The organism is Leucobacter fengyongliangi (genome assembly GCF_050971685.1).
Taxonomy (GTDB): domain Bacteria; phylum Actinomycetota; class Actinomycetes; order Actinomycetales; family Microbacteriaceae; genus Leucobacter.
In genome coordinates this window covers 1-57671 of the sequence record NZ_JBPCEU010000011.1, presented here as the reverse complement: position 1 = coordinate 57671, position 57671 = coordinate 1, and the positions used below count along the sequence as shown (strand labels likewise).

Annotated in this window: 47 protein-coding genes, 4 tRNA genes, 1 other RNA gene, 1 pseudogene and 1 other annotated feature (1 of these 54 running past the window's edge); of the genes and pseudogenes, 27 read left to right on the top strand and 26 right to left on the bottom strand. The window is 61.3% G+C overall.

All coding sequences use genetic code 11. From position 1 onward, the window contains the following. From ACR0R4_RS09470 to ACR0R4_RS09460, 3 genes are all read right to left on the bottom strand, one after another. Positions 1 to 137: the beginning of a DUF1206 domain-containing protein gene (locus ACR0R4_RS09470; protein ID WP_433647118.1), read on the bottom strand. Its footprint begins 682 nt before the window's first position; the window shows 137 of its 819 coding nt (coding positions 1–137); its start codon is at positions 135 to 137; its stop codon lies beyond the left edge, outside the window. Between the two features lie 138 nt (positions 138 to 275). After that, positions 276 to 348: transfer RNA gene (locus ACR0R4_RS09465), tRNA-Val, on the bottom strand. 107 nt (positions 349 to 455) lie between these two features. Continuing rightward, positions 456 to 1475, bottom strand: coding sequence for a hypothetical protein (locus tag ACR0R4_RS09460; RefSeq protein WP_433647117.1), 1020 nt, complete (start codon positions 1473 to 1475; stop codon positions 456 to 458). 160 nt (positions 1476 to 1635) lie between these two features. Between ACR0R4_RS09460 and ACR0R4_RS09455 the strand changes: the two genes are divergently transcribed. From ACR0R4_RS09455 to ACR0R4_RS09445, 3 genes are all read left to right on the top strand, one after another. Beyond that, positions 1636 to 1711, top strand: a tRNA-Gly gene (locus ACR0R4_RS09455). Between the two features lie 41 nt (positions 1712 to 1752). Next, positions 1753 to 1823 (top strand) — tRNA-Cys (locus ACR0R4_RS09450). A 30-nt stretch (positions 1824 to 1853) separates the two neighbouring features. Beyond that, positions 1854 to 1925: transfer RNA gene (locus ACR0R4_RS09445), tRNA-Val, on the top strand. 213 nt (positions 1926 to 2138) lie between these two features. Here the strand turns inward: ACR0R4_RS09445 and ACR0R4_RS09440 are convergent. The 4 genes from ACR0R4_RS09440 to ACR0R4_RS09425 are packed head-to-tail and all read right to left on the bottom strand — an operon-like array spanning position 2139 to position 5583. Continuing rightward, positions 2139 to 2702: a DUF308 domain-containing protein gene (locus ACR0R4_RS09440; protein ID WP_433647116.1), complete on the bottom strand. Its 564-nt coding sequence runs from the start codon at positions 2700 to 2702 to the stop codon at positions 2139 to 2141. A gap of 30 nt (positions 2703 to 2732) precedes the next feature. Continuing rightward, positions 2733 to 3284, bottom strand: a complete 552-nt coding sequence (locus ACR0R4_RS09435; protein WP_433647115.1) for a type II toxin-antitoxin system PemK/MazF family toxin — start codon at positions 3282 to 3284, stop codon at positions 2733 to 2735. 5 nt (positions 3285 to 3289) lie between these two features. Next, on the bottom strand, positions 3290 to 4348 hold the full coding sequence (gene zapE / locus ACR0R4_RS09430; RefSeq protein WP_433647113.1) for a cell division protein ZapE: 1059 nt from the start codon (positions 4346 to 4348) through the stop codon (positions 3290 to 3292). Between the two features lie 38 nt (positions 4349 to 4386). Further along, positions 4387 to 5583, bottom strand: a complete 1197-nt coding sequence (locus ACR0R4_RS09425; protein ID WP_433647112.1) for an alpha/beta hydrolase family protein — start codon at positions 5581 to 5583, stop codon at positions 4387 to 4389. A 126-nt stretch (positions 5584 to 5709) separates the two neighbouring features. Between ACR0R4_RS09425 and ACR0R4_RS09420 the strand changes: the two genes are divergently transcribed. The 4 genes from ACR0R4_RS09420 to ACR0R4_RS09405 all read left to right on the top strand — a co-directional run bounded on the left by ACR0R4_RS09420 (position 5710) and on the right by ACR0R4_RS09405 (position 10979). Further along, entirely contained in the window at positions 5710 to 6327 is a 618-nt protein-coding gene (locus ACR0R4_RS09420; protein WP_433647111.1) for a DUF3000 domain-containing protein, read from the top strand. Then, positions 6324 to 7517 (top strand): HRDC domain-containing protein, encoded by a 1194-nt coding sequence (locus tag ACR0R4_RS09415; protein ID WP_433647204.1) that lies wholly within the window; start codon positions 6324 to 6326, stop codon positions 7515 to 7517. The genes ACR0R4_RS09420 and ACR0R4_RS09415 overlap by 4 nt, the downstream gene beginning before the upstream one ends. Before the next feature lie 123 nt (positions 7518 to 7640). Beyond that, a complete protein-coding gene (locus ACR0R4_RS09410) occupies positions 7641 to 8834 on the top strand; it encodes a thiolase family protein (RefSeq protein WP_433647110.1) in 1194 nt (397 codons plus the stop codon). A gap of 6 nt (positions 8835 to 8840) precedes the next feature. After that, positions 8841 to 10979 (top strand): 3-hydroxyacyl-CoA dehydrogenase NAD-binding domain-containing protein, encoded by a 2139-nt coding sequence (locus tag ACR0R4_RS09405; protein ID WP_433647108.1) that lies wholly within the window; start codon positions 8841 to 8843, stop codon positions 10977 to 10979. Between the two features lie 56 nt (positions 10980 to 11035). Here the strand turns inward: ACR0R4_RS09405 and dxs are convergent, their stop codons facing one another. The 5 genes from dxs to dut all read right to left on the bottom strand — a co-directional run bounded on the left by dxs (position 11036) and on the right by dut (position 17879). Continuing rightward, positions 11036 to 12988: a 1-deoxy-D-xylulose-5-phosphate synthase gene (gene dxs / locus ACR0R4_RS09400; protein WP_433647107.1), complete on the bottom strand. Its 1953-nt coding sequence runs from the start codon at positions 12986 to 12988 to the stop codon at positions 11036 to 11038. A 159-nt stretch (positions 12989 to 13147) separates the two neighbouring features. After that, positions 13148 to 15817, bottom strand: a complete 2670-nt coding sequence (acnA, locus tag ACR0R4_RS09395; protein ID WP_433647106.1) for an aconitate hydratase AcnA — start codon at positions 15815 to 15817, stop codon at positions 13148 to 13150. A gap of 115 nt (positions 15818 to 15932) precedes the next feature. Further along, positions 15933 to 16718, bottom strand: a complete 786-nt coding sequence (locus tag ACR0R4_RS09390) for a DUF3159 domain-containing protein (RefSeq protein ID WP_433647105.1) — start codon at positions 16716 to 16718, stop codon at positions 15933 to 15935. After that, the gene (locus ACR0R4_RS09385; protein ID WP_433647103.1) at positions 16718 to 17386 is read right to left on the bottom strand and encodes a DUF3710 domain-containing protein; all 669 of its coding nucleotides are present in this window, start codon (positions 17384 to 17386) and stop codon (positions 16718 to 16720) included. Before ACR0R4_RS09385 ends, ACR0R4_RS09390 begins: the two co-directional genes overlap by 1 nt. A gap of 52 nt (positions 17387 to 17438) precedes the next feature. Then, positions 17439 to 17879 carry a dUTP diphosphatase gene (dut, locus tag ACR0R4_RS09380; protein ID WP_433647203.1) on the bottom strand — a complete coding sequence of 147 codons (441 nt, stop codon included), beginning with the start codon at positions 17877 to 17879 and terminating at the stop codon, positions 17439 to 17441. A gap of 115 nt (positions 17880 to 17994) precedes the next feature. Between dut and ACR0R4_RS09375 the strand changes: the two genes are divergently transcribed. Further along, positions 17995 to 18483 carry a DUF3093 domain-containing protein gene (locus ACR0R4_RS09375; protein ID WP_433647101.1) on the top strand — a complete coding sequence of 163 codons (489 nt, stop codon included), beginning with the start codon at positions 17995 to 17997 and terminating at the stop codon, positions 18481 to 18483. Here the strand turns inward: ACR0R4_RS09375 and ACR0R4_RS09370 are convergent, their stop codons facing one another. Next, positions 18484 to 18774, bottom strand: coding sequence for a DUF4193 domain-containing protein (locus ACR0R4_RS09370; protein WP_433647099.1), 291 nt, complete (start codon positions 18772 to 18774; stop codon positions 18484 to 18486). Positions 18775 to 18984: 210 nt separating this feature from the next. On the opposite strand from ACR0R4_RS09370, the gene sepH reads away from it, so the two are divergent. Beyond that, positions 18985 to 20142 (top strand): septation protein SepH, encoded by a 1158-nt coding sequence (gene sepH, locus ACR0R4_RS09365; protein ID WP_433647097.1) that lies wholly within the window; start codon positions 18985 to 18987, stop codon positions 20140 to 20142. Here the strand turns inward: sepH and ACR0R4_RS09360 are convergent. Then, the gene (locus ACR0R4_RS09360) at positions 20139 to 21401 is read right to left on the bottom strand and encodes an alkaline phosphatase family protein (protein ID WP_433647095.1); all 1263 of its coding nucleotides are present in this window, start codon (positions 21399 to 21401) and stop codon (positions 20139 to 20141) included. The two genes, sepH and ACR0R4_RS09360, sit on opposite strands and share 4 nt — an antisense overlap. Before the next feature lie 34 nt (positions 21402 to 21435). Between ACR0R4_RS09360 and ACR0R4_RS09355 the strand changes: the two genes are divergently transcribed. Continuing rightward, positions 21436 to 23880 carry a DNA gyrase/topoisomerase IV subunit A gene (locus tag ACR0R4_RS09355; RefSeq protein WP_433647094.1) on the top strand — a complete coding sequence of 815 codons (2445 nt, stop codon included), beginning with the start codon at positions 21436 to 21438 and terminating at the stop codon, positions 23878 to 23880. Here the strand turns inward: ACR0R4_RS09355 and ACR0R4_RS09350 are convergent. Further along, positions 23877 to 25970: a DNA gyrase/topoisomerase IV subunit B gene (locus ACR0R4_RS09350; protein ID WP_433647093.1), complete on the bottom strand. Its 2094-nt coding sequence runs from the start codon at positions 25968 to 25970 to the stop codon at positions 23877 to 23879. The genes ACR0R4_RS09355 and ACR0R4_RS09350 overlap by 4 nt on opposite strands. A gap of 212 nt (positions 25971 to 26182) precedes the next feature. Here ACR0R4_RS09350 and ACR0R4_RS09345 point away from each other — a divergent pair, with 212 nt between their 5' ends. Further along, positions 26183 to 26404: a DUF7455 domain-containing protein gene (locus ACR0R4_RS09345; protein WP_433647092.1), complete on the top strand. Its 222-nt coding sequence runs from the start codon at positions 26183 to 26185 to the stop codon at positions 26402 to 26404. 58 nt (positions 26405 to 26462) lie between these two features. Here ACR0R4_RS09345 and ACR0R4_RS09340 read toward each other — a convergent pair whose 3' ends face one another. Together ACR0R4_RS09340 and ACR0R4_RS09335 are read right to left on the bottom strand one after the other, a co-directional pair. Next, a complete protein-coding gene (locus tag ACR0R4_RS09340) occupies positions 26463 to 27830 on the bottom strand; it encodes an RNA polymerase sigma factor (protein WP_433647091.1) in 1368 nt (455 codons plus the stop codon). 193 nt (positions 27831 to 28023) lie between these two features. After that, positions 28024 to 28959 carry a PAC2 family protein gene (locus tag ACR0R4_RS09335; RefSeq protein ID WP_433647090.1) on the bottom strand — a complete coding sequence of 312 codons (936 nt, stop codon included), beginning with the start codon at positions 28957 to 28959 and terminating at the stop codon, positions 28024 to 28026. A gap of 179 nt (positions 28960 to 29138) precedes the next feature. Here ACR0R4_RS09335 and lpdA point away from each other — a divergent pair, with 179 nt between their 5' ends. From lpdA to ACR0R4_RS09320, 3 genes are all read left to right on the top strand, one after another. After that, positions 29139 to 30512 (top strand): dihydrolipoyl dehydrogenase, encoded by a 1374-nt coding sequence (gene lpdA, locus ACR0R4_RS09330; protein WP_433647089.1) that lies wholly within the window; start codon positions 29139 to 29141, stop codon positions 30510 to 30512. A 51-nt stretch (positions 30513 to 30563) separates the two neighbouring features. Continuing rightward, complete coding sequence (sucB, locus tag ACR0R4_RS09325) at positions 30564 to 32222, top strand: 2-oxoglutarate dehydrogenase, E2 component, dihydrolipoamide succinyltransferase (RefSeq protein WP_433647088.1); 1659 nt, start codon at positions 30564 to 30566, stop codon at positions 32220 to 32222. A 709-nt stretch (positions 32223 to 32931) separates the two neighbouring features. Further along, a complete protein-coding gene (locus tag ACR0R4_RS09320; protein WP_433647087.1) occupies positions 32932 to 33633 on the top strand; it encodes a DUF4191 domain-containing protein in 702 nt (233 codons plus the stop codon). A 78-nt stretch (positions 33634 to 33711) separates the two neighbouring features. Here the strand turns inward: ACR0R4_RS09320 and ACR0R4_RS09315 are convergent, their stop codons facing one another. Then, on the bottom strand, positions 33712 to 34146 hold the full coding sequence (locus ACR0R4_RS09315; RefSeq protein ID WP_433647086.1) for an RDD family protein: 435 nt from the start codon (positions 34144 to 34146) through the stop codon (positions 33712 to 33714). 128 nt (positions 34147 to 34274) lie between these two features. On the opposite strand from ACR0R4_RS09315, the gene glnA reads away from it, so the two are divergent. Then, positions 34275 to 35699 carry a type I glutamate--ammonia ligase gene (gene glnA / locus ACR0R4_RS09310; RefSeq protein ID WP_433647085.1) on the top strand — a complete coding sequence of 475 codons (1425 nt, stop codon included), beginning with the start codon at positions 34275 to 34277 and terminating at the stop codon, positions 35697 to 35699. A 258-nt stretch (positions 35700 to 35957) separates the two neighbouring features. On the opposite strand, the gene ACR0R4_RS09305 is transcribed toward glnA, so the two are convergent. Genes ACR0R4_RS09305 through ACR0R4_RS09295 form a run of 3 tightly spaced genes read right to left on the bottom strand, consistent with a single transcriptional unit; the run spans position 35958 to position 40663 of the window. Then, positions 35958 to 39044, bottom strand: coding sequence for a bifunctional [glutamine synthetase] adenylyltransferase/[glutamine synthetase]-adenylyl-L-tyrosine phosphorylase (locus ACR0R4_RS09305; protein WP_433647084.1), 3087 nt, complete (start codon positions 39042 to 39044; stop codon positions 35958 to 35960). Positions 39045 to 39065: 21 nt separating this feature from the next. Beyond that, the gene (locus tag ACR0R4_RS09300) at positions 39066 to 40403 is read right to left on the bottom strand and encodes a glutamine synthetase family protein (protein ID WP_433647083.1); all 1338 of its coding nucleotides are present in this window, start codon (positions 40401 to 40403) and stop codon (positions 39066 to 39068) included. 56 nt (positions 40404 to 40459) lie between these two features. Beyond that, the gene (locus tag ACR0R4_RS09295) at positions 40460 to 40663 is read right to left on the bottom strand and encodes a methionine aminopeptidase (RefSeq protein WP_433647082.1); all 204 of its coding nucleotides are present in this window, start codon (positions 40661 to 40663) and stop codon (positions 40460 to 40462) included. A 64-nt stretch (positions 40664 to 40727) separates the two neighbouring features. Between ACR0R4_RS09295 and map the strand changes: the two genes are divergently transcribed. Next, a complete protein-coding gene (gene map, locus ACR0R4_RS09290) occupies positions 40728 to 41597 on the top strand; it encodes a type I methionyl aminopeptidase (protein ID WP_433647080.1) in 870 nt (289 codons plus the stop codon). A 197-nt stretch (positions 41598 to 41794) separates the two neighbouring features. Here map and rnpB read toward each other — a convergent pair. The 3 genes from rnpB to ACR0R4_RS09275 all read right to left on the bottom strand — a co-directional run bounded on the left by rnpB (position 41795) and on the right by ACR0R4_RS09275 (position 43750). Continuing rightward, positions 41795 to 42151, bottom strand: an RNA gene (rnpB, locus tag ACR0R4_RS09285) — RNase P RNA component class A. Between the two features lie 35 nt (positions 42152 to 42186). Then, positions 42187 to 42924 carry a zinc ribbon domain-containing protein gene (locus tag ACR0R4_RS09280; protein WP_433647079.1) on the bottom strand — a complete coding sequence of 246 codons (738 nt, stop codon included), beginning with the start codon at positions 42922 to 42924 and terminating at the stop codon, positions 42187 to 42189. A 4-nt stretch (positions 42925 to 42928) separates the two neighbouring features. Further along, positions 42929 to 43750: a Nif3-like dinuclear metal center hexameric protein gene (locus ACR0R4_RS09275; RefSeq protein ID WP_433647078.1), complete on the bottom strand. Its 822-nt coding sequence runs from the start codon at positions 43748 to 43750 to the stop codon at positions 42929 to 42931. A 138-nt stretch (positions 43751 to 43888) separates the two neighbouring features. Here ACR0R4_RS09275 and ACR0R4_RS09270 point away from each other — a divergent pair, with 138 nt between their 5' ends. From ACR0R4_RS09270 to ACR0R4_RS09240, 7 genes are all read left to right on the top strand, one after another. Next, the gene (locus ACR0R4_RS09270) at positions 43889 to 45325 is read left to right on the top strand and encodes a glyceraldehyde-3-phosphate dehydrogenase (RefSeq protein ID WP_433647077.1); all 1437 of its coding nucleotides are present in this window, start codon (positions 43889 to 43891) and stop codon (positions 45323 to 45325) included. 63 nt (positions 45326 to 45388) lie between these two features. Then, positions 45389 to 46237, top strand: coding sequence for a universal stress protein (locus ACR0R4_RS09265; RefSeq protein WP_433647076.1), 849 nt, complete (start codon positions 45389 to 45391; stop codon positions 46235 to 46237). Positions 46238 to 46249: 12 nt separating this feature from the next. Continuing rightward, positions 46250 to 46648 (top strand): DUF4190 domain-containing protein, encoded by a 399-nt coding sequence (locus ACR0R4_RS09260; protein ID WP_433647075.1) that lies wholly within the window; start codon positions 46250 to 46252, stop codon positions 46646 to 46648. A gap of 68 nt (positions 46649 to 46716) precedes the next feature. After that, the gene (locus ACR0R4_RS09255) at positions 46717 to 47310 is read left to right on the top strand and encodes a TetR/AcrR family transcriptional regulator (protein ID WP_433647074.1); all 594 of its coding nucleotides are present in this window, start codon (positions 46717 to 46719) and stop codon (positions 47308 to 47310) included. Positions 47311 to 47414: 104 nt separating this feature from the next. Next, complete coding sequence (locus tag ACR0R4_RS09250; RefSeq protein WP_433647073.1) at positions 47415 to 48764, top strand: M20/M25/M40 family metallo-hydrolase; 1350 nt, start codon at positions 47415 to 47417, stop codon at positions 48762 to 48764. Positions 48765 to 48850: 86 nt separating this feature from the next. Further along, on the top strand, positions 48851 to 50299 hold the full coding sequence (locus tag ACR0R4_RS09245) for an MFS transporter (protein ID WP_433647202.1): 1449 nt from the start codon (positions 48851 to 48853) through the stop codon (positions 50297 to 50299). A 46-nt stretch (positions 50300 to 50345) separates the two neighbouring features. Beyond that, entirely contained in the window at positions 50346 to 50672 is a 327-nt protein-coding gene (locus tag ACR0R4_RS09240; RefSeq protein ID WP_433647071.1) for an antibiotic biosynthesis monooxygenase family protein, read from the top strand. Positions 50673 to 50705: 33 nt separating this feature from the next. Here ACR0R4_RS09240 and ACR0R4_RS09235 read toward each other — a convergent pair whose 3' ends face one another. Beyond that, positions 50706 to 51008, bottom strand: coding sequence for a hypothetical protein (locus ACR0R4_RS09235; protein ID WP_433647070.1), 303 nt, complete (start codon positions 51006 to 51008; stop codon positions 50706 to 50708). A gap of 227 nt (positions 51009 to 51235) precedes the next feature. Between ACR0R4_RS09235 and ACR0R4_RS09230 the strand changes: the two genes are divergently transcribed. From ACR0R4_RS09230 to ACR0R4_RS09215, 4 genes and pseudogenes are all read left to right on the top strand, one after another. Next, positions 51236 to 51949 carry an aspartate/glutamate racemase family protein gene (locus ACR0R4_RS09230; RefSeq protein ID WP_433647069.1) on the top strand — a complete coding sequence of 238 codons (714 nt, stop codon included), beginning with the start codon at positions 51236 to 51238 and terminating at the stop codon, positions 51947 to 51949. A gap of 35 nt (positions 51950 to 51984) precedes the next feature. After that, positions 51985 to 53724 (top strand): ABC transporter ATP-binding protein, encoded by a 1740-nt coding sequence (locus ACR0R4_RS09225; RefSeq protein ID WP_433647068.1) that lies wholly within the window; start codon positions 51985 to 51987, stop codon positions 53722 to 53724. Beyond that, positions 53721 to 55622: an ABC transporter ATP-binding protein gene (locus tag ACR0R4_RS09220; RefSeq protein WP_433647067.1), complete on the top strand. Its 1902-nt coding sequence runs from the start codon at positions 53721 to 53723 to the stop codon at positions 55620 to 55622. Before ACR0R4_RS09225 ends, ACR0R4_RS09220 begins: the two co-directional genes overlap by 4 nt. A gap of 43 nt (positions 55623 to 55665) precedes the next feature. Continuing rightward, a pseudogene (locus ACR0R4_RS09215) lies at positions 55666 to 56316 on the top strand (MFS transporter); the annotation flags it as partial. A 63-nt stretch (positions 56317 to 56379) separates the two neighbouring features. Here the strand turns inward: ACR0R4_RS09215 and ACR0R4_RS09210 are convergent. Continuing rightward, positions 56380 to 57614 (bottom strand): IS3 family transposase gene (locus ACR0R4_RS09210; RefSeq protein ID WP_433646411.1). Its coding sequence is split into 2 segments (ribosomal slippage): positions 56380 to 57332 and positions 57332 to 57614, totalling 1236 coding nucleotides; the frame shifts between segments, so codons are not numbered across the junction. Then, positions 57208 to 57342, bottom strand: a sequence feature (AL1L pseudoknot). (Overlaps the previous gene by 135 nt.) Positions 57615 to 57671: the final 57 nt, after the last annotated feature.

Here is a 57671-nt window from a genome sequence, read left to right as displayed (position 1 = left end):
GCGATGCCACCGATGATGAGGTGCAGCAGGCCGTTGACTGCAAAGCCTGTGCGGGCGGCGAGTTGGAAAGCCTGATTGTCTTGCAACCGTGACGCGGCAGAGCGAGCGGTCGCTGCAGAGGAAGGAGCGCGGGACATAGCCTCACCCTAAGCTGCGTCATGGGAATGGCGATACCCCTTGCGCTCGCGCCCAAAGGTCGGTCTTGAGCGCTCGATTCTTTACCAGTCAGTTCAGCAAGCCGCCAAATTTCCGCACGATCAGACCTGAACTCATAGTGGGCGATACCGGACTCGAACCGATGACCTCTTCCGTGTGAAGGAAGCGCGCTACCAACTGCGCCAATCGCCCGCTTGCACTGCATCCTCATCGCCGTGCCAACCTGAACGATAATACACGGATTCAGGCACGCAGATTACCACGCCCTGGCGGCAGCATTCAGTTTTGTTCGCGCTGCACTAAGCGTTGGGAGCGGTTGCTGGCGGAGCAAGCTCGCTGTTGAGATTCGCCTGGAGCTCCGTGCTGAGCTCGCCCAGTTGCTGCAATTCGATCCTCATGGTTTCGTATGCCGCAATATCAGAGTTCAGAGCTGCGAGATCTTCGTTGAGGGCGTCTCTCCGCAGATCAAACTCGTTACGAATCGCATAGAACAGGCCCGGATTGTCTGAAAACTCGAACGCCTCATTTCGCTGCAAAAAGATCGCCCATTCGGCGTTGAACTGCGCGACGGCAACATCGTAGGTGGCACGTCGAGCTTCGATATCGGCTCGCATCGGCGTGAGTTCAGCTTGCAGTATGTTGGCGCGTTCCTTGAGTTGGGTGAAGACCTGATGATAGGAATCGAAGAAATCGACGATGACGCTCCGCTGTGAAAACCACTGCGCATAGTGCACCTCGAGCTCTGCCGGCAGTTCGCGCACCTCGGTGCCGAGCACGGAGTGCAATTCGTTCGCGAAGGCTGTGCCCGACAGGCCTTCGTAGACCTGCATGCGTTCGGCAAGCGCCGAGTCGGTTGCTGAAAGCTCCGCGAAAGCAGTCTCGAGTTGTTCCACGAGTTCTGCCTTTGCCGAGGCGTCAAGCCTGCTAAACGCAGCGTGTAAGAGCTCGTGGGCAGCCGTCACCTCAACGATCCCGGCGAGCCGTTCGTCGGTGACTTTAAATAGGTGGATCGTGCCGCCGGAAAAGCAACCGAGCACGTGCCCCTCTTCAGAGTGATCCACCTGCGAACACTGTTCGTTGAATCCTTGGCTCGCGTCGAGCGTCGGTTCGGAAGCAAAGAAAACCCGCTCGCCAGCCGGGGTAGGAAGAATGCGCGCAGTGAGATCGACAACCTCCGCAGTGGGCGTGAAGTTCTGAGCAGCAAAGTGGTCGGAGATCACCTGTCGATTTTGGTAGGCCACAAATGCGCCCACAATGAACGCAAGAATCACGAGCGATGTGACAACTCGACCTATCGCACGCCCCACGCCTACCGTCATGTCTTCCAGTATCCAATCAGTGGGCAATGAGATCGAATAACCCGCCGCGAGAATTCGTCATTCTCCGAGAAACCCCAGACTCCGGCTGGCGCGGCGTGTCTCGATTTGCGGTGGTTCAGGGCTTCCCCTATAGTCATTCAGGTGCACGGAAACGTGCCAAGCGGATGTAGCGCAGTTGGTAGCGCATCACCTTGCCAAGGTGAGGGTCGCGAGTTCGAGTCTCGTCATCCGCTCCAGTGATCTGGGAAACCTGATCGCTTGTGGTGTCAACCACTGCGGTGGCGTGGCCGAGAGGCGAGGCAGCGGCCTGCAAAGCCGTTAACACGGGTTCGAATCCCGTCGCCACCTCGCTCAACATAATTGAATAGCCTCAAGTAGGCGCGATTGGCGCAGCGGTAGCGCGCTTCCCTGACACGGAAGAGGTCACTGGTTCGATCCCAGTATCGCGCACTCCACACTCACCAGTGACCCGCGAAGATCGGCAAGAGCGATGCTCTCACCCCTAGATCTTCACGCTAGTACGATCCCAGTATCGCGCACTCCACACTCACCAGTGACCCGCGAAGATCGGCAAGAGCGATGCTCTCACCCCTAGATCTTCACGCTGGTTCGATCCCAGTATCGCGCACCACCAAGAACCCGACCCAGGTCGGGTTCTTTCGTTTAGTCGAGGATGATCGTGGTCTGTGAGACTGAGATCTTGCGCAGTCGAATCGCCGTCCAGATGAGTGAGGTGCCGAGCATCACGGTGAATAGGCCACACACCACGGCAACCACCTTGATCGCGAAGTCTGGCCAGATTAAGGTCACCACTCCCCCAAGCAAGGTGAGAAGCGTTGGAAGCAAGACCAACATGCTGGCACCTTCGGTGAGCCGAATTCCGATCACCAGCCAGAGTGCCCCGACAAAGATCAATGAGACTCCCACGAACGTCACAAGCGCGGACACTGTGAACTCAGAAAACACGATCGCAAGTATCCCGGCCAGGATCAGCAACACGCCACCGACTGTGGTGCTCGCTGAAGGACGGAGGCGCACGGTCAGCGCAAGCCCGTTCGCAATCAGTGCGGACCCGAAGAGGATCACCAGAATCCAGGTGGCAGCGACAAATGGCCAGATCAGGAGTCCGATTCCTGCCGCGGCGACGAGCACACCCACAACCAGGGGGATCCACCAGGGAAATCTGCGGGTGGATACGTGTGTCACCGGTTCGAGCGGGTACGTCATGGGTGCTCCTTATGAAACGTCAAATTCAATCTATGTGGAAAGCCCGTGCAGCGCGGCAATGTGTCGCACCGTCTGCTCGAAACGGTCAGGTGTCACCACGTGACCTTCACGCCGCATGCCGCTATCTGAGACGAACAAGATTCGGCCGGGATTCACGAAACTCTCCCGTCCTTCGGGATCCCATGCGCCACTGCCGATTGAGATAAACCCGTCGTGACGTTTGGTGCTGAGATAGCAGCCGGCAACCGCGTGACGGTCAAAGCGAGCGATGATGAGTACCGGGCGGTCCTTCCCCCGGCCGTCGTTCTCAACGTACGGCACCCACGTCCAGACAATTTCGCCGGGATCGGGGTCACCATCGGGGTGCGGATCGTACTCTGGCACCAGTCCGACGATCTCGGATCGAGTCAACTCTCGAGTTGCGCCGAGTCCCGCTTGTCCAGCTTCCGTCGTGGTAGGCGAGGAAGGTACCCGCGGAGTGCGGCTCTTCACGAGCCTTCGCGACTTCGCCACACCCCAATTCAGCGCGATTGCACCGACAGCGCCGAGGAGGCCCAACAGCTTGCGGTTTTCTCGGCTCATTTCGATCAGGCGCCTTGGGTAAGTGCGTTCAGGCGAGACATGCACCGCATGTACTTCTTGCGATACCCGCCGTCCAGCATGCCTCCACCGAACACCGACGTGAGCGAGAGTCCGGTGGCCCGAATGGGAATCTGCGCGTCGTACACGCGGTCAATGAAGGCAACAAAACGAAGCGCGGCTGACTGATCGGTCAGTTCTGTCACGTTGCGCAGACCGATTGTCTGCACCCCGTCGAGAAGCCCGATGAAACTGGATGGGTGAATCGTCGCGAGGTGAGTGATCAGACTTCCGAACTCGTCGTCGGTCATCCGCTCGCCCGCAAGCGCCACATCTGCAAGGGCGAATCGATACGCCTCATCACTCAGGGTGATGGCATCGCCTGCGAGGTCGCGCTGACGGAAGTCGACACCGTCAATGCGAAGTGTCACGAACCGATCGGCCATCGCCTGAATTTCCCGCATGAAATCTGCAGCGGCGAAGCGGCCCTCTCCGAGCGCGTTGGGCGGGGTATTTGAGGTAGCGACGATCCGCGAACCCGTGCCTGTCAGATCGCCGATGAGACGCGTCATCAGCATCGTGTCGCCCGGGTCATCGAGCTCAAACTCGTCGATACACACAAGCCGGGCACCCTGCAGAACCCCGACCGCACCGGCGTACCCGAGCGCCCCTACGAGCGCCGTGTACTCGATGAAGGTGCCGAAGTACTTCCTGCCAGAGGTTGCATGCCACGTCGCAGCGAGGAGGTGAGTCTTACCCACACCGAAACCACCGTCGAGATACACGCCCGGTTTGGTGGGCGCGAGCGACTGCGGCGCGGCTACGGCTTTCTTCCTCCCGAACCCGAAGAGTCCAGCGCGGGCTATCGGCGCCTCTGGCTCGGCGAACGCCTGCAGCGTGTCGCGAGCCAGTGCCTGCGACGGGAATGCCTCATCCGGCCGATAGGACTCGAAACTCGCACCGTTGAACTGCGGCGGGGGCACCAGAGTACCCACGAGCTCGGTGCCGGAAATGGCCGGATGACGGTCGACGAGGCGGGCGGAGCTGTGCTCTGTATTGTGGGACATCGTCCCTCAGTTTACGCGGTACCCGCGGACCGGTTGTTTCAGCGTGCTGCGACGTTCGGTGCTTCGAGCGAACGAACGAACTCCTCGGTCTCCGACTCCCAAGCCAAGGGGTCAACGTTCCAAAGTCTCACGTGCTCCCCCATAGCTTCTCGTATCCGAACGAGGTCCGGTCGCAGTTGCGCAAGTCGCAGCGATCCATCCCATGGCACAAATGAATCACCCGGGCTCGCGTGGATGAGCACTGGCACGTGAAGCCGCACGGCGAGAGCTTCGGGGCTCATTGTTTCCAGATCCGTGCCACGTTTCCATGGCACGGCTCCGCGCACGACTCCGTGTTGCAGCATGCTCATGCCAAGTCTCGCCGCAACTTCAGGGAGTCCAGCCAAACGTGCCTGCCGACGAAGAATAATGTGCCAGTCCAGGCCTGGGGAATCGAGCACTAATCCATCAACAGCGCCACGATGGGGTCCACGCGTCGCTGACAACAGCGAGGTGATCCCACCCATTGACCACCCCACCAAAGTAATCCGCTGCGCGCCCTGCTTCAGCAACCAGGCGATTGCTGCGTCAACGTCGTACCGTTCCGCGAGTCCGAGACCGTATCTCCCGCCGATGCCCGAAGGCGCGCCCGGATCGTTTCGATACGCGATGACGAGGCTCGTGACACCCGCCCGCAAGACAGGAGCAAGTCCCCGGAGTGTTTCCTCCGGGAGCGCACCGCGACCGTGCACGTGCACGGCAAATCTGCCTGGAACAGGGTTCTCTGGTCGCACCAACCAGCCCCACGACTCTCCCCCGTCAACCGGAAAAGTCACCCGCTTGACACGCCCACCGCTCTCGCGAGGGTCGGTGAACCACCAACCGGTAATCCGGCCCTGTGCCCCCACATGGAGTTTGCCGCGGTCGAGCGCAATCACGTCTCGGGCGATGCGATCCACACCGTCATCGAACACCCGATCCACGACGGGGCCCAGCCGTGCATGGCCAGTCCCTTCGTCAAATATGAAGGAGTACTTTCCGGGCAGGCCAGCATCTGGGCCGTGAATCCACACGCGCATCACCTCGTTGCGTGGCTCAATTGCCCACACCACGACGTCCGCGTCGGGCGCAGATGGTGTCAGCACCCGTCGAGCGAACATGGAGGAGAGCACAGCAAGTATGCCGCCAACGAGTGCCGTTGAGCACGCAAGACCACCCCACACTGCGCCCGCCACCCATGACCGGGTCTGTGCCATGTCACTCACCTCGCTTCCTCCACGCGACTCGGTGACCGCGTGGTCACCTCACCATCCGAGTCACAATTGCGCCATCGCGCGGCGTGGCAACCGGAGGTTTCACCACCAAACTCTAGTGTTCCACTTGTGAGGGAACATGACTTCGGCAATGTCGCAACATTTGACGCTGCGGCATCTCAGTTGCGTGCCGCAAGGTATCGCACCGAGTTGCACGTGAGAGAGATTCCCGCGCCAGATCGCATAGCGCCACGGTCGATCGCGTTCTCAGCAGGAGTCGCACAGGGCAGCGCACATCCGGCCGAGGATGCCGGAGACTCGCCATTTGGGGCTGGTCGCCTGGTGCTGATGCACGATCCGGCTTCTGCCAGCGACTGGGGTGGTCCATTTAGAATCGTGTGCTTCGCACAGGCGCCGCTCGAGGTCGAAATCGGTGTGGACCCGTTCATAGCAGACGTGGCATGGTCATGGCTCATCGATGCCCTCCATTCCCGCGCGGCGAACTACACCTTCGCCTCGGGTACGGCTACCAAGACATTGTCAACCGGCTTTGGCACGCTCGAGGAGCAAGAAGACACCGCTCAGATCGAAATACGTGCGTCTTGGACACCGCTGGGTGATGACTTTGCGCCCCATGGCGAGGCGTGGAGCGAGTTGCTCTGTCTTCTTGCTGGCCTTCCGCAGCAAGAAGGCGTGGCATCTCTGAGTGCACGTCGGGGCTCTCGCGGCAATACTCGCGGGGCATAGCCGTGGTAGAACAATCAGACCTGGCCGCAGACTGGTCGCTCGTCACAGATCTGTCCGCGCTTGAACATGCGGCCGAGCGGATCGCGGCTGGTACAGGTCCCGCCGGTGTCGATGCGGAACGCGCGTCCGGGTTCCGCTACGGGCAAGAGGCTTATCTTGTGCAGGTACACCGTCAGGGTGCGGGCACGTTCCTTTTCGATCCAACCGCGCTTGATACTTTCGAGCCGCTCGCCGATGCTCTGCGCGGTGAAGAGTGGATCTTGCACGCCGCAAGCCAAGATCTTGCCTGCCTCGAGACACTGGGCCTCATTCCTGAGCGACTTTTTGACACCGAACTGGCATCTCGTCTGCTCGGATTTGATCGTGTGGGACTGGGAGCTATCGTTGAGCAGCTGCTCGGCATTCGCCTCCACAAGGCACATTCCGCCGCAGATTGGTCAACTCGCCCTCTGCCTGAACCGTGGCTGGAATACGCGGCGCTCGACGTCGCGTTGTTGCCAGACCTGCGCGAACTGGTTGCGCGCGAACTCGGGGCACAGAACAAGGTTGAGATTGCACAGCAGGAGTTTGAGGCCGTCCTGAATCGAAGCCCCAAACCTTTGCCCATCGAGCCCTGGCGCAAGCTCGCCGGGGGCAACCGCTTGAAAACTCCGCGCGAGCTCGCGATCGCCCGAGAGCTTTGGTATGCGAGAGACGATTTGGCCCGCAGCAGCGATGTTGCGCCTGGCAGGCTCCTTCCCGATGCCTCACTGATTGTCGCCGCCTCCACAAACCCACGCTCAAAGGGCCAACTGGCTGGCATCAAGGAGTTTCGGGGCCGCGCCAGTCGTACCGAGCTCGACCGCTGGTGGAACGCTGTGCTACGAGGAAAGACCTCGGAGGATCTTCCGGGTCAACCAGCTCGAGTCGCTGATGCCATGCCGCATCATCGAAACTGGGGGCAGCGATACCCGGAGGCTGCAGCACGTTTGGCGGCCGCGCGTGAGGTTGTCGCGGCCGAAGCTGATCGGCAGCGCATGCCGATCGAGAATCTCCTCACCCCTGATACCCTGCGTCGGCTGGCTTGGGATCCACCAGCAGAACCGACCGCGGAAGCGATCGCCCATCGACTCGCTGAGCTCGGCGCACGCCCGTGGCAGTGTGTAGCAACTGCACCGATTATTGCTCGCGCTTTTGTAGAAACACGATAGTTTGGTCCGGATCGCTCGAACTCCCCACGGTGATTCCACACGTGCGTGCCCCACTGTTGAGACTCAGTTCCTAAGATGGAAGCTGACGCTGAAAACCCATCCGATGGAGGCATAGTGGCCGCAATGAGAGAAGTCGTGTTCGTTGATGGGGTTCGCACCCCATTCGGGCGCGCTGGCGAAAAAGGCATGTATTGGGGCACTCGGGCTGACGACCTGGCCGTCAAGGCGCTGCAAGGGCTCATCGAGCGAAACCCCGGCTTGCCGTTAGACCGCGTGGATGACGTGGGTATCGCCGCGACCACACAGCAGGGCGACCAGGGGCTGACACTGGGTCGCACCGTGTCAATGCTTGCTGGTCTTCCAGTGACCGTGCCCGGGTACGCGCTCGACCGAATGTGCGCCGGCGCCATGACCGTGGCTTCAATGATGGGGGCTGCGATCGGTGCCGGGCAGTATGACCTCGCTATCGCTGGTGGCGTGGAGCACATGGGTCGTCACCCCATCGGACTCGATGCCGATCCGAACCCACGTTTCGTGGCCGAGAAATTGGTAAGCCCGGACGCACTCAACATGGGAATCACCGCCGAGCGACTACACGATCGCTTCCCAGAACTCACCAAGGAACGCGCTGATCGGTTCGGAGTGGCTAGCCAGCAGAAGGTGCAGGCGGCCTACGATCGTGGGGACATTCAACCCGATCTCATCCCAGTCGCGACCCGCAGCGAGAGCGGCTGGGGCCTCGCAACTGAGGACGAGGGCCGAAGGCCCCAGTCCACCCTCGAGGATCTCGCCACGCTGCGCACGCCCTTCCGGCCGCACGGCAAGGTCACCGCGGGCAACGCGTCCCCGCTCACTGACGGGGCTACGATGTCGCTCCTCGCGGGTGCAGACACCGCTCAAGAACTTGGCCTCACGAGCAAGATGAGACTCGTTGGCTTCGCCTTCGCGGGAGTCCAGCCGGAGGTCATGGGGCTGGGACCAGTCCCATCAACTGAGAAGGCGCTCAAACGGGCCGGCTTGCAGATCACTGACATCGGCCTGTTCGAACTCAACGAGGCCTTCGCTGTGCAGGTGCTCTCCTTCACTGATCACTTCGGGATCGCCGATGACGACCCCCGGGTGAACCCCTGGGGCGGTGCAATTGCTGTGGGCCACCCACTCGCTGCATCGGGGGTGCGCTTGATGCTCCAGTTGGCGCGCCAGTTCGAGCAGCGGCCCGACGTGCGCTTTGGCATCACCGCCATGTGTGTTGGCCTCGGCCAGGGCGGCACGATGATTTGGGAAAACCCCCACTTTGACGGCAAGAAGGGCAAGTAACTCGCCATGACCGATTACACGAAGATCGATTTCTCCCCGCTCATCGATGCGGCCGAGGGCGAAGTTGTGACGCACAGTTTCGTTCGCGACCTTGCGCTCCCTTCGGGCGGCACGCTCGCGCTCATCACTCTTGACAACGGTGCCGACTACACCCGGCCCAACACGCTCGGCCCACTCACCCTCCACGAGTTGAACGGCGTGCTAGATGCGCAAGCAGCCCGCGCTGCCGCAGGCGAGATTCAGGCCGTCGCGATTACCGGGAAGCAGTTCATTTTCGCTGCCGGGGCCGACCTGTCGAAAGTCTCAACGCTGGCGACGGAACAGAACGCGCGACTCATGGCCCAATACGGCCACCATGTGCTGGGAAAATTCCGCGGGCTCGGCGTTCCCACCTTTGCATTTGTGAACGGCCTTGCACTCGGCGGCGCGATGGAAATCGCGCTGAACTGCGACTACCGCACGCTCGATTCTTCGACCGCTGCGCTCGCCTTTCCGGAGGTCTTCCTGGGAATCATTCCGGGGTGGGGTGGTGCAACACTCGTTCCCAACCTCGTCGGCATCGAGCGGGCAATCGAGATCATTGTCTCAAACCCGCTGAAGAACAATCGCATGCTGAAACCGGAGCAGGCGCTTGAGGCTGGTCTGTTTGATGTCATGTTTGGTGCAGCCAGCTTTCTCGAGCAGTCTGTTCGCTGGGCGGACCGTGTACTGACCGGCGAGCAGAAAGTGGATCGCCCACACGTGCCCGGCAAGACCGAACGACTGATCAAATGGCCCGCGGCGATCAAGATCGCACGCGACACCCTGAAGGCTCGCATCGGAAGCGCTGCAAAGTCTCCCTACGTTGCGCTGGAGCTGCTCAGCGCAGCAAAAGACAACAACATTGAGCGCGGGTTCGAGCGCGAAGACGAGGCGTTGACTGAGCTAATTTCCGGCGATCAATTCCACGCCTCGATCTACGCATTTGATCTGGTGCAGAAGCGAGCCAAGCGCCCGGCAGGGGCGCCCGATCGCAAGCTCGCTCAGCCTGTGCAGAAGGTCGGTGTAATCGGTGCCGGCCTCATGGCCAGCCAGTTCGCTCTCCTGTTCGCACGCAAGCTGCGCGTACCAGTTCTCATTACCGACATCGACCAGGCCCGAGTCGACAAGGGCCTCGACTATATTCGGGGCGAGATCGACAAGATGATGGCCAAGGGTCGTCTCACATCCGACGACGCGAACCAGCTCAAGGGCCTCGTGCAAGGAACGACAGACAAGTCTCTGTACGCCGACTGCGACTGGGTCATTGAGGCCGTCTTCGAAGAGCTCGGCGTGAAGCAGCAGGTCTTCGCAGAGATTGAGCCAATCATCAGCGACACCGCGATCCTTGCGACGAACACGTCGTCCCTCTCGGTGGAGGAGATTGGCGTGAACCTGCGGCACCCCGAGCGACTCTTGGGATTCCATTTCTTCAACCCGGTTGCGGTGATGCCACTGATCGAGGTCGTGAAGGTGCCCAGCACCGACGATGCCGCTCTCGCAACCGCGATGGAGGTCGCGAAGCGACTGGGGAAGAGTGCGGTCATCACCGCGGATCGCCCTGGTTTCGTCGTGAACCGATTGCTCGCGAAGGTGATGGGCGAGGCCGCACGCGCCCTCGACGAGGGCACGCCCATGCCGGTGGTGGAACGTGCGCTCGCACCGATCGGGTTACCGATGGGACCGTTCGAACTCATCGATCTCGTCGGTTGGAAGGTCGCCGCGCACGTGCAGGACACGATGGTGCACGCATTCCCCGAGCGCTTCTACGCATCGACAAATCTGCACGCGATCGCTGAGCTCACTGATCCCCTGGTTAAGAACAAGCATGGCAAGGTTGAGGATCTGTCTCGCGAGGCCAAGAAGGCGCTCGCCTTCGGCAACTCGGCGGTGACTGAAGACGTGATTCTCCGTCGGGTGGAAGACGAACTCGCTGGCGAGATCAAGATCATGCTCGACGAGGGCGTTGTCGCCGCTGCCGAGGACATCGATCTGTGCCTGATCTTGGGCGCGGGTTGGCCCTTCCAAGCTGGCGGAGCGACCCCATACCTCGACCGAGTCGGAGCGAGCGAGCGGGTCTTTGGATCGACGTTCCACGATCCCAGGATTGCTGGCACCGGGTTGTAGACTCGGCCACAACTAGCGAAGGCCCGATTCACCTCAGTGGATCGGGCCTTCGCTAGTTACTCTGAAGCGTGTCCCGGGGGCTCCGGTTTTGCCACCGGGATTCGCTTGCCGTGAACCTGATCTGCCACGTCGGCGGCGATCTTCTCGGCGGTGAGCCCCGTGTACTCGAGTAATTCGGCGCGAGTTGCGTGCTCTAGAAACTCCGACGGCGTTCCCAGCTCGCTCACCGCGGTGTCGACACCAGCGTCTCGAAGGGCCTGCCTGATTCGCGTGCCGATTCCACCCACCCGGATGCCATCCTCGATGCTGATCAGGAGTCGATGCGCTCGCGCAAGATCGACGACGGAATCGGGAACGGGCACAACCCAGCGAGGGTCGACGACCGTAACCGTGATTCCCTGTGCTGCCAAGAGATCCGCCGCATCAAGTGCAACACGGCTCATCGGGCCCACGCCTACGATGAGCACGTCGCGCCAGGCGGCACCCCCGTCGTCTGCCTGTTCCAAACGATCTTCGCGCAGGATGTCGACGCCGTCGTCGGTTCGGCGCACTGCCGGTACGTTGATTCCTACGCTGCCCTTGGGGAAGCGGAGCACGGTGGGCCTGTCTTCGACCCGAACGGCCTCGCTCAGGAGCTCGCGTAGGTTCGGCTCGTCCCGGGGTGCGGCGATCCTGATTCCGGGAACCACCTGCAAGGTTGCGAGATCCCACACACCGTTATGACTCGCCCCGTCGGGGCCCGTGATGCCAGCTCGGTCAAGTACAAATGTGACGCCGGCTCCATGCAACGCGACATCCATTAACAACTGGTCGTATGCGCGATTCATGAAGGTTGCGTACATTGCGACCACCGGATGCAACCCCCCGTAGGCGAGACCCGCGGCGGTTGTCACACCGTGTTGCTCAGCGATCCCAACGTCGTACACGCGGTCGGGAAACTCGGCTGCGAAGGCGTCGAGCCCGGTGGGTGCGAGCATGGCGGCAGTGATCGCGACGAGTCGAGGCTCCTCACGGGCAAGCTCAAGCATGTGTTCGCTGAATACCCCGGTGAAGCTCTTCCCTCCACCGTTCTGCAAAGATTCACCGGTCTCAGGATCGATTTTGCCGATAGCGTGAAACTGATCCGCTAGATCATTCTCTGCGGGCGCGTATCCCCGCCCCTTCTCCGTGATGATGTGCACAAGCGTGGGACGACCGTAGCCCTTGGCCTGGCGGAGCACCTCTTCCACGGCCTCGAGGTTGTGGCCGTCGACGGGACCGAGGTACTTTATATCAAGGTTCGAATACAGGTCCTGGTTGTCACTGACCCGACTCACAAAACCACGCATTGCACCCCGTGCGGCCCGATACACGGTGCGACCTGGAGCGCCAAACGCAGAGAAGAGCTTCTCGCTCCCCTCCTGCAGGTCGCGATAGCTGCCCGTGGCGCGAACGGAGTTCAGGAAGCGTGCCATCCCACCGATGGTCGGCGCGTACGAGCGACCGTTGTCATTCATCACGATGATCAGGTTGCGGGAGTTGTCATCGGTGATGTTATTGAGTGCTTCCCAGGTCATCCCACCCGTCAGTGCGCCGTCACCTACGACCGCGACGACGTGCCTGTCCTGCTGGCCCGTCCGGGCAAAGGCACGAGATATTCCGTCGGCCCAGCTCAGCGAACTGGACGCGTGCGAACTCTCCACGATGTCGTGAGTCGACTCAGAACGCTGCGGATAGCCGGCGATGCCCCCCCGCTGCCGGAGCCTGGAAAAGTCTTTCCGACCGGTCAGGAGCTTGTGAACGTAGCTCTGGTGCCCCGTATCCCAAATAATCGGGTCGTGCGGCGATTCAAAGACCCGATGCAGCGCGATCGAAAGTTCGACCACGCCGAGGTTGGGCCCCAAATGGCCCCCGGTCTTCGCTACCTCTGCAATGAGAAACTCACGAATCTCCGCGGCGAGAGCTTCCAACTCGGCCAGAGTCAGCGCATCCAGATCGCGCGGGCCGTCGACCCGATCGAGAATTGCCACCCAAAACCTCCGACTCACCCGAAGCAGGTGCCACGGGAATTCTCACCATCTTATCCACCCTGAAGAGGGGCAAACTGGGGACGAACAAGGTAGCGCGAGCCCCAGAAAAACTAGGTGGCCCGGGCGCAATGCGCCCGGGCCACCTAGCCGCTGTAACCGCTAGACCAGCGAACGGAGCACGTACTGCAGAATGCCACCGTTGCGATAGTAGTCAGCTTCGCCAGGGGTGTCGATCCGCACCACAGCGTCGAACTCAACCACGGTTCCGTCGGTCTTGCGTGCCGCGACGCGGAGCGTCTTCGGCGTAACGCCTTCGTTGAGCTGAGTCACGCCATGAATGTCGAACGTCTCGGTACCGTCAAGGCCCAGATCGTCGGCACTGGCACCAGCGGGGAACTGCAGCGGCAAAACACCCATGCCGATCAGGTTCGAGCGGTGAATACGCTCGAAGCTCTCAGCAATAACCGCCTTCACTCCAAGGAGGCTCGTTCCCTTGGCTGCCCAGTCGCGGGACGAACCAGACCCGTATTCCTTACCGCCCAGCACAACCAGGGGAATGCCAGCCGCCTGATAATTCTGGGCGGCATCGTAGATGTACGACTGCGGCGCACCCTCCTGGGTGAAGTCACGCGTGAATCCGCCCTCAACGTTGTCGAGAAGCTGATTGCGCAGGCGAATGTTCGCGAAGGTTCCGCGGATCATTACTTCGTGGTTGCCGCGACGGGATCCGTAGGTATTGAAGTCCTTTGGTGCAATGCCGTTGGCGACGAGGTACTGCCCTGCCGGCGTCTCTGCCTTGAAGCTACCGGCCGGGCTGATGTGGTCAGTCGTGACCGAATCACCAAGCTTGGCCAGGACCCGAGCTCCGGAGATATCGACCACGGGCGAGGGCTCCAACTGCATGCCCTCAAAATACGGTGCCTTGCGCACGTAGGTTGACTTCTCATCCCATGCAAACGTGTTTCCCGCGGGAGTCGGGAGCGAACGCCACAGCTCGTCACCGTCGAACACGGTGGCGTACTTTGAATTGAACATGTCAGAGTCGATCGAGGCGTCAGCAATCTGCTGCACCTCCACCGGATCTGGCCAGATGTCGCGCAGGAAGACATCCTGGCCATCAGTCCCCTGGCCGAGCGGCTCTGTATCGAAATCAAAGTCCATCGTGCCGGCAAGCGCGTAGGCTACGACCAGCGGTGGGCTCGCAAGGTAGTTCATCTTGATGTCGGGGTTAATTCGACCCTCGAAGTTTCGGTTGCCCGAGAGTACCGCCGTGACGGCGAGGTCGTTCTCATTTACCGCTTGCGAGATCTCTTCGTTCAACGGGCCGGAGTTTCCGATACACGTCATGCAGCCGTAACCGACCAGGAAGAAGCCGAGCGCCTCAAGATCTTCGCGAAGGCCCGACTTTTCGTAGTAATCAGTCACAACTTTGGAGCCGGGGGCCAAAGTCGTCTTCACCCATGGCTTTGCCTTCAGACCCAACTGGTTCGCATTACGAGCGAGCACACCAGCCGCAAGCATGACCGAGGGATTCGATGTGTTGGTGCACGAAGTGATCGAGGCAAGGGTCACCGCGCCATGATCAATTGCGAACTCGTTGCCCTGCTGATCCTTGACCTTCGCGGGGTTCGATGCCTGAGCGTAGTTGACCAGGTCGGTTTCGAACTGTGCCTTTGAGTTCGTCAGTTCGATGCGATCCTGTGGACGCTTCGGGCCCGCGATCGACGAGACCACGGTGCTGAGGTCAAGCTCAAGGTACTCGCTGAAAACGGGCTCCTTGGCGGGATCGTGCCACATGCCCTGGGCCTGTGCGTATGCCTTGATCAGTTCGAGCTGTTCCTCGCTGCGACCGGTGAGACGCAGGTAGTCGAGGGTGACATCGTCGACCGGGAACATCGCCGCGGTCGAGCCGAACTCCGGGCTCATGTTGCCAATGGTGGCACGGTTCGCGAGCGGCACGGAGCCAACCCCCTCGCCGTAGAACTCAACGAACTTGCTCACCACCCCGTGCTTGCGCAGCATCTGAGTGATCGTGAGTACCACGTCGGTAGCAGTCACCCCAGCCGGAATCTGGCCCGAGAGCTTGAAACCGACAACTCGCGGAATCAGCATCGAAATGGGCTGGCCCAGCATGGCGGCCTCGGCCTCGATGCCGCCCACGCCCCAGCCCAGCACGCCGAGACCATTCTCCATGGTGGTGTGTGAATCAGTGCCGACACACGTGTCGGGGTATGCCTGCAGCACGCCGTTCACTTCACGCGTGAAGGTCACTCGGGCGAGGTACTCGATGTTGACCTGGTGCACAATACCGGTGCCCGGGGGCACTACCTTGAACTCGTCGAAGGCACCCTGACCCCAACGCAGGAACTGATAGCGCTCACCGTTGCGCTGGTACTCAATTTCTACGTTCTTTGCCGCTGCACCCGCGGTGCCGTAGGCATCAGAGATAACCGAGTGATCGATGACCAACTCGGCAGGAGCCAGCGGGTTGATCTTGTTTGCGTCGCCACCGAGGTCAACGACAGCCTCACGCATCGTCGCGAGGTCGACCACGCAGGGCACTCCGGTGAAGTCCTGCATGATGACCCGAGCAGGGGTGAACTGGATCTCGGTGTCGGGTTCAGCCGAGGGATCCCAGTTGCCGATGGCCTCGATGTGCTGTTTCGTCACATTCGCACCGTCTTCGGTGCGAAGCAGGTTCTCCAACAACACCTTGAGGCTGTATGGAAGTCGCTCGTGTCCGGGCACTGCGTCAATGCCGTAAATCTGGTACTGCTTGTCGCCAACCGCCAGGGTGCGCTCGGCCCCAAAGCTATTGAGTGATGTCATCACCGCTCCATTCGAATTTATCTCGATATCAAGACAATTCTACACGGAGTTTGCTTGCGACGCAGCGAACCGCTGGAAGCCGTGCGGCGAGTCATTCGTCCGATGATCGAATGACTCACAAATCGTCGCCCGGACGATGTGACGCAGAGGCCGCTGCTGCAGCCTCAGTCAGCCCACGCTGTACCGCGCTCACCCTGCTCAGCACGAGCCAGGTGAAGAGCACCGCGACAGCGAAAAGCGGTATCCCCATGACGAGTCGCGCGATGCCAAGCGCTTCAACGGCACCCGGGTCACCTGCGTTCGCCGCGAGGTAGAGCGGCAACTGCACGGCCAACCTCGCTGCGAAGACCGCGATCCAGAGCACGGTGCAGAGGGTGGCCGCCCGACGGAGCATGGGGATGCGGCGCCATTCGGTGAGTGACCCACGAAGAAAGCCAAGCAGGAGACCTATGAGTGGCCAGCCGACGAGGAGCGAAACCGTGTGAGCGATGATCCACGCCCCGTTGATCCAGAAGCCGGGCAGAAAGTAGTCCTCGCCGCGACCGGTGAAGAGTGTTGCGGCCACACAGACCAGCACGCCCAAGAATCCTGAGAGTGCCGCGGAGAGTGGCTCTCGACGGAGCAACCTCGCCACAATCGCGATCACCGAGATGGCGAGTGGGGCGATCACCGATACCCGGGCATCTTGTGTGAGCACAAACACCACGAGATACACCGTGGCCGGGATCAGTGACTCGAGCACCCCGCGAAGCCCACCGATGGCCTCAAGAACGCCCCTCGCGGAAATCGACTCACCACTCATTCCGGCGGCGACGGCGCGACCGAGGCCTCCCCCGGCCAACGGAGGGTCGCCCGGGGCCCGAGCTTGGCCGTCTTGGCGAGATCCCCCGTCAGAATCCATCACGCTTGGGTGGCCTCGCCGGTCGCGCCCTGCATAACTCCTGCTGGGACCTTCAGCGGCAACAGTTCGCTTGGCGGCATTGGCTGATCGCCGCGAACGACAACCATTTCCCGAAACACCTCGAGCGCCTTTTCGCGTGCATCTGCATCCACTGCGCCCTTGCCCATGAGCACACCCCGCAGCATCCATCGGGGCCCATCTACGGCAAAGAATCGAACTGGCCGAGTGCCACCGCCCTGTTCTGCAGGGACTGGGGACTCGGTCACCAGTTCGGGACCGAGCAGGCCGTTCTCGATCTGCACGCGAGCACCCTGGCTCGCGAATTGCGTAGCGATTTCGTCGCGGACTCGGTTCCACAGGCCGCTTGACTTTGGCGCAGAAAACGCCTGCACCTGCAACACAGACTCCGCATATTCAAGGGTGACGGCAACGACTCGTTTGGTCCGCTCCTCGACCTCGAGTCGCATTTGCAGTCCTTCCCTGGGCGCAACCTTAATGCCACCCAGGTCAACATAGGGACGCATGGAAGGAACCTCGCTGGCATCGAAGGGCCCGGAAGTTTCGCGATCCTCTGGAGCAGATTTGCTCTCATCAACCCCGGTCACGTCGTGACCCTCCGGGTCGCGAACCTCTAACTCGTCAGCTGGTTGTGCAGTGTCGTCGCTCATACCTTGAATTCTCCTTTATTCTCCGCCGTGGCGAAACCGGGTGTCCGAGCGCCTAGCCAACCGGGTGCTCTCGCAGGCCGGTGGATCCGAACCCACCGGTGCCTCTCTCGCTCTCGGGGAGGTCTGTGACGGGAACGAAGCTGGCACGTGACACGGGCATGACAATGAGCTGTGCAATACGATCACCCGGTTCAATCGTGAAAGCATCGTGCTGGTCTGTGTTCAGAAGCGGAACGCGTATCTCGCCCCGGTAGCCAGCGTCGATCGTTCCGGGCGAATTGAGCACCGTAATTCCGTGCCTCACTGCGAGTCCACTGCGTGGCACCACAAACGCGACATAACCCTCAGGTAGTGCGAAGCGAAGCCCTGTTCCGACGAGCGCCCTCCCCCCGGGCGGCAGCACGAGCGCCTCCGTACTTCGCAAATCAGCCCCCGCATCGCCGGCCTGGGCGTATGCGGGAATGTGCGCGGGTTCGGCAAGGACGGGAAGCATCACGACATCAGTCACCCCGTTAGGGTAGCGGAATTCCAGGGCCGTGCGCTGGCACGCCGCTGCCTGATCCATCACGCTCAGCTTCAGCGATCACGCGCCGGGAGATAATCGACCCATGCCCAAACCCACTGATTCAACAGATATCCCTGCCGACTCCACGAGCCGGAGCTATCGTGAGCGGCTCGCTCCCGGGCCAGGGCTCTACATCGCTCTGCTGTTGCTGATCCCGGCGGTCATGCTGACGGTGACACCGCTCAGTTCGGTGTGGGCTCTCCCTGTAGCAATCGGCCTCTACCTGGTCATCGGAGGCTCGCTCTTCGCGCTTGCGCCGACCATTGAAGTCAGCAATGGACAGCTCATCGCCGGATCGGCTCGAATCTCCGTTTCCCTGCTCGGTGACGTTGAGACCCTAGATCGAGATTCACTTCGCGCGGCCCTTGGTCCGGGCCTTGACGCGCGCAGCTTTCTCCTGGTCCGCGGCTACATTCACAGCGGAGTTCGGGTTTCGGTCATAGACCCCAGCGACCCGACGCCACAGTGGATCCTGACGACCCGGAAGCCTGAGGAACTTCGCGCGGCCGTCCGCGTTGCGCAATCAGCGTAGCTACGCAGCGCACTCCGCGCATACGGGACCGAGGTCGGTCTGGTGATCCATCTGGGAACGATGGCGCACCAAAAAGCAATTCACGCAGGTGAACTCGTCGTCCTGCTGTGGGAGGACAACGACATCGAGCTCCATGTCTGAGAGGTCGGCACCGGCGAGTTCAAACCCGGGGTTGTCGGAGTCTTCTGAGTCGATGGCAGATGAACCCTTCGCGGGCACCCGCTCTTTGAGAGCCTCGATCGAGTCGGTCTCTTCGTCATTCTTGCGGGGGGCATCGTAATCGGTGGCCATGCTCTGCAGCGTTCCCTGTCTGTCGTGGTGGGTGTTACCCTTCGGCGGGCATAGTTTGCACCACAACACCCACTTGACGCAAACCCGACACCCGGAACTCAGTAAAGTTCAGACGAGCAGGCGCGAAGAGATTTGCTCACCCGCCGGGTCAATGGCGGTGAAGCGACTCCAATCGTGACACCCTGAGTGCAATCACGGGAGGAAGTGACAATGGATGAACTGCGCTTTGTGCGACGCGAAGACCAGTCTCTGGTCGTCGCAGACAACGACGGAAACGAGCACAAGCTCATCGTCGACGAGACGGTATTCGCGGAACTTCGGCATCTCAGTCGTCGGGAGCGCGAAGCCCCGCGGGTGAACCCGCGGGAGATCCAGTCTCTCGTGCGGGCTGGAAAGTCCCGCGCGGAAATCGTGGAGATCACCGGCGCGGAAGACACCGACATCGAGCGCTACGAGGAGCCGGTGCTTGCAGAGCGGCGGTTCATCTTGGCCTCTGCCCACGCGGTTTCGGTGCGCACGAGTCCGATTGAGGGCTCGGAACAGCAATTCGGTACCGTCATCGCCGAGCGACTGGTTGGTCTGGGCGCAGAAGACGCACAGTGGCGCTCGTGGCGCGATGATGAGGCCGGATGGATGATCGGTCTCGACTTCACCTCGCACGATGTGGCGCATCGCGCCATCTGGTCGTTTGAGCACCGCAAGGGTCTGTTGGCGCCCCTCACACCTGATGCTGTGACGCTGTCGCAACAGGGCGAGGTAGGTGAACGCCTGATCCCGAAGCTGCGGGCGGTTGACGCCAGCACTGAACGGGATCGATTCGATTCCGGGGCCTTCGACCCCGAGTCGCTCTCGCTTGACCTGGGTGACCGCGAGACTGATGGATCCGATCTGGCCGAGATCTCCCCGAGCGGAGCAGACGCAGCACGCGCAGCGGGTCACCCCTCAACCGGCTCGATTCCCATCGTAGATTCAACCGCTGAGTTTGCTCGCCGTCGGGAGATCGATCAACGAGCAATCAACTCACCAGACGACGAGCTTCCCGACCTCGGTCAGACCGCTGACCTTTTGGATGCGTTGCGCAGACGGCGGGGCGAGCGAGATGCGCAGCCCCAAGATGGTCTCCCCGTTGCTCCGTTTTCGGAAACAGTCAAGGATGAGCGCGTCGGTGACGCATTCCTCGTCACCGACATTGGATCAGCGACGCACACCCCAACACCGACTCCGACACCGACCACTGATGGGGCTGCTCTTCCCCGTGTGGACTCACCGACCCCCTCGGAGAAGCCCAAGAAAGGAAAGGGTCGCGCAGCAATCCCCAGTTGGGACGACATTCTCTTTGGCACTCGGAGCGACGAAGATCCGGCCTAATCCGCTGGCGACGTGAGGTCTGTCGCGGCGGCAATCGCGGCAATCCGGCCCACTGTCGCGGCGAACCCGCTTCCGTCGAGCACCCCACCAAGCGCGAGGGGCACCCCACGCTCTTCCGAGCTCAGTCCGCCGTGCTGACCCACCATCGCGCGCGTTTCTGGGCTGTCACCAGGCAAGGTAAAACACACCTGCCCTCGGGCGGCGACGATGACTTCGCCGAGGCGTTCGGCCACCCCGGCTGCCATCGGGCCAAACCAGTTTGCCGCGATCGCCTCACCGCGCGTCCCAACCCAGGCGAGCTTGCCGAGCGCAGCCCCCACCCGCTCAGCGACGCTCTCCGGGTCAGTTCCCACGTGCAGGTACAACGAGCGCATGCGCGGCTCTCCCCCGACTTCCGAGACGCCGCTGAACTCCTCGGAATCGACACCGAGTTCGAGTCGTCGGTGTTCGGGCACATCGATCATGCCGTGATCCGCCGTCACCACCACCCCGACGTCTCCGGGCAGGGTGCGCAAGAGATCGTCGAGCGCTGCATCCAATTGCTCAAGTCGCTTTAGCCAGAGGTCACTTTGCCAGCCATCGGCGTGTGCGGCCTTGTCGAGCTCATCAATGTAGAGATAGGCCACGATCGGCTCACCGGCCCGCAACAGGCGAGAGGCAATCGCACAGCGATCCGCAATCGTCACTGCACCGTGATATTCGGCTCCCGAGAGAATCGCCTCTGTCAGCCCACCGGTGGCGTGCGCCGGTCTCCCGATGGCGACAGGCCGCGCACCCACGGCTGCTGCAAATTCAAACAGCGGTGTGGATCGCTGCCAGGCCCGTCGATCGGGAATGTCGCGCCAGTCTTTCAGCGTGCTCAGCAGACCCTGTTTGGGGTGCCGAATTCGGTAGCCGATGAGCCCGTGCTCGCCGGGAAGGCGCCCAGTTGTGAGGGTCGTGAGGGCTGCTCCTGTGGTCGACGGAATAACCGTTTCGATGCGGCGAGAAGGCAATCTGGAAATGGAACGGGCGTGCGCTGCTCGCGCCTGCAGATTCGCGTGGCCAAGCCCGTCGACCACGACCATCACGAACGATCGGAGTGGCGGAAGCGAGCCGTCGTCGAACACCAGGTTGTTGCCGAGTTCGCTTGGGGCGAGCTTGCAGGCGCGCGCGAGGAGCTCCACGGGGTCTGCGCCGAGGCCACGAGCAACCGCGGCAAGCCCGGTGGGCAGAATCGCGGCCAGCCTCGCGCCGTTGTCGGTGGCGATCGGTAGCATGAGCACCATCGTAACCACACAGGGGTTGTAAGTAGTGACTGATCACACCGCCGGCGCCGCATTAGAGCGCATCGAAGACATCGATATCTCCAGCGAAATGGAGGCATCATTCCTTGAATATGCCTATTCGGTGATCTATTCTCGAGCCCTTCCCGACGCTCGTGATGGACTGAAGCCGGTTCAGCGTCGCATTCTCTTCATGATGACCGACATGGGATTGCGACCCGAAAAAGGCCACGTCAAGTCCGCGCGAGTGGTCGGCGAGGTGATGGGCAAGCTGCACCCGCACGGTGACTCCTCCATCTACGACGCGCTCGTCCGGATGGCCCAGAACTTCGCGATGCGTCTGCCCCTCATCGACGGGCACGGGAACTTTGGCTCACTCGATGACGGCCCCGCGGCATCACGGTACACGGAAGCGCGGCTCGCCGGAGCCGCGCTCGCGATGACAGAGTCGCTAGACGAAGATGTCGTCGATTTCGTCCCAAACTACGACAACCAGATCATGCAACCCGACGTGCTGCCGACGGCCGTGCCGAACCTGCTCGTGAACGGCGCGAGTGGCATTGCAGTGGGTATGGCTACCAACCTTGCGCCACACAACCTCATCGAGGTGGTCGAGGGCGCTAAGCACCTCCTGTGGCATCCAGAGGCCACGCTTGAGGAGCTGATGGAGTTCATTCCTGGGCCAGATCTTCCCGGAGGCGGGGTCATCGTTGGCCTCGATGGCATCACCGATGCCTACCGCACCGGACGCGGGGCGTTCCGCACCCGTGCTCAGGTCAAGATCGAGCAGCTCACCGCGCGAAAAAACGGACTGATCGTCACGGAGCTCCCGTACCTGGTTGGGCCTGAGCGAGTGATCGAAAAGATCAAACAGGGGGTCGAGAATAAGAAGCTCTCAGGAATCAGTGACGTTGCCGACTACACGGACCGAAAGAACGGTCTGCGTCTGGTCATTTCGCTGAAGACCGGTTTCAGCCCCGAGGCGGTACTCGAACAGCTCTATCGCTTCACCCCGCTCGAAGACTCGTTCAGCATTAATTCCGTCGCGCTGGTGAATGGGCAGCCCCAAACTCTCAGCCTGCCTGAAATGCTGCGGGTGTTCATCGAGCATCGCCTCTCCGTTGTCAAGCGTCGGAGTGAGTATCGGCTGCGTAAGCGACGTGAACGCCTGCATCTCGTTGAGGGTCTACTCGTGGCGATTCTCGACATTGACGAGGTCATCCAGCTCATCCGCACGAGCGACGACTCAGAGACCGCGCGCGGCCGACTCATGCAGGTGTTCGATCTCAGCGAGGCCCAGGCGGAGTACATTCTTGAGCTCCGGTTACGTCGGCTCACCAAGTTTTCACGGGTTGAGCTCGAGGCGGAGCGTGATCAGCTCCGCTCCGAAATCGATGCCCTGCTCGAGATTCTCGGTAACAGAGACCGGCTGCGTCAGGTCGTTTCAGACGAGCTTGACGCGGCAGCCCAGGCCTACGGCACTCCCCGGCGTACCGTGCTGACCGGAGCTGTCGCTCGGCCGAGTCGCGCGGCAGCCCTCGGCGTCACCGCGCTCCAGGTTGCAGACACCCCCTGCACGGTGTTGCTTTCGGTGACCGGGCGAGCCCTCAGGATCGACCGAGACCCCGAGGGACCCGTGTACCAGGGTAGATCCTCCAGACCCAACAAACACGGTGCCCTGCGATCCGCTGTAGCGACGACGGTGCGCGGCGAGGTCGGCGCGGTACTTTCCGATGGCCAAATTCATCGGTTCACACCGGTGGATTTGCCACTTGTGCCCGGCGCCTCGGTTGCGTTTTCTGCGGGCGTGTCCCTCACCTCGTACCTGGGTCTCACTGACAGGCAACAGCGGGTCGTCGGGCTCGTTGAGCTTGACACCGAGACTCCCGTCGGCCTCGTCACTGAGCAAGGCGTCGTCAAGCGCGTCGTGCTGCAAGACCTCCCGGCCAAGTCCGAGTTCGAAATAATGAGCCTGAAGCCGGGAGACAGGGTTGTGGCGGCGTTCACAGCCCCTGACGATTCCGAGTTCGCTGTGATCGCCAGCAACGCGCAACTGCTGCGCTTCGGCGCTTCGGCCGTGCGTCCGCAAGGCCGAGGTGCCGGCGGCATGGCAGGCATGAAGTTAGGCGTCGACGCACGCGTCATATTCGCGGTCGCACTGCCCCACGACGCACCCGCTCAGGTCGTTACGGTCGCTGATAGTTCACTGACACTGCCCGGAATCGACGTAGCCACCGCGAAGGTGTCCGATTGGTCTGAGTTCCCCGCGAAGGGACGCGCGACTGGCGGAGTCCGAGCACATCGGTTCCTCAAGGGAGAAGACCAGTTGTCCTGCGGTTGGGTCGGAGTCGGCGAACCTCGAGCACTGGCACTTGACGGAAGCGTGCGCAAATTGCCGACCGAGAACGCCAAGCGCGATGGGAGTGGCACGCCCATTGATGGCGCTGCCGCATTCATCGGGTCGGCTCCCTAAGCGTCGATACGCTCCCGGTCGAGGTCATCAGCGTTATCGACGATGAATTCCTTACGAGGAGCAACCTCGTTGCCCATCAGTAATTCGAAAATTTGCGCTGCATTGTGGGCATCGGCCACCTGCACACGACGCAGTGTGCGGTGCTCGCGATCCATCGTGGTCTCAGCGAGTTGGTCGGCATCCATCTCACCGAGACCTTTGTATCGCTGAATCGGTTCGAGGTACTTCTTGCCTCGCTTCTGCAGGTCTGCAAGCAGATTCCGAAGCTCGGGCTCACTGTACGTGTACGTCACGTCATTGGGCTTCTTGCCGGGCTGAGGCACGATAACGCGATGCAAAGGCGGCACCGCGGCGTAAACTCTGCCCGCCTCCAGCATGGGACGCATGTACCGGAAAAACAGGGTCAACAACAGGGTACGAATGTGAGCGCCATCGACGTCCGCGTCGCTCATCAGAATGACCTTGCCGTAGCGCACCGCATCCAGATCAAAGTCACGCCCCGACCCAGCCCCAATCACCTTGATGATCGAACTGCACTCTGCGTTGTTCAGCATCTCGGCGACCGATGCCTTCTGAACGTTCAAAATCTTGCCCCTGATGGGTAGAAGCGCCTGGTACTCGCTGTCTCGTGCGGGACGCGCGGTTCCCAGCGCACTGTCGCCCTCCACAATAAAAAGTTCGGTGTCTGCGACGTTTCGCGATCTGCAGTCGATGAGTTTCGCCGGCAGTGTCGAACTCTCAAGGGTGCTCTTTCGGCGCGCCGTGTCTCGCTGGGCACGAAGCGCGATGCGCGACTTCATCTCGGCGACCATCTTTTCGAGCAGAGACCCCGCCTGCGCCTTGTCGTGCTTCTTCACCGAGGCGTAACGTTCTTCGAGGCCTTTCGCCACTGCGCGTGCGACGATCTGACGCACTGCGGCAGTTCCGAGTACCTCCTTGGTTTGGCCTTCAAACTGCGGTTCGGGTACTCGCACCGAAATCACCGCAGTGAGACCTGTGAGAATATCGTCCTTCTCAGGCTTGTCACTGCCCGACTTCAATTTGCGTGCGTTCGTCTCAATCTGTTTCCGAAAGAACCGCACAAGACCCTGCTCAAAGCCAGCGACATGCGTTCCACCCTTGGGTGTGGAAATGATGTTCACGAAGCTCTGTACCTCGGTGTCATATCCGGTGCCCCAGCGCATCGCAATATCTACCTCGCAGCTTCGCTCGACCTCTCGAGAGACCAGTGCACCCGATGCCTCATCCATGACCGGGACTGTCTCAGTGAAGCTTCCGGTATCGGTCAGCCTCCATGTGTCAGTTAGTGGACCGTCTACCGCGAGGAAGTCAACAAATTCACTCAGCCCACCCTCATACCGGAACTGATGAATCGCGGGATCACCGGCTTCGGAGAGCGACTCAGCGCGCTCGTCCCGTATCTCAATACCCAAACCCGGCACCAGGAATGCCGTCTGCCGCGCACGGGAGACCAACGATTCGGGTTCGAAGCGTGCGGTCTGCAAGAAAATTTGCGGATCAGCCCAGTAGCGCACACGCGTGCCTGTCACTCCTCGGGCGACTTTGCCCACAACTCGAAGTTCAGATGCATCTTGGAAGGGAGTGAACGCGCTGTCTGGGCCATCCCCTGCGAACTGACCGGGTTCACCATGCCGAAACGACATGGCCCAGGTCTTTCCATCGCGATCAACTTCAACGTCGAGACGAGACGATAATGCGTTCACCACTGATGCTCCGACACCGTGGAGACCGCCGGACGACGCGTATCCGCCACCTCCAAATTTGCCGCCCGCGTGCAACTTGGTGAAGACCAGTTCGACCCCGGTGAGTCCGCTCTTCGGCTCAAGATCGACTGGCACCCCTCGGCCCTTGTCGCTGACCGAGACACTGCCATCGGCATGCAGAACGATTCCAATTTCAGAACCGTGCCCAGCGAGTGCCTCATCGACCGAATTGTCGATGATCTCCCACAGGCAGTGCATAAGCCCACGGGAATCGGTGGTGCCGATGTACATCCCGGGACGCTTGCGTACGGCTTCCAGCCCCTCCAGCACCGTGAGGTGGCGAGCTGAGTAATTCGAATCGGCCACGTATGTAATTCCTTCCGCCAGAACCCTCCCACCCTAGATCAGGGCACTGATTTTGGGGGGTGGGCTCTCCGTGATCGAATGAATCTGGCAGCTTCCCGACGCCCGAGAGCCCCTCCAGCTACGCGGTCAGCGAAACGTGACCCGAACTGAGGGTGAACGTCAGCGAAACGTGGTTTGATGGGGACATCTAGACCAGGAGAGCGGAGGATGCCATGACGACTCTGGAGCAAGATCGCACCGAGATTACCGTCGCCGCCGATCGACCCATGTCGGGTCTTGACCGTTGCGATAGCTGCGGTGCACAAGCTTATGTGCGTGCGGTGCTCGGCGGCAGTGAGTTGCTCTTCTGCGGTCATCACGCCCGGAAGCACGAAGAGAAGCTGAAGCCGATCGCCGAGGTGTGGCACGATGAGACGCACAGGCTGAGCGCATAACGCGCGACGCAGACGAAAAGAGCCGGGCCCGTGGGCCCGGCTCTTTTCGACTGTCGACCTACTCGAGGTAGTCGCGGAGTTGCTGGCTGCGGCTGGGGTGACGCAGCTTCGCCATGGTTTTCGATTCAATCTGCCGAATGCGCTCTCGTGTCACACCGAACGTGTCGCCAATTTGGTCGAGAGTCTTCGGCATGCCGTCTCCGAGCCCGAAGCGCATGCGAATCACGCCCGCCTCGCGCTCGCTGAGTGAATCGAGGAGCTGCTCGAGCTGCTGCTGCAGCATTGTGAAGCCGACCGCGTCGGCTGGAACCACAGCTTCAGTGTCTTCAATCAAGTCACCGAATTCGCTGTCTCCATCTTCACCCAAGGGCGTGTGCAACGAGATGGGCTCGCGGCCGTACTTCTGCACCTCGACAACCTTTTCAGGTGTCATGTCAAGCTCGCGACTCAGCTCCTCAGGAGTGGGCTCGCGACCGAGATCCTGGAGCATCTGACGTTGCACACGAGCAAGCTTGTTGATGACTTCAACCATGTGTACCGGAATACGGATGGTGCGAGCCTGATCGGCCATGGCGCGCGTAATGGCCTGGCGGATCCACCACGTGGCGTACGTCGAAAACTTGAAACCCTTGGTGTAATCGAACTTCTCGACCGCACGAATGAGGCCCAGGTTGCCCTCTTGAATCAGGTCGAGGAACTGCATGCCACGGCCGGTGTAGCGCTTCGCGAGCGAAACCACCAGGCGCAGGTTCGCCCCGAGGAGGTGACTCTTGGCACGTTGGCCATCTCGAGCGACCCACTTCAACTCGCGCTCAAGCTTCTTGGGCAGACTCTTCTCGGTCGCGAGCTTTTCCTCTGCGAACAAGCCGGCTTCGATGCGCATCGCGAGTTCGACCTCTTCGGCAGCGTTCAACAACGCAACCTTGCCAATTTGCTTCAGGTAGTCCTTGACCGGATCGGCAGTTGCGCCAGGGATCAGGGTGGTGACGGTTGGAACATCTTCCTCGTCGCGAGCCTTCAGCACGATTGCGCCGGTCGGCAAGGGCTCTGTCATTGTTGAGTTCGACGTGCCCGACGCACCCTCTTCATCAGAGTCGTGATCGTTCATGCCGACATCGACGCCCTCTTCGAGCTTCTCATCATCTTCGAGGATGTCTGCGACGGCTGCTTTTGCGGGCTTGCGTGCAACAGTCTTGCGAGCCACTGCTTTCTTCACCGCAGGCTTCTTTTCGGCTGCAGCCTTCTTCTCGGCCGCAGGCTTCGCTGCAGCCGTCTTTTTGGCGGCAGCCGACTTGGAAGGGGCGCGCTTTGCGGCGGTCTTCGGTTCCGGAGCCGCTGTTGTCTGGGCCTCTGACGCGGACGATTCGGAATCGCCCCCGTTGACCTTCGATTGTGCGGAGGTCTTGGACGTAGATGCAGTCGCCACGCGGCCGCCTCTCTGTGTCGGAGCTGGTGTTCTGTAACTGGCTCGAACGAGCCAAAGTCAGCATGTGCCGAGGCAGAAAAATCCGCCTGCAGCGCATACCATGAAAACCCATGTCAAGCCCGGAGTGTTGGTTTTTCAACTACACGTCCGGATTGAATGGGCTACCGTCCCATTATTGCATGCTCGGTGCAGGCTACAGACCAGGCTGCGATTGTTCTCCAGGATCGGGGTCGCGCTGCTGCGCAAGGAATCGTTCGAGTTCGCTTGCGAGCTGATCGGCAGTCGGTAACGAGCCATCCTCACCCACCAGGGGCGAGCGCGTCGTCTGATCCTCTATATAAGCGTCGTACCGGGTCTCAAGACCGCGAACCATCTCGCTTGACTCCTCGCTCTCACCGATCTGTGAGTCAACCTGATGATGAAAGCCTTGTGAAGCCTCACGCACAGTGTCCGTGGCGAACAGAAGCCCGGTGGCGGCCATAAATCCGTCAAGCGCGGTGAGGAGCGCGTCCGGAAACTCGGTGTTCGCGAGGTAGTGAGGAACGAGGAGTGCAAATCCAACGACTTCCTCACCCAGGTTATGCAATCGATACTCGAGCACATGCGAGGCAGAAGCGGCGAGTTTCGTCGTGGGCCGCCACACCGAGTGCGCTTCAATAATGTCATCTCGCGATCCGCTTACCGTCATGCGGATCGGGCGGGTGTGCGGCACCGGCATCGGAATCGCGTGCGTCCACACTGTCGTCGACACTTCAAACTCGTGAACCAGCATGAGCACCGTGTCGATGAACTGATCCCAGTGGAAATCCGGCTCGAATCCACTCAGAATGAGGAAGGGTGAACCCAGCTCATCGCGGGCGAGACTCAGGGTGAGCTCTTCAGGGGAATAATCAACGAAGTGATCCTCCTCAAAAGTAATGAGTGGGCGCCTGGACCTGTAATCGAGCAAAAGGTCTGCGTTAAAGCGCAGTATCTCTTCCGGCTCGTATCGATCCCACAGGAATCCCTCAAGCTGCGTGATGACACCGCCCGCATCGCTCAGACCGCGTAGCGCAACGACCAGTGGAATGCCCTTGGGCACCACGGCTCGACGTTCTGCGTACTCTGCGGAAAAAATGGAATCAGACACTCCACCATTCTACGAAGGTGCAAGTGTCGGCACCCGGACCATGGTCACGCCCTGAGCGAACCACGCTTTGTACACCAACCGCTCAAGCACCCCAGCGGTAGTAGGCTTGAGGCGGTACACCGGTCACAACCGGGTGCAGCCATCTTTGTAGCTACGCGAAATTCCGAGGGAGATCCCACTTGGCCGATCAGCAGTTTGACATCGTTGTCTTGGGCGGCGGCAGCGCCGGCTATGCCACGGCAATCCGCGCGACTCAGCTCGGAATGAGCGTCGCAGTCATTGAGAAAGAGAAGCTAGGCGGCACCTGCCTGCATCGCGGTTGCGTTCCCACCAAAGCACTTCTTCACTCCGCCGAGGTCGCCGATGCCGCGCGCGATGGCGCTGCCTACGGTGTGAACTCCGTGGTTCAGAGCATTGACATTGCGGCTGTGAATGCCTTCCGCACCAAACTGGTGGACGGCAAGTTCAAGGGACTCCAGGGGCTACTGAAGGCAAACGGCATCACCGTGATCGCCGGGGAAGGGCGTCTCGTCGCCCCGAACGCCGTGCAGGTCGGTGCCGATCGCATTACGGGCAAGCACATCGTCCTCGCCACAGGTTCCTACTCGCGTTCCCTCCCCGGTCTCGAAATCACGGGCCGCGTCATTGCAAGTGAGCACGCACTCGACCTCACCGAGATTCCCCGGCGGGTGGCCATTCTCGGCGGTGGCGTGATCGGTGTCGAATTTGCCAGCGTGTGGCGGTCGTTCGGTGCCGAGGTCACGATCATTGAGGGCTTGCCCCACCTCGTGCCGAATGAAGAAGAATCCATCTCAAAGCAGCTTGAGCGCGCATTCCGTAAGCGGGGCATCGATTACAAGCTCGGCGTGCGGTTCCAGTCGGTGACGCAGAATTCCAGTGGTGTGACCGTTCACCTGGAGGATGGAACCATCATCGAGGCTGACTATTTGCTCGTTGCTGTGGGACGTGGCCCGCTCACCCAAGGCATGGGATACGAAGAAGTTGGCATCGAGATGGACCGAGGATTCGTTCTGACCAACGATCGCCTGGCAACAAATATCCCGGGTATCTATGCAGCGGGAGACATTGTTCCCGGTCTCCAGCTCGCGCATCGAGGTTACCAGCAGGGCATCTTTGTCGCGGAGGAAATTGCCGGTTTGAACCCGGTGCTCGTCGAAGATATCAACATCCCGAAGATCACCTACTGTGACCCAGAGATTGCCTCGGTCGGCCTCAGTGAGGCAAAAGCCGTCGAAAAGTTTGGTGCCGACAAGGTTGTTAGTTACGAATACAACCTGGCCGGAAATGCCAAGAGTTCGATTCTCGGTACCGCGGGCACGGTTAAGGCAGTTCGCGTCATCGACGGTCCGGTGGTCGGCGTGCATATGATCGGTGCGCGCGTAGGCGAACTGGTTGGTGAAGCGCAGCTGATTGTGAATTGGGAAGCGTACCCCGAAGATGTTGCACCCTTTGTGCACGGCCATCCCACCCAAAACGAAACGATTGGCGAGACCATGCTGAAGCTCGCCGGCAAGCCGTTGCACGCCATCTAGGCGAACCCGCATTCGGCAGACACTAGACGAATAACGATCGGAGAATTCACGATGAGTGAGGTTGTGCTTCCCGCACTGGGTGAGAGCGTCACAGAGGGAACGGTCACGCGTTGGCTAAAGAATGTCGGTGATCGAGTTGAGGTCGATGAGCCCCTTCTCGAGGTCTCGACCGACAAGGTTGATACTGAGGTGCCATCCCCCTTCTCCGGAATTCTTGCGGAGATCCTCGTGCAAGAAGACGAGACTGCGGAGGTCGGAGCAGTCTTGGCGCGCATCGGCGACGGCACCGTTGCCCCCCCAAGCCAGCCGGCCGCCCAGCCAGTTTCTGCGCATGAAGAACCTGCTGCCACTCCTGCCCCGCATGAAGCAGAGACCACTGCTGCGGCACCGGTCGACAGCCCTGCTGTGGCAGATGGCCAAGACATCGTGCTGCCGTCACTGGGTGAGAGCATCACCGAAGGAACCGTGACCCGATGGCTAAAGAGCGTCGGCGACTCGGTTGAGGTGGACGAACCGTTGCTCGAGGTATCGACAGACAAGGTCGATACTGAGGTGCCCTCACCGATCGCGGGGATCCTGCAGGAGATCCTCGTGCAGGAAGATGAGACGGTCGAGGTGGGCGGCGTGCTTGCACGCATTGGTAGCGGATCCGCATCTCCGGTGTCAGAGCCGGCTGCAGCAACGCCAGTTGCGGCCCCGGCAGCCGCTCCCGCGCCAGCTGAGGCCCCAATGGCTGCTCCCACGACAGTAGCGGCCCCGGCAGTCTCGGAGACAACCCCTCCTGAGGCACCAGCTTCCCCGGCAGCTAACTCCGGCTACGTGACTCCCATCGTGCGGAAGCTCGCGTCAGACCATGGTGTCAATCTCGCAAACGTGACCGGCACCGGTGTCGGCGGACGTATTCGCAAAGAGGATGTTCTCGCGGCTGCGAAGCCCCTGGGTGAGCCAGTTGCCACGCAAGCGAGTGCTGAAGCTCCGGTTGCAGAGGTCTCGCCGCTGCGGGGAACTTCACAGAAGATGAGTCGCTTGCGCAAGGTCATCGCCGCGCGCGCGGTTGAGTCGATGCAATCCTCCGCGCAACTCACCACCGTGGTGGAAGTCGATGTCACTCGAGTCGCCACGCTTCGACAGGCACATAAGGACGAGTTCCTGAAACAGACCGGAACGAAGCTTTCGTTCCTCCCGTTCTTTGCCCTGGCAGCCGCCGAGGCGTTGCGCTCCCACCCCGTAATCAACGCAACAGTCGACGGCGAGAACATCGTTTACCCATCGACGGAAAACCTCAGCATCGCTGTAGACACCGAACGAGGGCTTCTCACGCCGGTGGTGCGCGAGGCGGGAGAGAAGAACCTTGCGCAACTCTCTCAAGACATCGCCGATCTTGCGGCTCGAACTCGAGACAATAAGTTGACTCCGGATGAGCTCTCGGGCGGCACGTTCACCCTCACGAACACCGGTTCTCGCGGGGCGCTGTTCGATACCCCACTGGTATTCCTCCCGCAGGTGGCCATCCTCGGAACCGGTGCGGTCGTGAAGAAGCCACTCGTGATATCCGGACCGGATGGCGATTCGATCGCGGTTCGCTCCACGGTCTACCTGGCACTTTCCTACGATCACCGCATCGTGGATGGCGCTGATGCCGCTCGCTTCCTCACTCAGATGAAGACCCGACTTGAGGCTGGACAGTTCGAGGCAAACCTCGGGTACTGATCCACCAATACGCCATCTCGAAGGCCGCGTGTACCCACCTGGGTGCCGCGGCCTTCGCGCGAAATCCGGTGTAGGCAGTCTCACGCGGCCGCGCTGGCGTGATGCGGCTGCGAATTGCCATGCCGAGTTCTTCCATCGCGAGCGTCACCGTCCATGTATGTTGCGCTCCTCCAGGATTCAGCTCCAGGACAGCCTGATCTATTCCCTCCAGCAGGAGACCGGCTGAACCTGCCTCGCCCCAGTCGTCAATCAGCCGTTCCACCACCGACCGTGGAACGCCGAGAGCACGGCAACTCGGGTCATGCCCCCTTTGTTGATGCCTGCCTGCGCGAAACTCTCGATCGAGCCGGTGCAGCCTTCCCTGCAGACGCACTCGCGTGAGCCCACTGGAATCGATTCTTAGTTCGCCAGGCAGAAGTTCACCGATGCACCATCCTTCGCTTCGGCACCGAATGCCGATGCTCCCGACTTGCTCAAGCACCCATGCGAGTTCGGCGGCGCGCAGCGGCTCTCTTGCTGCGACCGTGCGGGACCGACATGTGGGCACGGTGACTCCCCTCCGCTGAACACTGTGAGCCGACCCCACGGTGTCGACCCAGCCTGCCCCATGCTCGCGGTGCCTGGCACCTGGAAGGAGTGGGCGGTGGATAACTTCCAGGACACCCAGGTGTGAACGGGGTGTTGACGTCAAGAGGATAGGATGAAACCTATGGCAAAAGAGAAGAAGCAGCGCGCGAACAAGGAGCCCGGTCGCATCAAACAAATGGTGCAGATCTACCGGAATACGAAGCAGCACGATCGCAATCTGACGCTGACGCTCCTCGCGAGTTTCCTTCTCCCGGTTGTTGTCTCCGTGCTCCTGGCTTGGCTGCTCGGGGGTGGCGTTTTCGGGTGGATTCTGTGGCCTGTCACCGGAATCCTCGTCGGCGTTCTCCTCGTCATGATCGTATTGGGAAGACGCGCAGAGTCGGTGGCCTACCAACAGCTCGAGGGTCGACCCGGAGCCGTCGGAGCGGTCATCAATGGTGCGCTGCGCAGGTCGTGGCGTGGTTCAGAGGTGCCGATCGCGATGAACCGGAGCCAAGATGCCGTCTACCGGGTGGTTGGACGCGGAGGGGTCGTCCTCATCGCCGAAGGCCCGGCCCAGCGGACTCGTCAACTGGTGGCGAAGGAAGAGACTCAGTTAAAACGGATGCTCCCCGGTGTCCCGATTACCACCCTCCAGGTGGGGCCCGACGAAAACGCCGTGCCGCTACACAAACTCTCGCGAACCCTGATCAAGCTCAAGCCCGTACTTCGCAAGCCAGAGATCACCACAGTATTCAACCGGCTCATGTCGATGAAGTCAGACCCCATCGGAATTCCGAAGGGCATCGACCCGATGCGGATCCGCGGGCAACGTCCGCGCTAGCACAGCCTGATCGACCGCCAACGCGCTGGCATCCTCAATCGGAACATACCGATTTTGAGGCCGTGGATCAGCCTTCACCTACGCGCGGATGAGCACCGTTCCCGCGATCTTGTCGTGGAAACCGCGTTGGTCTGAATCCCACACCAGCACCGGGATGACAAGCGCAAGCAGCAGTGTTCTTACCGCCGGTCGCCACAGACCGATCCACCCACCCACAAGTGGAACGACGCGGAGACCGAGAATCCGGTGGCCCAGAGAACCACCGAGCGTGGGAATGAAGAGCATCTGCATCACCGCGAAGATTCCCAGCGTGGTGAACGTGGCGGCACCACCCTCAGTCGGAAACAGCAGCGTGAGCACGAGGGCGATCCCCCAGTCAATCGCAATCGCCGCGAAGCGGCGTCCAATGCGGGCAACAGACCGTGGCCCCGATTCTGGCAGGCCGAGCCGCTCTCCCGGCCACTCGCTCGGTTCAAGATCTCCAAATCGCTGCGGGCGTGAGGGGTTCGGCATACGTAAATGCTACCTGGGAGCAGCGCCTGTAACCTGCGCGAAACATTCGTCTCACCGATCTGAAACGCTCCTCGCGTAGGGTGGGTGTTGAACGACGGCGCGAGGAGCGCCCTGAACTGAGGAGCAGTATGTTCACATCCCCGCAGGAAGTACTCGACTTCATCAAAGAGACGGATGTCAAGTTCGTCGACATCCGCTTCACCGATCTACCGGGCGTGCAGCAGCACTTCAACGTTCCGGCAGCCACGGTGGATCTTGACTTCTTTGAGGTCGGCCAGATGTTTGACGGGTCGTCAATTCGCGGTTTCGCTGGGATCGCGGAGAGTGACATGCAGCTTATTCCCGACGTCACCACGGCATATATCGACCAGTTTCGCGCCGAGCGCACTTTGGTTCTGATCTTCGACATCTACAACCCCCGAACCGGTGAGATCTACGCGAAGGATCCGCGTCAGGTGGCGAAGAAGGCCGAACGCTTCCTCGAATCGACCGGAATCGCGGATACCGCATTCTTTGCCCCCGAGGCAGAGTTTTACATCTTTGACTCGGTTCGATTCGAGACGAAGCCTGAGAGCACGATGTACGAGATCGACTCGGAAGAGGCGATGTGGAACTCCGCACGGAAGGACGAGGGCGGCAACCTGTCGCACAAGACCCCAGCAAAGGGCGGGTATTTCCCAGTATCTCCGGTCGACAAGCAGGCTGATCTCCGAGACGACATCTCGCTGCGCCTGATCGAGGCTGGACTGCACCTGGAGCGCTCGCATCACGAGGTCGGTGCCCCCGGCCAGGCAGAAATCAACTACCGCTTCAACACCATGGTGTGCGCGGCAGACGACGTCTTGAAGTTCAAGTACATCGTCAAGAACACTGCTGAACTCTGGGGCAAGACTGCAACCTTCATGCCGAAGCCAGTCTTTGGCGATAACGGCTCCGGCATGCACACACACATGTCACTCTGGAAGGGTGGCGAGCCGCTGTTCTACGATGAGAATGGCTACGCCGGTCTGAGCGATCTGGCTCGCTGGTACATCGGTGGCATCCTCAAGCACGCTTCGGCAGTGCTGGCCTTCACAAACCCCACCATCAACAGCTACCGTCGTCTGGTGAAAGGCTACGAGGCGCCGGTCAATCTCGCCTACTCAGCTGGCAACCGCTCTGCCGCGGTGCGCATTCCGCTGACCGGCTCGAACCCCAAAGCAAAGCGCATTGAGTTCCGCGCCCCCGATGCCTCGGGAAACCCATACCTCGCATTTGCCGCGCAACTCATGGCCGGCCTCGATGGGATTCGGAACCGCATTGAGCCGATGGAGCCGATCGACAAGGATCTCTACGAGCTTCCCCCTGAGGAACTGAAGAGCATTCCTCAGGTACCAGGCAGCCTGTCAGAGGCACTCGAGGCGCTCGAGGCGGATCATGACTTCCTCCTCGAAGGGGACGTCTTCACCGAGGAACTGATCGAAACGTGGGTCGCGTTGAAGCGCGAAACGGAGATTGCGCCAATGGCGCTCCGTCCGCACCCTTACGAGTTTGAGCTCTACTACGGGGTCTAGACAGACTGAAAGAGGGCCATCGAGCAGTTGCTCGGTGGCCCTCTTTCTATCTCCGAGCGACAGCGCATCGCTCCCGGTCAAAGAGTTTCTGTCAGGAGTCACATTCCTCGTCCAGGTCAAGGCCATCTTCGGCAAGGAGAGCCTCAAGCAAGGAGGTGAGCAGGTTCATAGTGCCGAGAGTACGCCCGACAGGCAAACTTAGTCAGACCTTTTCGTGATCAGTTCGTGACCAACGCGGAAACGGTTGGGGGCTTGAGGTCAGTTTGTGATGACGGGATACATCAATGAATCGTCGGTATATCCAAAAAACTCCCGCTCAAACACGGCCCGGGCTCGCCGAGAAGCTGCCAACCACCGCTCTTCGAGTTCGCTGGTGTGGCCTCTCGGCATGTCGAGCACGCCAGCAATTCCTTCGAGTTCTGCGCGATCTCGTGGCAACGCATCGTTTGCCTTCCCAGACCACAACTTCGCCGCGGATCGAATCTCGCTCGCGAGCTGCCATGCAGCTTCCAACTGCTCTCTTGCTTCCGAGTCGATCAATTCCGCGTGCCACGCAGCCTGCAACGCGTCAAGCGTTGAAACGGTTTGCAGGTCGGGATGTGTTGCTCCAAACTGCAGTTGTATCAGCTGCACGAGCCATTCAACGTCGCTCAAACCGCCGGGGCCGAGCTTCAAGTGTCTCCGGGGATCGACCCCGCGCGGGAGACGCTCAGCCTCAACTCGGGCTTTCATTCGACGTACTTCACGAACGGCTTCATCAGTAAGCCGTTCGGGATATCTAATGCGATCTGCGAGGGTCACAAAATCAGCTCCGAGCGCCGCATCGCCGCCAATTGCACGTGCACGGAGGAGCGCCTGGGCTTCCCACGTCACCGACCAGCGTCCGTAGTAGGCCTCGTAGGCATCGAGGCTGCGAACCAGCGGACCATTCTTGCCCTCGGGACGAAGGTCAAAATCAAGATCCACCGAGAATCTTGGATCCGAAACCAATCTTCGCAATTCGGACACTAGGCGATCAGCACGTTTTCCCGCAGCGTTCGCCTCCGATGCGTGCAGGCCCGACGGTACCCGGTACACGGCAATGAGGTCGAGGTCTGAGGAGAAACCCATCTCACGCCCCCCGAACCTACCCATGCCGATCAGTGCGAGCTCGAGTCTCGGTTCGGACTCGCCATCTGTCGGCTCGGTCGACCGCAGCGCGAGAAGCAAACCGTCAAGAAGTGCGGTGTGCGCAGCGTCAAGGCCCTGCGCAATGTCTTGGTCTGTGTTGACACCGACCAGACGCCCAAGCGCGAGTCGTAGGATCTCGCGTCTGTGAACTGCCCGCAGTGCGGATGCCGCTTGGTCGACGCTGTCACGACGAGAGGCAAGCGAACGCATTTCTTCAAGCAGCGTGGCCAGGCCTATTGGCCTCAGGAGTTCGTCGCGCTCAAGCCACGCCACTGCGTCGGGGATCGACTCCAACAGACCCGCGGCGAATCGTGAACACGACAGCACGTGTGTCAATCGCTCAGCCGCCTCCGAGCCGTCGCGCAGGAGGCGCAGGTACCACGGGCTCTCCCTATTCGCTTCGCTAACCCGGCGAAACGCCAAGAGACCAAAATCGGGATCGGTGCCGCCAGCGAGCCACTGCAGCAGGACCGGCATCAGATTCCGTTGGATCCGGGCGTTACGCGATGTTCCCTGGGTGAGCGCGGCCAGGTGTCGCATCGCGCCATCAGGATCCCTGAAGCCAATACTCAACAGTCGCGCACGAGCTTCGCCTGAGCCCAGCACAAGTTCTTCCTCGGGAAGCGCGGCAACCGCGCTGAGGAGCGGCGCATAGAAGATCTTGAGATGCAGTTCACGCACCTCACGTTTTATTCCCTGCCACAGTGTGCGAAGCTCGGTTCCCGTGTGTGCGAGGCGCGAGGCGCGCGCCAGAACGCGAAGCCCATGTTCATCGCGAGGCATGAGCGCAGTGCGACGCAGATCGCGCAGTTGCATTCGGTGTTCGAGGAGCCTGAGCCTGCGATAGTCCGCTGCGAGTCGCTCACCGTCACCTCTCGCGACATACCCACCAGTCACGAGCGCAGTAAGCGCGGGCAGCGTTCCCGCGGCGTGAATTGTGTCGTCATACTGACCATGCACCAGTTGCAGCAGCTGGACGCTGAATTCAATGTCCCGGAGCCCACCGGGACCAAGCTTCATCTGAAACTCAAGATCTTCCTCGGAAATGTGTTCGGTGACACGCTCGCGCATGCGCTGCACCGAGCCAACGAAGTCCTCCCGCCCGCTGGAGGCCCAAACAAGCGGACGGGTGAGATCCACAAACTCAGTTCCCAGCGCGAGATCGCCAGCAACCGGACGCGCCTTCAACAGCGCCTGAAACTCCCACGCCTTGGCCCAGCGCTCGTAGTATGCCTGCATCGATCCAAGGGTGCGCACCAGCGCCCCCTGCCTTCCCTCTGGGCGCAGGTTGGGGTCGACCTGCCACAGCGGTGGCTCAACCCCCGGATCGTGGATCGCTCGCATGAGTTCGGTTGCGAGGCGAGTGGCGATCCGCAACATTGCCTCGGTATCGAACAGTTCCAGATCGGTCGACAGCGATGGCGAGGCTTCTGCGATAAAGACGACATCGACGTCACTCACGACATTCAGTTCGTTCGCTCCACACTTTCCCATGGCCACGACGGAGAGCCTGGTAGCTGCCAAACGATCCGCCCCCACCGCCGGTCCCACGGCTCCTGCAGCCAGCGTTCCCCGTGCCACGGCCAAGGCTGCGTTCAGTGCTGCTGCGGCGAGATCGGAAAGCGCGTGAGACACACGTTCAAAGGAGTTCGCGGCTCCCGCCGATCCTGACTCCATGCCCGCCCTGAGGTCGTAGAGCATCACCTCTGCGAGCAGTTCTCGATACCGGACTCGGAGCGCAGCAGCACCCTGTTCAGCGAAATATCGAGCCACTGGCGAGTCACCGCCCGACGCGGAAACCGCCTCGAGCAGCGCAGACCGAGCCTCGTCAGCACCGATCAAGCGTCCACCGGTGCGCAGGATCTGCGTCAGCGAACCTGGCTGGCGCAGGAAAAAATCCCCGAGAGCCGGTGACGCTCCGACGAGCAGAACGAGACGCACCCACAGTTCTTCGTCGAATTCTCCGACCACCTCTGGATGCCGTTCGGCCACAGCAATGAGCCGTGTGAGCGCGGTGTCTGGGTCAGCCGCGTGCGCAAATGCGCTGAGGAGCGACGCGACTGGCTGATCCACCATCTCAGAGAGCAGGGTGAGCGTAGCCCGCGCGCCCGAGAGATCTTGAAAACCCGCCCGCGCGAAGGCGCCGAGTGCGTGCGATCTCGCTACATTCAGCATCGTCGTCGGCGAGTCGCTCGATTACACGGTGCCAAGCATCGAGGAAAGCTCGAACGGCGTCACCTGCTGCCGGTAGGCAGCGACCTCCTGCCGCTTCTCGCGGAGCAAGTATGAAAAGACCTGCTCGCCGAGCGTTTCGGCAACAAGCTCGCTGCGCTCCATGACCGCGAGGGCATGATCGAGGCTTGTCGGGAGCGGATCGAAGCCCATCGCACGGCGTTCGCCGTCGCTCAGATCCCACATGCTGTGTTCGGCCTCGGGTGGGAGCTCGTACTCCCCCTCGATTCCCTTCAGCCCTGCCGCGAGCATTACGGAGAAGGCGAGGTAGGGGTTTGCCGCGCTGTCGATGCCGCGGTACTCGACTCGTGCGCTCCCTCCCTTGCCCGGCTTGTACATGGGCACGCGAACCAGGGCCGATCGATTCAAGTGACCCCAACTCACATACGAGGGGGCTTCATCTCCACCCCAGAGTCGCTTATAGGAGTTGATGTACTGATTCGTCACAGCGGTAAACTCAGGCGCGTGGCGGAGCAGCCCCGCAACGAAGCGGCGGCCGGTCTGTGACAGCTGATACTTGGCACCGGGATCGTAGAACGCGTTGGTGTCTCCCTCAAAGAGAGACATGTGCGTGTGCATTCCGGAACCTGGCTGCCCGACAAGCGGCTTGGGCATGAAGGTCGCGTACACGCCCTGGGCGATGGCGACCTCTTTGACGACCGTGCGGAACGTCATGATGTTGTCTGCTGTAGTCAGCGCATCCGCATAGCGGAGATCAATTTCATTCTGACCAGCACCCCCCTCGTGATGGCTAAATTCGACCGAGATGCCGAGGTCCTCGAGCATATTCACGCTGTCCCGACGGAAATCGTGGGCGGTGCCGCCAGGGACGTTGTCAAAGTAGCCGGCACGGTCCACCGGAACCGGGCCCTCAGGACCGTACTCGGCAGATTTCAGAAGGTAGAACTCAATTTCTGGGTGCGTGTAGAACGTGAAGCCCATTTCTGCCGCACGGTTCAGCGTGCGCTTCAGCACATGACGTGGATCGGCGACGGCAGGCTCACCATTTGGGGTGTTGATATCGCAGAACATGCGAGCCGTGGGTTCTGTGCTACTTCGCCACGGAAGAAGTTGGAACGTTGAGGGGTCTGGCACAGCCAGCAGGTCACTTTCAAACGCACGTGTGAGTCCTTCAATAGCACTCCCATCGAAGCCAATGCCCTCGCTGAACGCCCCCTCAACCTCAGCTGGTGCCAACGCCACTGACTTGAGGGTGCCCGCGACGTCGGTGAACCACAGACGCACGAACCTCACACCGCGCTCTTCGATGGTGCGGAGAACGAAATCACGCTGTTTGCTCACGCCGGTTCCCTTCGGTTCACTGTGAAATCAGACTATCGCCTCGGGGGCACCGCGACTTACTCGTTGAGTTCGTCTTCTTCGCGGATCTTTCGGGCACGCTCGGCCACAATCTCCGGCCCACGCTGGGCCTCTTCGCGAGTACTGAACGGTCCGATGCGGTCGATGGAGAGCGATTGCTTTCCCTCTTCAACTTCTCCGGTGCGGGTGTTGTACCAATAGGTCTCGGTTGGGTCGTCGATGCCCCAGTCACGTTTACTCATGGCCGTCCCTACTTCTCTCGGTGGTCGTCGCGGTGGCGCGATCGACCATCTCTAGACTAAGCGTATGCCTTTCGACGCACACGACCACCTGATTCCCGGTACGCTCACCCCGCCGCGCGAGGTTCCGGCGAGCATTGCCCGACCGCCCTATGTGGGACTCTCGGCTCCCCCTGAATACACGGGAGACAACACGTATACCGAAGCCGAGATCGACAAGATTCGGGCAGCGGGGCGGATCGCCTCACGAGCCCTCGATGCCGTCGAAGCCGCCATTCGACCCGGAGCCACGACCGACGAACTCGATGCCGTCGCGCACGAGTACGTGGTGAGCCATGGCGCCTACCCATCGACACTCGGGTACCGGGGCTACCCCAAGTCGTGCTGCACATCGGTGAACGAGGTTATTTGCCACGGGATCCCCGACGACACCGTGCTCCGCGACGGCGACCTGGTGAACGTCGACATCACGGCCTACCTAGATGGGTTTCACGGTGACCTGAATCGGACGTATCGCGTGGGAACGGTGTCTGAGGAAGCCGACCTCCTGATTCAGCGCACATATGAGGCGCTGCAACGCGGCATTAAGGCCGTCGCTCCAGGCCGCCAAGTGAATGTCATTGGGCGGGTCATTGAGACCTACGCTAAGCGCTTTGGTTACGGGGTGGTGCGGGACTTCACCGGGCACGGGGTCGGCGCGGCCTTTCACACCGGTCTCATCATTCCGCACTATGACTCTGCACCACGGTTCGATGATGTCATCGTTCCGGGCATGGTGTTCACGATTGAGCCCATGCTCACCCTGGGCACGCACGAATGGGATCTGTGGGCTGATGATTGGACGGTTACCACCCGCGACAAGAGCCTGACGGCCCAGTTCGAACACACACTGGTGGTGCGGGAGAACGGTGTGGAGATACTCACCCTCTCCGAGTAGCGCGCGGAGCTCGGGGTGAAGGCCATTTCTGGCCTTCACGCGACGCGACGGCGAGCCCGTCTCGGGCTCGCACCGGAACGCGAATGTGGAATGGGCCGGATCATACGCTGCGCGCGGAGCTCGGGGTGAAGGCCATTTCTGGCCTTCACGCGACGCGACGGCGAGCCCGTCTCGGGCTCGCACCGGAACGCGAATGTGGAATGGGCCGGATCATACGCCGGGTTCTGTCCCGCTTTCGCGGTGACGGTCATCTCTCTCGGGGCATTGTTGCCAATACCCTCTAGCGGCCTACCCGAAGACTCGGCGGGGAGCGTCAACGTCTTCTGTCTGGCCTTGCTCCGAACGAGGTTTACCTGGCCGCCCGTGTTACCACGAACGCCGGTGGTCTCTTACACCACCCTTTCACCCTTACCTGGCTCAAGGAGCCCGGCGGTCTACTCTCTGTTGCACTTTCTCGCGGGTTACCCCGGGTGGGCGTTACCCACCATTCTCCCCTGTGGAGCCCGGACGTTCCTCGGCGCAGTTACCCGCGACGCGACCGCCTCACCGACCCATTCCGGCGTTCAGTCTACCGCTGCACCCTCACGTCTTACCGTGGATCGTCTGCATCGACACGAATCAGGATCGCGCCACTTCCCGGACAGAACACCAGTTCATCAGGCCCTGCAGACCGAATCTCTTGGAGCTCAGCTGGAGCCAGCGCCATATTACTACCCTCCGAGACGTTGCCCCGGAGCCTCGCGGCCCCGACACCGCCTCGTTGACGGAGGTTCTCATACAGGTCGAGGAGATCGCGCTGCAGCTCCGCAGCGATCCCGGCACGCTCTTCAGTTGCCGCTACAATCTCGGCATCAATGGCTCGCTCGGCCTCCAGGAGGTTCGCGGTGAGCTCGGCCCGGCGTTCGTCGACCCGCGCGAGCACCTCAAACGCGGCGTCATACCGTGCCTGTGTTTCCTCGCTGGCCTGCATGAGATCCAGTTCGCGTTCTTCAAGAACGCCCTGACGCTTCTCTAGCGTGTCAATCTCTCCCTGCAGTGACTGTGCTTCCTTCGAAGAGGTGCTCGCCGACAGCAGGTCGGCATCTCGACGCCGACGTTGACGCACGGTCTCCACGTCGTTTTCCAGTCGCGAGATGTGGGCATTCTGCGCGTCGAGTTGACGCTGAACGGCCATGAATTCAGTTTTGGCTTCAGAGAGTTCGCCCTGAAGCGCAGCAAGTTCTTGTCGTTCGGGAAGCTGTGTGCGTTTGCGACGCAGACGCGCCACCAGGTTGTCGTGGTCTTGCAGGTCGAGCAGCAGTGATTGCTGGCGGGGGCTGGCCTTCATGCTCTTACCTTACTGCGAAGGTCCACGGGTCGGTACAGCGGGTACTCGCCCGGAATTCAACCCCGGGAAGCTGCGTCTCGAGTCGCTGCGCGGCAACGTCGAGCCACAGCGATTCACTCGCCCAGTGCGCCACGTCAATGAGTGCCGGCCCACCCGCTACGCTCGACTGCTCGAGGGACTCCTGTGCGGGGTGATGCCGCAGATCGCTGGTCACATAGACATCGGCACTGCGCACGAGCGGATGATCCAGCAGGCTATCCCCCGCACCCCCGCACAGTGCGACACGTGAGATCGGACGCTCCGGATCTCCAGACACGCGCACGCCGCTCACGGTCTGCGGGAGCACGCTGGCGATCCGTGCAGCGAACTCTTGAAGTGGAAGTGGCTCGGGGAGCCGACCCACCCGGCCAATGCCCGAGTTCGGATCGACCCCAGGCTCAAGGGGCTCGGCATCAATCACTCCAAGCTGCCGAGCTAGCACATCGGAAACCCCGCCCTCGGGTGCGTCGGCGTTCGTGTGCGCTGCGAGCAGCGCACAATTACCTCGAATCAGCGAAGACAGAAGTGCACCCTTTGCGTTGTCTTCAGCCACCGTATGCACACCTCGAAGGAGCAGCGGATGGTGGGTCAGGAGGACGTCGGCATCCCAATCCAGGGCCTCGTTGACGGTGGATCGCACGGCGTCTACCGCGAGCAACACACGGCGCAGCGGGAGGTCATCTCGCCCAGTCACCAAGCCAACTCGGTCCCAATCCTGCGCCTCGGCAGCCGGCCACAGCAATTCCACAGCGTTCCGCAGGTCTACGAGTGTGTGTGAGCTCCTCATATCAGCACTGTAACCGTCCACGCTCGCCCGTGCTCGAGGCTCGCGAACCACACACAACATGGGATACTTAACGGGAGAGCCAACATGGCAGCGGCGGACAGGCCGCAGTACCTGAGTCGGAAGGAACCCACCGTTCACATGAACCATCGCGCTGACGCTCATCTCGAGGCGTGGAAAGCCAAACAGGAGCTCGCAGAGCGCATGATTCCGCTGATTGGTCAGCTCTATCGTGACCGAGATGTGGTGATGTCGGTGCACGGTCGCTCGCTTGTTGGGCGTTCGGCGATTGACATCATTCGCGCCCACACCTTTGCCCGAAAGATTGACGCTGTCGAGTTGCCGCTCACCGACACGTCGGCGATCGTCGCGGCACTCTCGAAGATTCAGCCGGGTCCGGTATCTGTGGACCTCGCGGGACTGGCGAGTGGGTACCGTGCGGCAGGCGGCGATCTCGAGACCTTCCTGCGTCAGCAACTCGCCCCCGCGATTGACGCTCAACCCACCTCGGGTACCGACGTGGTGTTGTACGGCTTCGGGCGCATTGGGCGTTTGCTTGCTCGGATCATTATTGACCATTCCGGCAGCGGTCGCGGCCTAAATCTGCGCGCGATCGTTGTGCGCAAGGGTTCTGAGAACGACCTTCAGAAGCGCGCGAACCTCCTCCGTCGAGACTCGGTGCACGGGCCCTTCAACGGCACGATCAAGGTGCTCGAAGATGAGAGCGCGATTCTGGCGAACGGCGTTCGCATCCAGGTCATCTACTCTGACGATCCTTCCACTGTCGACTACGCACAGTACGGTATCGAAAATGCGATCCTGGTCGACAACACGGGCAGGTGGCGCGACGCTCAGGGCCTCGGTGTTCACCTCACGAACGCGGGAATTTCTCGAGTGCTGCTCACCGCGCCCGGCAAGGGCGAATTGAAGAACATTGTCTACGGGGTCAACAACGGCGAGATTACCGACGCTGACACGATCGTCTCGGCCGCTTCTTGCACCACAAACGCGATCACGCCAGTACTCAAGGTCGTGAACGACGAATTCGGTGTCGCACACGGACACGTTGAGACAGTTCATTCCTACACCAATGATCAGAACCTCATCGATAACTTCCATAAGGGAGACCGTCGAGGCCGATCAGCAGCACTCAACATGGTGCTCACCGAGACCGGCGCGGCAAAGGCCGTGGCAAAGGCCCTCCCTGAGTTCGAAGGCAAGCTGACCGGCAACGCGATTCGCGTACCCACGCCGGATGTCTCGATGGCGGTGCTCAACCTGCAGCTCGAACGGGAGACTACCCGTGACGAGTTGAACGCGCTGCTCGAGCAGGTCTCACTCACCGGGGCCCTGCGTACCCAGATTGATTATGTGGAATCGCCCGAAATTGTCTCAACCGACTTTGTGGGTTCGAATCGTGCGGGCATCGTCGATGGACTCGCGACTATCGTCACCGGCAAGAGCGCGGTACTCTACGTCTGGTACGACAATGAGTATGGGTACAGTTGCCAGGTGGTACGCATCATCGAGCAGCTCGCGGGAAGCCATCCGGCACACCTGCCCGCACTCGAGGCTTAGCCACTTGGTGGGTCGGGGCAGCGGCCCACCAAGTGAACATCCGAATCACAGAAGGGCCATCTCATGGCAGAGAAGTACATCATCGGAGTAGACGGTTCTGAGCAGAGCCGCGCGGCGCTTGACTGGGGTCTCGCCCGCGCCACACAGGCTGGGGCTTCTGTGGAGCTTCTGTATGTCGCCGACGATTCGTTTTTGTCAGAGAGCGTCGCCTTTTTGTCTGAAGCCCAGCAGGCATCAGAGCAGATGCTTGAGGCGGAGCGTCAATACGCGCTGGCGACTGGCTTTACCGGGACAATCACTGGAACAGCGGTTGTGGGTCACCCCATTGCCGAGGTCGAGGAAGCATCCAAGCGCGCTGACCTGGTGATCCTCGGGGCGCACGCCGGAAGCAAGCTCTCGGGCTCGTTCTTCGGCACCCGCTCGGTGAAGATTGCGGCTGTTGCGCATTGTCCCGTTGCGGTGGTCCCGTTCGAGACCGAGGGCGATCCGGCACCTGGTGTGGTGGTGGGCGTTGACGGATCCGAGGCATCTCAAAAAGCCATTGCCTTCGCCGCGGAGCAGGCGTCGATGCGCCACGTGCCGCTCATTGCGGTCTATGCGTGGATGCCACCGTTGACCCCTGGACTCGAATACCTGTGGAGTGAGGAACTCGTCGAGTCGCAGCGCAGCGCAGCGGAGGAAGCCATTGCTATCGGCACCGCGGGGCTCGCTGCACGCTACCCGGACCTCAAGATCGACCGCCGGATTGTCCAAGCACCCCCGGTTGCGGCGCTGTTGCAGGCCGCCGAGAATGCCGACATGATCGTGGTGGGCAGCCGCGGCCGCGGCGGTATTTCTCGGCTGCTGCTCGGTTCAGTCAGCCACGGTGTGCTGCAGGCGCTCCCCCGCACAACGGTCGTCACGCGCGCGTAGCCTCCGCGTCGCATGACCCTGCCCGACCTACCTGTGCGCTGGTCGCGACCAAGGAACCAGCTCGCCTCGCTTTCGATCGTGCTGGGGCTCGCATCAGTCGCGCTTGTCTTCTGGCGGTGGATCCCAATCATCGGCCTGGTATTCAGTGTTGCAGCGATCATCGTGGCCATTCCCGCGGTGGTCACAGGTCACATCGCACTCCAACGTGCCCATGACCTGAGCGGCGAGGGCCGCGGGCTTGCGTTAACTGGTCTCGTGTCTGGCTACTTCACCATGGCCTTTGCGATCGTCATGCCGGTAGTGTCGGCTGTTCTCCTCGTCATGGGAGCCGCGGGATTTGCGCAAGACAACCTCCCATATTGGCTCAACTATTTCGAGAGACTCTGGAGCGAAGTGACCGACTCAGCATGAACAAGCGGGAACACCGAATGGGGCATTTAGGCTGTTCATCGGATTGCTTCATCCTTTAGTCTGATCACATGGTTTTTGAGGATCAACCCCCCGTGCGACGCGCGGTGGATCCTCGACCGGCACGGACGCGCGCCGCTATCATTTCGGCCATCGATCGACTCGGCTCAAGGGACGCTGAGGTCACCGTCGCCGCGATTGTTGCGGAGGCTCAGGTGAGCCGCAGCAGCTTCTATTCACAGTTTCGTGACCTTGACGATGTCGCCGTCCAACTCATGGATCGGCTCTTTCGAGAGATCAGAAGGCTGGATGCCGAGCTGCGCAGCACGCAACAGACACGCAAAGCGACCGAGGCGAGTCTCGAAATGTTTCTGTCGGAGTGCCAGCGACGGAGAGGTCTCTATGCGGCGGTGCTCGGCGGGAATGTTTCGAGCGAAGCGCGACGAGAGATTCACACGATTGTCGCGCACAGCGTGGGCGCGACCGCCTCGCATTCTGCTCCGGGTTCGGTCGACCCGCGGATCGCATCCACGTTCGTTGCCGCAGGCCTGCTTGCGGTGATCACCGAGTGGCTCAAAGCACCGCATCCCGTCAGCACCAGCGAACTGATATCCCAGCTCGTTGCAGTACTTCCCTCATGGGTCACCGGTTCAGTCACCGAATAGCCTCACTGTGCCAGTTCCCTGAGAGGAAGCCAGGCTTTCGCCGCCCCTCATCGAACCCTCGCGCATCAGCAAGTGACGATCTGTGAGGGCGCTACGCTGTCAGCATGGAAGCCCCACACATCGTCGTGGCCCGGCCGGGAGCAGCAGAGCGACTTTCGCGCATGATCCAAATCCCTACCGTCTCGGCGGAGCTGAACGAGCGCGGCCCGGAGCCCTTCGAACGGTTCGTCACTCTCCTCGAGGAGTTGTATCCTCTCACCCACGAGTGCCTCACGCGAGAGCGCATCACCGAATTCGGGCTGTTGTTTCGATGGGAGGGTGCTGCCAAACAGCGGAATCCGCTCGTGCTCATGGCCCACTATGACGTCGTTCCGGTCGACGAGAGCGACGATTGGACACACCCGCCCTTTGCCGGACGGATCGAATCCGGGTTCGTCTACGGTCGCGGCGCACTCGATGACAAGGGCCCACTCCTGGTGGTGCTCGAGGCTGTCGAGAACCTGCTCGCCGCGGGCGTTGTCCCAGAACGCGATGTGTACCTCTCGTTCGGCGGCAACGAGGAGACGTACGGGAATGCTGCGCGAGTCATGGCTCACACGCTGAACGCGCGCGGGGTCACCCCGTGGATGGTGCTCGACGAGGGCGGCGCGGTGGTCAGTTCACCGCTCCCGTTCGTGCGCGGCACCGCGGCAATGGTCGGAGTCGGCGAGAAAGGAGTGGCGACCGTGCGACTCTCTGCAACAAGCGAGGGCGGCCATTCCTCTGTACCTCCGCCCCTCACCGCGGTGGGCCGAGTTGCACGGGCGGTGCACCGGCTCACACCGCGGACCTTCCCGGCCAGGGCACCGCGCGCGATTCCCCGAATGCTCGCACTTTTCGCACCCAGAAGCTCGGGAATGTTCCGTGCGCTGTACGGCCTGCTCTCGAAGTGGCCGTGGCTGAACGCACGGGTCTTCGCCGCGCTCGGCGGAGAGGCCGCCGCGCTCGTGCGCACGACCATCGCACCGACCGGACTCTCGGGTGGAACGGCACACAACGTGCTGCCGTCACAGGCAGGCGCGACGATCAACCTCCGACTCGCTCTCGGCGAAACCGTCGCGGGCACCGTGCGACGCCTTCGGCAACGGATCGCCGATCCACTGGTGCAGATTGACGTGTTGGAAGGGAACGACGCGTCGCCGGAATCCTCAGCCGACAATGCGCAGTTCGCGCTGATTCGCGACGCGGTCCGTGTGTCGCATCCAACTGCGATCACCGTGCCATACGTCACGATGGCAGCGACCGATTCGCGACACTTTCACCAGTTTTGCCCCGCAACCTATCGCTTTGCCCCGCTGACAATGAGTGCCGAGCTCCGGGCGACGGTTCACGGGGTGGACGAGCGTGTCGCGATTGCCGAGCTTGAGCGCGGCGAGAAATTCCACCGCGCGTTGATCGAAGGGATGCCCGCGTGAGCGACGAGACCCACCGCCTAAATCCCCAGTCGTCAAGAGCACCGACCGAATCCGGGCGAGGCAGGCCCAAGTTCTCACAGGTCAAGCTGGGTCCGCTGGCAGGGGTGGTCGGCTTTCTCGCGTTCGTCGAGTTCACGAGCGGCATTCTGCAGGGGTATTACACTCCGATGCTCACTGACATCGCCAGGCACCTGGGCATCAACGATGCCGACGTGAACTGGCTCGAGGGCACGCAACTGATGCTCGCTGCGCTCGTCGTGCCGGCCTTCGCGAAACTCGGCGATATGTTTGGCCACAAACGCATGTTGCTGTGGTCAACAGCGCTCACCGGCCTTGCCTCGCTCGTGCTTCCATTCACCGATAATTTCACTGTATTTCTGATCGCGTGGGCGCTGCAGGGGTTCTACGTGGTGTGGCTTCCGCTCGAGATCGCTCTGATCTGGTCACGCAGCCGCGGTCGTGAGGGTGGATCGCTGCTCACAGCGCGAGCAGCCGGCCTCCTGGTCGCGGCTCTCGAGCTCGGGGCCATCACTGGCGCACTGGTGGGTGGCCAGCTCATTGACACACTGCCCCTGACCGTGGTGCTGCTCGTGCCGGCGCTCTGCGTCGTGGCGTGCTTCTTCGTGATTCAGTTCGGCGTGCAGGAGTCGCCGCAGCTCGGCGGCGGCACACTCGACCTTGTGGGGCTGTCACTCGTGTCGATCGCGCTCATCGCGTTCACTGGCGGCCTGAGTCTGCTTCGACTGAACGGACCCGCCGATCCACTCGCGTGGGGTGTCGTCGCGCTCGGTATCGTGCTGCTTGTGCCGTTTACTCTCTATGAGTTGCGTCACCCCGACCCACTCATCGATGTGCGGATGTTTCGCTCCCCTGCGCTGGCGCCGGTGTTCCTCACCGCGGGCCTCTTCGGCGTCAGCGTGTTGGGCGCCCAGGCGCCGCTATCGACCTTCGCACGCACCGACCCCACGGTCTACGGATATGGGCTTGGTACCTCCGGCTTTGCTACCTCGCTGATCATCGGCCTCTATTTGATCGGAATGATCAGCGGCGCACTGCTCTTTTCCAAGTTTGCGCGCTGGGTCACCCCTCGGGTGACGCTCATCGGCGCGGCCTGCCTCGTGGGCATCGGCTATTTGATGTTTCTTCCGTTCCACGACACGTATGGGCAGCTGATCACAAACATGGTGATCGCGGGAATCGGGTCGGGAGCGCTCGTGGCCGCGCTCCCCGCGGCCGCCGCATCTGCCGCTCCACCAACCCAGACCGGTGTCGCAACCGGGCTCACCAATTCGGTGAAAACAATCGGCGGAGCGATTGCCTCAGCGGTATTCGGAATCGCGCTCCTGCAAGGAGCAACTGGGGCCGCGGTGGGTGGCACCGCGGGATCGCTGTCGGGGTATTTCACCGTGTGGTCCATTTGCGGTGTAACCGCTCTCGTAGCGGCTGTGCTGCTGTTTGTTGTGCCGAAACAGGCCTTTCAGGATCGTCCGTTGGTTCCGAATTCGCCGGCCCCGGACGCACCCGCGATACCGTAGGGATCTGCGCACGTCTGCGCCCCGGAGAGTCGAAGAGGAGAAGTCCATGTCAATTGTGGTGATCAACGCAATCACGGTGCCCGAGGGTGCCGGCCCAGAGCTTGAGTCGCGATTCGCGGCACGCAAGGGAGCGGTCGATGGATCCCCAGGTTTCGAGGGGTTCCAGCTGCTGCGCCCCGTTGCTGGTGAGAGCCGATACTTCGTCATGACCACGTGGGCCACTCGCGCAGATTTCGAAGCATGGCGTGATGGCGGCGCGAAAGCGGCTCATGCACCGAGTGCGTCCTCGCATGGCGTCGGTGGAGAGCAGCAGAAGCCGGTTGCGTCCGGAGCTGAGCTGCTTGAGTTTGAGGTCGTAGATCTCGGGGCCTAGCACAGGTAGCGATCCGGGCCCCATCCTCCCGATCTAGTCGTCGCGATAGGTCTTGCCCCGCACAATATTGCTCACGGTCTGCTGGGCTACTGCGAATTCTGCGGCAAGCTCACTCTGGGTGGCACCCCGAGTGTGCCTGTCGCGGATCTCTTGAGCCTGGCTGGCCGTGAGTGATCTGCTCGAGCTGGCCTGCGCGCCCCGGGTCCGTCCGCGTCGCACCGAATCGATTGCCCACACCGAGACGCCGAACGCCTCAGCGAGTTCTGCCCGGCTCTCCCCAGCACTGCTCCTGCGAAGAATCTCCGCCACTTGATCTTCGGTCAGATTCGCGGCCATGGTGACTCCTCTGTTTCCGCTCCGATTCGGGCACAACACGCACTCCCGCACTTCAGACGAACAGACCCGCAGCACTGCCCGTCACGACACTATTCTCATAAGTTAGGGTTTCTGATAAATCGTTAAACATAAGCAATAATGAAGTCTTAGTTCACATTTCTGCCGTGGTGGCGAACCTCAAAGTGCGTCAGTCTTGATCCATCATCTCAAGATACGGGAGGCACCCAGTGAAGACCATCGGACTCCTCGGCGGGATGAGTTGGGAATCCACCGCTGTGTACTACTCGGTTGCCAACCAGCTCGTCCGCGACCGACTCGGCGGTCTGTATTCCGCGAAGATCGTGCTTGACTCACTGAACTTTGCCGAGATTGCACAATTGCAGCGCGCCGACGAGTGGGACCGCGCAGCGGAGGTTCTGGCGCTGCACGCTCAGCGGCTCGAACGGGCGGGCGCAGACATGATCCTCATCTGCACCAACACCATGCATCTGCTGTTCGACCACGTGCAGGAAGCGGTGAAGGTTCCGGTGATCCACATCGGAGACGCGGTGGCTGCCGCAGTACGAAAACAGAATCTACAAAAGGTTGGCCTACTCGGAACCGCGTTCACGATGGAAAAAGACTTCTATCGCGAGAGGATCGCAAGCCACGGCCTGGAGGTCATCGTCCCCGAGCCCGCGGACCGTGCGCTGGTGCATCGAGCCATCTTCGAGGAGCTCGCAGTTGGCATCATCAGCGAATCAACACGGACGATGTTTCAGCGGATCATGGCCGACCTCGTTGCAGCTGGAGCCCAGGGCATCGTTCTCGGCTGCACTGAGATTGAGTTGCTCGTGCACGAGGAAGACTGCCAAGTGCCGGTGTTTCCCACCGCGAAGATCCACACTGAAACCGCCGTTGACGCGGCCATGAGCGAGGCAGTATCCAGCGAACCTCAGTAGCATTGTGGCAGCCCATTCTCAGAGGGAGGCCAGGCATGATTCGCCTATTGGCACAGTACCTGCGCCCGTATGCCCCGCTCGTTGCCGGGGTCATTCTGCTTCAACTCACGCAGGCCGTTGCGTCGCTGATTCTGCCGACGCTGAACGCCTCGATCATCGACGACGGAGTCGCGACCGGCGACACGGGCACCATCTGGAGGTTGGGTGGCTTGATGCTACTGGTCTCGCTGCTACAGATTGGTGCCCAGATCGGCGCGATTTGGTTTGGGGCGAAGGCTGCCATGAGTTTCGGCCGAGACCTGCGTGAGTCAATCTTTGTTCATGGCTTGAGCTTCTCAGGTCGTGAAGTCGCCCTGTTCGGTGCGCCGACCCTCATCACGCGAAACACGAATGATGTGCAACAGGTGCAAATGCTTGTGCTCATGACCGCCACCATGATCGTGAGCGCCCCGCTCACCGCGATTGGCGGCATTTTCATGGCACTTCGCGAGGACGTGGGGCTCAGCTGGCTCATCCTCGCCGCCATAGTTGCCCTGGGCACGATCATCGGGGTGCTGATTGCCCAAATGGCTCCGCTCTTCCAGTCGCAACAGAGGCGGATCGACACACTGAACCGGGTGCTGCGGGAGCAGATTTCCGGCCTTCGGGTGATCAGAGCGTTCGTACGGGAGCCAACCGAGGCGGCGCGATTTGACCGCGCAAACGCGGAGCTCACAGACACTGCCACGCGAGTGGGGCGGCGCATGGCCATGATATTCCCATCGGTGTTTGTCGTGATGAATGTCTCCAGCGTCGCTGTCGTGTGGTTCGGAGCGTTCCGCATCGCCGATGGCAACCTGCAGGTCGGGCAGCTCACCGCGTACCTCGCCTACCTCACTCAGATTCTGATGAGCGTGATGATGGCGACAATGATGCTGATGATCGCACCGCGCGCCGCCGTCTCCTCTGGTCGCATTCTCGAGGTTTTCGAGACACCAACGTCGGTCACCCCACCTGCACAACCGGTGACCCCCGTGGATCAGCGAGGCGAACTCCGATTCGAGGGTGTGAGCTTCTCCTACCCTGGGGCCGAGAAGCCCGTACTCACTGACATTACGTTTACGGCGATGCCCGGCACCACGACCGCCATCATTGGTTCGACCGGATCGGGGAAGAGTACCCTGATCAATCTCATTCCCCGTCTCACGGACGCGACGGGAGGAATTGTGAAGGTCGACGGTGTCGATGTGCGCGATCTCGACCCCGACGTATTGTGGGGCCGTATCGGTCTGGTCCCACAGCGCCCGTACCTATTCAGTGGCACCGTTGCCTCGAATCTGCGGATGGGAAACCCGGAAGCAAGCGACGAGGAACTTTGGCAGGCCCTCGAAATCGCGCAGGCACGAGACTTCGTCGAGCGAATGCCCGACGGGCTCGGTTCCGCAATTTCTCAGGGCGGCACGAACGTTTCGGGTGGCCAACGACAGCGACTCGCGATCGCGCGTGCGCTGATTCGCACACCCGACATATACGTGTTTGACGACTCCTTTTCTGCGCTCGATGTGGCTACCGACGCGCGACTCCGTGCGGCCCTCGCTCGTGAAGTCGGGCACGCTGCGGTGGTGACGGTGGCACAGCGCGTCTCGACGATCCGCAACGCTGATCAGATCGTCGTGCTTGACGACGGCACCGTGGCGGGCATAGGCACACACGAAGACCTCCTCCGCACGTGTCCGACGTACGCCGAAATCGTTGAGAGCCAGTTCCGGGCAGAGGACGAGGAAGTCACCGCATGAGTGTCCATAGCCCACAGACCCCCTCCTCAAGGCCCCCGGCGAACGAGCGACCAAAGTTCGGCCCCCAGGCTCAGGCGAGCGGGCCGCGTGGTCCCCTGCGCCCGGGCATGGCAAGCGGCGAGAAGGCCATCTCCTTCGGCCCCTCATTGAAGAGACTCATCGGTCATCTCGCACCACACCGCATCGCGATCTTCTTCGTCATCGCCATGACGATCCTCGGCACCGGCCTGAGCGCGCTCGGACCGGCGATTCTCGGCAGCGCGACCGACCTCATCTTCAATGCCGCCGTGCGCGACCGCGTGCCGATCGATTTCGCGGCCGTCGGGCGTGTGCTGATGTTGGCACTCGCGGTGTATCTCGGCTTCTTCGTCTTCTCCGCACTCGCCGCGTTCATCATCAACGGGGTCGTGCAGCGTTCGATCTACCGACTGCGCCAGCTGGTGAGCGACAAGATCACCAGGCTCCCCCTGCAATACTTCGATGCGCAACCGCGCGGCGAACTCCTCAGCCGCGTCACCAATGATGTCGACAACATTTCGCAGTCACTGCAGCAAACCCTCTCGCAGATCCTGAGCAATCTCTTCACGCTCATCAGCGTTGTGGTGATGATGTTCGTCGTGTCGTGGCAGCTCGCGATCGTCGCCCTCGTGACCATCCCGATCGCACTGGCGCTCACGATGTTCATCGGCAAGCGCTCACAGAAGCTCTTCGCGAAGACGTGGAAATCAACGGGCGAACTCAACAGCCAGATTGAGGAGGCATACACCGGGCACGACCTCGTGACCGTCTTCGGTCGTCGGCGAGAGGTGCGCGCCGCGTTTGTGCAGAAGAACGCGGAGTTGTATGAGGCTTCCTTTGGTGCGCAATTCATCTCCGGCATCATCATGCCGGTCATGTTCTTCATCGGGAACCTGAACTACGTGGCCATCGCCGTCTTCGGTGGGCTCATGGTGACGAGTGGCACGCTGGGAATCGGGGCGATTCAGGCGTTTGTGCAATACAGTCGACAGTTCACCCATCCGATCACTGCGCTCGCCTCAATGGCGAACCTGCTGCAGTCGGGAATCGCCTCGGCGGAGCGAGTCTTTGAGGTGCTGGACGCTCCCGAAGAGACGGCGGATCTCGACGGCTCCCTGCCCGACGAGATCGAGGGGCGAGTCGCGTTCGAGAACGTCACATTCGGGTACACCCCCGAGCGCCCACTCATTCATGGACTCTCCCTGGTCGCTGAGCCGGGATCCACCATCGCCATCGTGGGCCCAACAGGTGCCGGCAAGACCACGCTCGTCAACCTCATCCTGCGCTTCTACGAGTTGCAGGGAGGTCGGATCACGATTGACGGTGTCGACATTGCCTCGGTGCCGCGGCGCGAACTCCGCGACCACATCGGCATGGTGCTGCAAGACACCTGGCTGTTCGGCGGCACGATTCGCGACAACATCGCCTATGGTGGCGACAACGCGAGCGACAGCGAGATTGTCGCCGCAGCGGAGGCAAGCTACGCGGATCGATTCATTCGCACCCTGCCCGATGGCTACGACACAATCATCAACGACGAGGCGACCAACCTGTCGTCTGGCGAGAAGCAGCTACTCACCATTGCCCGCGCCTTCCTCAGCAACCCCGACATTCTGATCCTTGACGAGGCGACCTCCTCGGTCGACACGCGTACCGAGGTGCTCGTGCAGAAGGCGATGAGTCGGCTGCGCGCGGATCGCACGTCGTTTGTGATCGCGCACCGACTCTCGACCATCCGAGATGCCGACATCATTCTGGTGATGGAGGATGGCGCAATCGTGGAGCAGGGTTCGCACGATGCACTGATCGCCGCACACGGAGCGTACTACCGTCTCTACCAATCGCAGTTCGCGGCCGGTCTCGTCGAAGACTCGGAATAATCAGTTCCCACAAGAATACCCCGTGGGGTATATTTGGGTGCATGTGCACACGAAACGTCGACGCGTGAGGGTCGGAACCGGAGTCCCAACACCTCGACTGGGTCTCCGCGCAAACGCAGCACAGTTCACGCTTCTCGTGGCGATCAACGCGCTCGTGGGTGGAATGGTCGGCCAGCAGCAAACTGTGTTGCCCTTGCTTGCCACGGAAGTGTTCGGGCTGACCGGGTTCACCTTCATCTTCGTGTACGTTGCTGCGTTCGGCATCACCAAGGCGATTGCAAACTACTTCGCTGGAACACTCTCAGACCGCTACGGTCGCAAGCCGGTCTTGCTCGCGGGTTGGGTGTTTGCGATCCCGGTGCCCATCATGTTAATTCTGGCACCCGACTGGTCGTGGATCGTGCTCGCGAACGTGTTGTTGGGCATCAATCAGGGGCTCACCTGGTCGACCACGGTGGTGATGAAGGTCGACCTGGTCGGCCCGTCGCAGCGCGGGCTCGCGATGGGACTCAACGAGGCCGCAGGCTATGGAGCCGTGGCGGTGACCTCACTGTTCGCCGGCTATCTGGCCGAGGAGTACGGCCTGCGGCCCGCGCCATTCCTGCTCGGGCTCGCCTACACGGCACTCGCCATTCTTCTCTCCGGCATGTGTGTCCGAGAGACGCGAGGCTTCGCGAGGCTTGAGGCGAGTCAACTGACGAACACCGCGGTGAACACTGCGGAGAGTGTCAAGTGTCGGGTTTGGTAGAGGGTTCTTTTATCGGGTTTCGAGTAGAACGGGTTGGGGATTCGCCGCCCAGTAAGCGGCTTCGTGCTCTGCCGGTGGGACGTGGCCGAGTTCGCCGTGGAGGCGGCGTTCGTTGTACCAGTCCACCCATTCGGCGGTCGCGATCTCGACGTCGTTGATTGATGTCCAGGGGCCGCGGTTGCGAATCAGTTCGGCTTTGTAGAGTGAGTTCAGCGCCTCGGCCATGGCATTGTCATACGAGTCGCCCTTGGAACCCACCGAGGCGACCGCGTCGCACTCGTCAAGGCGTTCAGCGTAGCGAATCGCACGATATTGCACGCCTCTGTCACTGTGATGGGTAAGACCAGTGAGGTCCTGGCCGGAGTGCTCGCGCCGCCAGATCCCCCTACTCAGCGCATCGAGTGCGAGATCAGTGTAGAGCCTGGTCGAGACCTGCCAACCGACGATCATGCGCGAGTACACATCGAGCACGAACGCGACGTACACCCACCCGGAGAACGTGCGCACATAGGTCAAATCCGCGACCCATAGCTCGTTCGGGTGTGATGCCACGAACTGCCGCTGCACCAAGTCCGTGGGTCGGTCGGTCTCGGGTGCAGGCTTCGTTGTCTTCGGGCCCTTCGCCCGCGCGATGCCCCGCAAACCGAGTTGCCGCATGAGCCGGCGCACGGTCGACTCTGCAACGCGCCGTCCCTCACGTCGGAGCTCCGCATGAATTTTCCGCACCCCGTATACGCCGTAGTTTGCCTCGTGGATCCGGACGATCGCGGCGCACAATTCCTCATCACGAACCGCTCGTGCGCAGAGCGGACGTGACTTCGCAGCGTAGTAGCTGGACGGGGCAATCTGCGCGGGAGTGTCTTCCAGTGCGCGGCAGATTGGCTCGACCCCGAACTCGGCGTGATGCGCGTCGATGTAGGCCACTTTCTCGGTCATCGTGACGGGCGGCCTGGCTCCGCCGCAAAGAAAGCCGAGGCGCTCTTGAGGATCTGGTTCGCGCGCTTCAACTCACGAACCTCACGTTCGAGCTCCGCGATCCGAGCAGCCTCGCTCGTGGTGATGGCAGGGCGTGTGCCGCCGTCGACCTCGGCCTGGCTCAGCCAGCCGCGCAGAGTGTCTGGGTTGATCCCGAGTTGCTTGGCGGTCCTCGTGGGCACCCCATAAGGGGAGTCAGAGTTCTGTTGCGCTTCGCGAACGAGGCGTACTGCGCGCTCGCGGAGCTCGGCGGGGTATTGCTTGGGCATGAGGGGTAGGTTTCCTTCCGGGAATCTCTACCCTCCATCAAACACGACACGATTCAC

Bases quoted from the DNA above. Each gene is read 5' to 3' on its own strand.
- ACR0R4_RS09460 (WP_433647117.1), bottom strand. From the start codon at position 1,475: ATGACGGTAGGCGTGGGGCGTGCGATAGGTCGAGTTGTCACATCGCTC.
- ACR0R4_RS09440 (WP_433647116.1), bottom strand. From the start codon at position 2,702: ATGACGTACCCGCTCGAACCGGTGACACACGTATCCACCCGCAGATTT.
- ACR0R4_RS09435 (WP_433647115.1), bottom strand. From the start codon at position 3,284: ATGAGCCGAGAAAACCGCAAGCTGTTGGGCCTCCTCGGCGCTGTCGGT.
- zapE (WP_433647113.1), bottom strand. From the start codon at position 4,348: ATGTCCCACAATACAGAGCACAGCTCCGCCCGCCTCGTCGACCGTCAT.
- ACR0R4_RS09425 (WP_433647112.1), bottom strand. From the start codon at position 5,583: ATGGCACAGACCCGGTCATGGGTGGCGGGCGCAGTGTGGGGTGGTCTT.
- ACR0R4_RS09410 (WP_433647110.1), top strand. From the start codon at position 7,641: ATGAGAGAAGTCGTGTTCGTTGATGGGGTTCGCACCCCATTCGGGCGC.
- ACR0R4_RS09405 (WP_433647108.1), top strand. From the start codon at position 8,841: ATGACCGATTACACGAAGATCGATTTCTCCCCGCTCATCGATGCGGCC.
- acnA (WP_433647106.1), bottom strand. From the start codon at position 15,817: ATGACATCACTCAATAGCTTTGGGGCCGAGCGCACCCTGGCGGTTGGC.
- ACR0R4_RS09390 (WP_433647105.1), bottom strand. From the start codon at position 16,718: ATGGATTCTGACGGGGGATCTCGCCAAGACGGCCAAGCTCGGGCCCCG.
- ACR0R4_RS09385 (WP_433647103.1), bottom strand. From the start codon at position 17,386: ATGAGCGACGACACTGCACAACCAGCTGACGAGTTAGAGGTTCGCGAC.
- dut (WP_433647203.1), bottom strand. From the start codon at position 17,879: ATGCTTCCCGTCCTTGCCGAACCCGCGCACATTCCCGCATACGCCCAG.
- ACR0R4_RS09375 (WP_433647101.1), top strand. From the start codon at position 17,995: ATGCCCAAACCCACTGATTCAACAGATATCCCTGCCGACTCCACGAGC.
- ACR0R4_RS09370 (WP_433647099.1), bottom strand. From the start codon at position 18,774: ATGGCCACCGATTACGATGCCCCCCGCAAGAATGACGAAGAGACCGAC.
- sepH (WP_433647097.1), top strand. From the start codon at position 18,985: ATGGATGAACTGCGCTTTGTGCGACGCGAAGACCAGTCTCTGGTCGTC.
- ACR0R4_RS09360 (WP_433647095.1), bottom strand. From the start codon at position 21,401: ATGCTACCGATCGCCACCGACAACGGCGCGAGGCTGGCCGCGATTCTG.
- ACR0R4_RS09345 (WP_433647092.1), top strand. From the start codon at position 26,183: ATGACGACTCTGGAGCAAGATCGCACCGAGATTACCGTCGCCGCCGAT.
- sucB (WP_433647088.1), top strand. From the start codon at position 30,564: ATGAGTGAGGTTGTGCTTCCCGCACTGGGTGAGAGCGTCACAGAGGGA.
- ACR0R4_RS09320 (WP_433647087.1), top strand. From the start codon at position 32,932: ATGGCAAAAGAGAAGAAGCAGCGCGCGAACAAGGAGCCCGGTCGCATC.
- ACR0R4_RS09315 (WP_433647086.1), bottom strand. From the start codon at position 34,146: ATGCCGAACCCCTCACGCCCGCAGCGATTTGGAGATCTTGAACCGAGC.
- glnA (WP_433647085.1), top strand. From the start codon at position 34,275: ATGTTCACATCCCCGCAGGAAGTACTCGACTTCATCAAAGAGACGGAT.
- ACR0R4_RS09305 (WP_433647084.1), bottom strand. From the start codon at position 39,044: ATGCTGAATGTAGCGAGATCGCACGCACTCGGCGCCTTCGCGCGGGCG.
- ACR0R4_RS09295 (WP_433647082.1), bottom strand. From the start codon at position 40,663: ATGAGTAAACGTGACTGGGGCATCGACGACCCAACCGAGACCTATTGG.
- map (WP_433647080.1), top strand. From the start codon at position 40,728: ATGCCTTTCGACGCACACGACCACCTGATTCCCGGTACGCTCACCCCG.
- ACR0R4_RS09280 (WP_433647079.1), bottom strand. From the start codon at position 42,924: ATGAAGGCCAGCCCCCGCCAGCAATCACTGCTGCTCGACCTGCAAGAC.
- ACR0R4_RS09275 (WP_433647078.1), bottom strand. From the start codon at position 43,750: ATGAGGAGCTCACACACACTCGTAGACCTGCGGAACGCTGTGGAATTG.
- ACR0R4_RS09270 (WP_433647077.1), top strand. From the start codon at position 43,889: ATGAACCATCGCGCTGACGCTCATCTCGAGGCGTGGAAAGCCAAACAG.
- ACR0R4_RS09265 (WP_433647076.1), top strand. From the start codon at position 45,389: ATGGCAGAGAAGTACATCATCGGAGTAGACGGTTCTGAGCAGAGCCGC.
- ACR0R4_RS09260 (WP_433647075.1), top strand. From the start codon at position 46,250: ATGACCCTGCCCGACCTACCTGTGCGCTGGTCGCGACCAAGGAACCAG.
- ACR0R4_RS09255 (WP_433647074.1), top strand. From the start codon at position 46,717: ATGGTTTTTGAGGATCAACCCCCCGTGCGACGCGCGGTGGATCCTCGA.
- ACR0R4_RS09250 (WP_433647073.1), top strand. From the start codon at position 47,415: ATGGAAGCCCCACACATCGTCGTGGCCCGGCCGGGAGCAGCAGAGCGA.
- ACR0R4_RS09240 (WP_433647071.1), top strand. From the start codon at position 50,346: ATGTCAATTGTGGTGATCAACGCAATCACGGTGCCCGAGGGTGCCGGC.
- ACR0R4_RS09235 (WP_433647070.1), bottom strand. From the start codon at position 51,008: ATGGCCGCGAATCTGACCGAAGATCAAGTGGCGGAGATTCTTCGCAGG.
- ACR0R4_RS09225 (WP_433647068.1), top strand. From the start codon at position 51,985: ATGATTCGCCTATTGGCACAGTACCTGCGCCCGTATGCCCCGCTCGTT.
- ACR0R4_RS09220 (WP_433647067.1), top strand. From the start codon at position 53,721: ATGAGTGTCCATAGCCCACAGACCCCCTCCTCAAGGCCCCCGGCGAAC.